Source organism: Streptomyces paradoxus, assembly GCF_014202475.1.
Lineage (GTDB): Bacteria > Actinomycetota > Actinomycetes > Streptomycetales > Streptomycetaceae > Streptomyces > Streptomyces paradoxus.
In genome coordinates, this window is record NZ_JACHGV010000003.1 from 459583 (window position 1) to 515998 (window position 56416).

Here is a 56416-nt window from a genome sequence, read left to right on the forward strand (position 1 = left end):
GTGGTAGCCGATGTCGTTCCAGCCGTTGCTCTTCACGTGGTAGAGGAACACGCCGCGCACGATCGACGCCGACTGGGAGCAGGTGTAGGCGTTGGTACCCGCCGTGTGGTGGACGAACATCGCCTTGGTGCCGCCGGTGAACGTGGGCGGGTCCTTCACCAGGGACTCGTCGGCGCCCCAGGCGGAGCGGGACGTCACGGCGGGACGCTCGGCGGCCAGCGGGCCGGCGGCCGGCCCGGCGACGTCCGGCGCGACGTCGTCCGGTTCGACGACCTCGGTGTGCACGGCGCCCGACCCGGCCTCGGGGTCGACCAGTTCGACACGCAGCCCCGCCGGCAGGCGGGCGCCCGAGACGCGCACCTGGAAGCCGTCCGAGGGCCCGGTCCACAGCGGCTGGGTGCCGCCCCGCACACCGGGCCGGTCGCGGTCGGGACCCGTCTCGGGCGCACGGACGTCGGTCTCCAGGAGGCGCCACGCGCTCCACGCGCCGCTCTCCCGGGAGCGGGTGCGCACGTGGGCGGTGCCCTCCAGGACCGCGTCCGGGTCGTCCCAGGTGATACCGATCAGGCTGAACGGCTCGACGGTGCGCGGGGCGAGGGACCGTTCGTGGGGGTCGCCGTCCGGCACCCGGACGGTGTGCACCCCGTCCGAGGAGGTGGCCCGGGCGGGCTGGGTCAGGCCGAGGGCGCCGAGGGCCAGGGCGGTGGCGACGGCGGTGCGCAGGAGGCGGGGTGTCATACGGCGCTCGCCTTTCGTGAGCGGTTGCATCGCGAGCAGAGCTCCCCGGTGCGTCACTCGGCCGAAACCTCCGCGGGGCCGGGCTCCCGAGGACGGCGGGCGGGGTTGACCCGAACGGTCGCCGACGCCCGCAGCCTGACGCGCTGTGACACTTCCGCGCGGACCGGCGCTGATGACCGTGGGAGGGCGCGCGCACTTGGCACGGACGAGGACGGTACTTGGGTCAGGGAACGGAACCCCGGCGCGGACAGGCGTACGACGGGGAACTCGGCGCGGCCGTTGCGCGGGCCCAGCAGGGTGACGAGGCGGCCTTCGCTGTCGCCTACCGGTTCGTGCAGCCCGGACTGCTCGGGTATCTGCGCGGCCTGGTCGGGGACGACGCGGAGGACGTGGCGTCCGACGCCTGGCTGGAGATAGCCCGGGACCTCGGGCGGTTCCGGGGCGACGGGGCCGGCTTCCGCGGCTGGACGGCGACCATCGCGCGGCACCGGGCGCTGGACCATCTGCGCCGGCAGCGGGTACGGCCCCGGTCGTCCGCACTGGAGCAGGACGTGCTGGAACTGCCCGGACCGCAGAGCACGCACGACCAGGCACTGGAGGCCCTTTCCACCGAGCACGCCCTGGAGCTGGTCCGGGGGCTGCCGCGCGACCAGGCCGAGGCGGTGCTGCTGCGGGTGGTGGTCGGCCTCGACGGGCCGGCCGCCGCACGGGTGCTGGGCAAGCGGCCGGGCGCGGTCCGCACGGCCGCCCACCGGGGCCTGAAACGCCTCGCCCGGCAGCTGGGCGCGGAGAGTGTGACGGATGACGGTCCCCGGACGCTGGGTGAGTCGACGTGAGCGGAACCGGAGATTTTGCGGACGGACCGGCCGGGTCGCGCGGCCCCGGCGCCCTGAACAGGGCGGACCGGCGGGACGTACTGGGGCCCGGCGGGCCGTACGGCACTACCGGAACATACGGATCGGTCGGAACGAGCAGGAACGGAAACGGACATGGGTGAACGGCAGAGCGACGGCGGGCTGCCCGGCCGTGGTTCCCGGCACGCCCTCCTCGACTCCGACGTGGAGGCGCTGATCGTCGCCTCCCTCATCCGGGAGGGCGTCGACGCGGGGGCCGAACAGCGGGCCGTGGCCGCCTTCCGGGCCGCCCGGGACGCCGGAGCCCTGCGGACGGGCACCCGCCGCCGGGACGACTGGCGTGCCCGGGAGCGGCGCTACCTGGGGCGCTCCCTGAGGACGACGCTCTCCGTGCTGCTCGCCAGCCTCACGCTGGGCGGTGTCGCCGTGGCGGCGATCGGCGTGGCCGGATCGCCCGACGAGGGCACGAAGGACGCCCCCGAGCGCTCGCCCGCCCCGAGCAGCGCCCCGCGCGACCCGGCGCAGAAGCCTCCCCGCGCAAGCCACGGCCCCGGTACCGGCGCCGGCTCCTCGCCGGCTCACCCGGACCGGCCGGACCCCGCCCAGGACACCGAGGCCCACTGCAACGCCTACGAGCGGGCCGGGGGACGCGGCAGGGCCCTGGAGGCGACGGCCTGGCAGCGGCTCGTGGCCGCCGCGGGGGGTGAGAGGAACGTCACTGCGTACTGCGCCGAGCGGCTGGAGGAGCCGAAGGCCGGGAGCGGCGGTTCCGGGAACGACGGCCCCGCCGACGGCGACGGTGCACCCGAAGCGAACGACGGCGCGGGCAACGCGCCGGGCAACGGCGCGGCCGACGGGCCGGACAACGGGGCGGGCAGGAGCGGGAGCGAGGGCAAGCGCTCGCAGTCCGACGGCCGGCCCAACGGCCGTCCCGAGTAAGGGATTCCACGAAGCGCCGACCGGCACCGCCGGGCGGGAGAGCGCGTCCGCCGGCACCTGCCTTGGCAACGGCCGAGGCCGCCACCCCCCACAGGAGAGGCCCCGGCCGTCGCGCGGCACGGGCCGCGCGGCGGCCCGTACTTCCTACAGCGCCCGGTGTGCGTTTTCTGTCACACCCCGCCGCGTCACGGCTTAGTTGCATCTCGGACGGACATGGACGGGGAGTGGTTTCAGGTCGTAACGTGCCATTCGCGCCAACGCGAAGGCGGTACGACCACCGCAACCACCTGCGGGCTTGTGACCGCAACCACCAATTGAGCAACCACGACGGCGAGAACCCGGTCCGCGAGAGCGGCGCCGGTAGAGGCGCAGAAGGGCGCGCGGTGCTGGGGGACGACGCGGAGCTGACCGCCGCGGTGCGCGCGGCACAGGACGGAGACGAGGACGCGTTCCGGACTGTGTACCGCACCGTTCACCCGCGGCTGCTCGGGTACGTACGCACGCTGGTCGGCGACCCCGACGCCGAGGACGTGACGTCCGAGGCGTGGCTCCAGATAGCCCGCGATCTGGAGCGGTTCACCGGCGACGCGGACCGGTTCCGCGGCTGGGCCGCCCGGATCGCCCGCAACCGAGCCCTGGACCACATACGCATGCGCGGGCGTCGGCCCGCGATCGGTGGTGACGAGACCGAGCTGACCGGCCGGGCCGCCGAGTCGGACACCGCCGGCGAGGCCATCGAGGCGCTCGCCACCGACGGCGCGTTCTCCCTGATCTCCCGGCTGCCTCAGGACCAGGCCGAGGCGGTCGTCCTGCGCGTGGTGGTGGGGCTGGACGCGAAGAGCGCCGCCGAGACGCTCGGCAAGCGCCCGGGCGCGGTCCGCACGGCGGCGCACCGGGGTCTGAAGCGGCTCGCCGAACTGCTCGGCGACGACCCGCAGGCCGATCCGGAATCGGCAGGGGTGCTCGACGCCCTGCCGCCCCAGCGAGAACCGCGCGGCGGTGCCGTGACGTCCGCAGCTGTGACGCGTAGCGTTGCGCGGACGCAGAAGGATGTGTGATGGCCGACGAGCAGTACAGGTGGCTGGACCGCGAAACGGCGGAGCGTTTGCTGAGCGGAGAGCCACCCGGAGCTGTCGACGGCGTCGGCCGTGAGCAGGCCGAACACCTCGCCAGGGCCCTCCGCGCACTGTCCGCCGAACCCCCGCTGACCAGCGATGAACTCCCCGGCGAGGCCGCCGCGGTGGCCGCTTTCCGCAAGGCCCGCGCCGAGCGCGCGGACGCGACCGCGGCCCGTGCGGCCACCGGCGGACAGGACGCGGCCGGGATCACCGAAGCAGGTCTGGTCCGTATCGGGACCCCCGGCGGCAGCGGCGGCGGGACCGCACGCCGGCCCCGCTGGGCCCGTCCTGCGCGCTTCGCCCTGGCCGCCGTGCTGGCCGTCGGCATGGCCGGCGGGGTCGCCCTCGCGGCCGGAACCGGAGCCCTGAGGGCACCGTTCGGCGACGAGCCGGACCCCGGCGCCTCCGTCTCGGCCACCGTCACGCACCCGGAACGCCCGCTGGTGTCGCCCTCGCCCAGCGACGCCGTACAGGGCGGCTCCACCCCCGACGACGCTCCGAGTGGCCCGCCGACGGGTGGGTCCGGTACCCGGGACCGGGACGAGCGGCGAGACGACGCGGCCCCGAAGCCGGACGGCCGTGAAGGCCGCCAGGGCGGCCACCGGGAGGAGATCACCTCCGCGTGCCGCGACCTCCGCGACGGCAGGCCGCTCGACCCCGACCGCAGGCGCGCCCTGCGGGACGCCGCGGACGGTCTGCGGGTGTGGAAGTACTGCAAGGGCGTCCTGTCCTCGGCCGCCCCCCGCTCGGAGGAGCACCGGCACGACGGCCGCGCCGACCAGGGCCGGCACCACGGCAAGGGCACGGATCGCGGCCGCGGCCAGGACCACAACCGGGACCACAACCGGGACCGGAAGCAGGACAAGGCCGAGGGGAAGAGCGACCGGAAGGCCGACCGGAAGGCCGATCAGGGCTCGGGGAAGAAGAACTGACGGAAGCGCCTCGCACCGCGGTGACCTGCGGTTTCGCGCTCCCTGAAAAAACTCCGGCCGAGGGTGTGACGTTTTCGGCCGCCAGGGCGCAGTAATGAGTGAGCCGACTGGTCATCGGCCGTCGCACAGAGCCGGGGTTCCCCCCGTACCTACGGCTCGTGCACCTGAGCGCGGGCGGGACACGTTCCCCCGGTCCCGCCCGCGCCCCAACTCCCTCTCCCCGCTGTCACCAGGACACGACGACCTTGTCGCCGTTGCGGACCTGCGCGTACAGCTCCGCGATCGCCGCCTCGTCCCGCACGTTGACGCAGCCGTGCGAGGCGCCCGCGTAGCCCCGGGCGGCGAAGTCCGCCGAGAAGTGCACGGCCTGGCCGCCGCTGAAGAACATCGCGTAGGGCATGGGCGAGTCGTACAGCGTCGAGACGTGGTCGCGGGACTTCCAGTAGACGGCGAAGACGCCCTCCCGGGTCGGTGTGTACTGCGAGCCGAAGCGGACCGCCATCGTCGACACGGTCCGCCCGTCGACCATCCAGCGCAGCGTCCTGCTGGTCTTGTCGATGCAGAGCACCCGGCCGGTCCGGCAGCGCGCGTCCGGCGGGTCGGCCCGCTGGCCGCCCATCAGATACAGGTCCCACCGGCCCGGCTCGCGCGTCATGCGCAGCAGCCGCCGCCAGGTGACGGCGTCGGTCTTCCCGGTGCGCGGCAGCCCGCGCTTGCCCTGGAAGCCGCTCACCGCCCGCTCCGTCGGCTCGTCGTACGTGCCCGTCGGCCCCTCGAACAGCCAGGCGACCTGCCGCAGCCGGGCCTGGAGCTCCCGCACGTCCCGGCCGGTGTCGCCGCGGGACCACAGCACGCGGGGCGGGGCGGCAGCGGTATGGGGCTTGTCGTCGCCCGAAGGCGGAGCCGGCTCCGGCCCGCCGTCGTCACCGGCGGGCGTGCGGCCCGGGGACGGGGTGCCGCTGGGCAGCTCGATGTGCACCGGCGATCGGCGTTTGCCCTGGCCGTCGGGGGTCTGCACCGTGCAGCCGGTCAGCGCGGCCAGCACGGCGAGTCCCGCTGCGAACGCTCTCCCCATGCCCGTACTACGCACACGGCCCCCCGCTCGTCTCACCGGTGTGCCCGGATGTCACCTGAGATGTTCCCCGGGCGTGACCCGCCGCGAACCAGGAGGCATGGTGGTGAGCGAGGTCACTGCTCGGGGTCACTGCTCAGCGGGAGGCAATCCACCATGGCGCGTGAGTCGGAGTCCGGACTGCCCATCGAGCCGGTCTACGGGCCGCGGGCCCTCGAGGGCTGGGATCCCGCGGAGAAGCTGGGGGAGCCGGGGGCGTACCCGTACACCCGCGGTGTGTACCCGTCGATGTACACGGGCCGTCCCTGGACGATGCGCCAGTACGCGGGTTTCGGCACGGCCGCGGAGTCCAACGCCCGTTACCGGCAACTGATCGCGCACGGGACGACGGGTCTGTCGGTCGCCTTCGACCTGCCCACCCAGATGGGCCACGACTCCGACGCCCCGATCGCGCACGGCGAGGTCGGCAAGGTGGGTGTGGCCATCGACTCGATCGAGGACATGCGGGTGCTGTTCGGCGGGATCCCGCTGGACCAGGTCTCGACGTCGATGACGATCAACGCCCCGGCGGCCCTGCTGCTGCTCCTGTACCAGCTGGTCGCGGAGGAGCAGGGCGTCGGCGCGGATCGGCTGACGGGCACGATCCAGAACGACGTGCTGAAGGAGTACATCGCCCGGGGCACCTACATCTTCCCTCCGAAGCCGTCGCTGCGGCTGATCGCGGACATCTTCCGGTACTGCCGGGCCGAGATCCCGAAGTGGAACACCATCTCGATCTCCGGCTACCACATGGCCGAGGCGGGGGCCTCGCCCGCGCAGGAGATCGCCTTCACCCTGGCCGACGGCGTCGAGTACGTGCGCACCGCCGTGGCCGCCGGCATGGACGTGGACGATTTCGCCCCGCGGCTGTCGTTCTTCTTCGTGGCACGGACCACGATCCTGGAGGAGGTCGCGAAGTTCCGTGCCGCGCGGCGGATCTGGGCGCGGGTGATGCGTGAGGAGTTCGGGGCGCGGGACCCGAAGTCGCTGATGCTGCGTTTCCACACGCAGACGGCCGGGGTGCAGCTGACGGCCCAGCAGCCCGAGGTGAACCTGGTCCGGGTCGCCGTGCAGGGCCTGGCCGCGGTGCTGGGCGGGACACAGTCGCTGCACACCAACTCCTTCGACGAGGCCATCGCCCTGCCCACCGACAAGTCGGCCCGCCTGGCCCTGCGCACCCAGCAGGTCCTCGCCCACGAAACCGACGTGACCGCGACCGTCGACCCCTTCGCCGGGTCCTACGTCATCGAGAAGATGACCGACGACCTCGAAGCCGCGGCCCTTGCGCTGATGGCCAGGGTCGAGGACCTCGGCGGCGCCGTCGACGCCATCGAGCACGGCTTCCAGAAGAACGAGATCGAACGCAACGCCTACCGCATCGCCCAGGAAACCGACTCCGGAGAACGGGTCGTCGTCGGCGTCAACCGCTTCCAGCTCGATGAGGAAGAGCCCTACGAGCCGCTGCGCGTCGACCCCGCCATCGAGGCCCGGCAGGCCGAACGCCTGGCCAGGCTGCGCGCGGAGCGCGACCAGCCGGCCGTGGACGCGGCCCTGGCGGCGCTGAAGAAGGCCGCCGAGGGCGACGACAACGTCCTCTACCCCATGAAGGAGGCCCTGCGGGCCCGCGCCACCGTCGGCGAGGTCTGCAACGCCCTGCGCGAGGTGTGGGGGGCCTACGTCCCGTCGGACGCCTTCTGACCGACAGTCGGGGCAGGGATGTCGGACCCGCGTGCGACACTCTTGCGCATGTTCGGCGTCATTGATCTGCCCACCTACCTGGCGGGCCTCGCCCTGATCGTCCTGCTGCCCGGTCCCAACTCGCTGTACGTGCTGTCCGTGGCCGCCCGCCGTGGCGTGCGTGCCGGGTACAGCGGCGCTGCCGGAGTCTGGTGCGGGGACACGGTGCTGATGACGCTGTCCGCGGCCGGGGTCGCCTCGCTGCTCCAGGCGAACGCCGTGTTGTTCGCCGTCGTCAAGTACGCGGGGGCCGGATATCTGACCTGGCTGGCCGTCGGCATGCTGCGGGCCGCGTGGGGCATGTGGCGGGAGCGCGGGGAGCGGACCGCCGGTGCCGAGGCGCCCGTGCCCGCCGGGGAGCGGCCCTTCCGCCGCGCCTTCGTCGTCAGCCTGTTCAATCCCAAGGCGATCCTCTTCTTCGTCGCCTTCTTCGTGCAGTTCGTGGATCTGGCCTACGCCTATCCCGCCCTGTCCTTCGTCGTCCTCGGCGTCCTCGCGCAGCTCGCCAGCGTGCTCTACCTCAGCGCGCTGATATTCGGCGGCACCAGGCTGGCCGCCGCCTTCCGCCGCCGCAGGCGCCTGTCGGCGGGGGCGACTTCGGCGGCGGGCGCGCTGTTCCTGGGGTTCGCGGTGAAGCTGTCGCTGGCGGGTCCGTAGGCCAAGCCCGGTCAGGCCCCGTCGCACCGGCCGAAGCGGGCCCGGGCCGCTTCGGGCCTCGTGGGTGAGGGACGACGAACGCGCCCGCCCGATGGCCGACTTCGTCCTGTCGGCCCCAGGCGGGCGCGCGTCAGGACCGTTTCGCGCGGGCCCGGCGCACGGCGCGGGTGATCACGGGCGGGAGCAGGTCCTTGGCGAGCCGGCGGGCCCGGGAGGGAGCGGGCCGGGCCGGGCGCGCCGCGGCCGACTCGGCGACCCGGGGAGCGGGGGCCGGCGCGGCCACGGGCTCCACGTAGTGCCGTGAGGGCGGGAAGGGCGGCGGCTTCATGCCCCGTGAGCGGGTCCGGATCAGCCGGTGCCCGGCCGCCTCCTGCACGCTCAGCCCGACGTCCGGGCGCTGCCGCAGCATCTCCAGCAGTTCCTCCTGGAGCGGCTCCGGATCGCCCCAGGTGGCGTACATCTTCTGCGTGCTGAGACAGATCGGGCGCAGACCGCGGTTGAGGACGGCCTCCCAGGCGGCGACCGAGACACCCGGGGTGTGCTCGGACCGGAAGTCGTCCAGGACCACCACACCCTCGGGCAGCAGGATGTCGTGGGCCGCGCCGATGTCGCCGTGCACGTGCTCGTACAGGTGCGAGGCGTCGATGTGGATGAAGCGGCAGGTGTCCGGGGCCACCTTCTCGTCCACCAGGGAGCTGGGGCCGGTGATCACCGTCGGCAGGGTGTCGTGGAAGGCGAGGTAGTTCCGCTCGAACGCCTGCTGGGTGAGCGAGGCGTACGACTGCGAGGACTCCGCCTTGTTGGCCTCGTCCGGGGCGTCGCCCTCGAACAGGTCGCAGACGGTGAACACTTCGCCGTCCTGGAGGTGATGTCCGAGGAGGATCGCGCTCTTGCCCATGTAGACGCCGAGTTCCAGCAGGTCGCCCTTTATGCCGGCCTTCTTCTGCTGGTCCAGGAACCAGGTGAACAGCATCTGGTCCAGCGGCGGGAACCAGCCCGGGACGTCGGCGAGTTCGCCGGGGTGCGTGTCGGTCGCTTGTGCTTGGGTCATGAGGCGAGCCTTCTCTTCGAGCATTGCCCCGATCGACGGCCGGTTGAACGTCCCGTGAACAGGGTCAGCGGGTCTTCGTCAGGGCCGCCCGCAGCCGGGGTGTCAGCGGCTTCTCCACATACTTGTGCAGCAACCACGCCAGCAGCAGCATTGACGCCACCGTCAGCGCGAAGGTCACCCCTGAGGGCAGTCCCAGGCCGCGGTGCAGGGCGTGGATCACGACCCAGCCGAGGTGCTCGTGGACCAGGTAGAAGGGGTACGTCAGCGCGCCCGCGACCGTCAGCCACCGCCAGTTCACGCGGCCCAGCAGGCCCAGCGCGATCGCGGCGACCGCCACGAAGCCGAACGTCACGACGGCGACGATCCCGAACGAGGAGCGGTAGGAGAAGGCCTCCGGGTCGGGCGCGTGCCACAGCCCCTGCACCGCGTAGTGCTGGCCGATCAGCCAGCTGACGGCGACGATGGCCCAGCCGTGGACGTCCCGCCGGTCGCGGTGCACGAGGTAGAGGCCGACACCGCCGATGAAGAAGGGCGCGTACTCGGGCATCAGGACGATGTCGAGCAGCGGCATGTTCGCGTTCTCGGCGATCACCGCCGCCAGCGTCCAGCCCGCGCAGAACATGATCACCCGGCGGCGGTTCGCTCCGGGCAGCACGACGCACAGGGCGAACAGGGCGTAGAAGCGGACCTCCGCCCACAGGGTCCAGCACACCCCGAGCACCCGGTCCACGCCCAGCGGCATCTGCAGCATGGTCAGGTTGACCAGGGCGTCGCTGGGCGAGACGGCCTGGTAGGCCACCACCGGCAGCGCGAACACCGCCGTGACGACGAGCACCGCCACCCAGTAGGCCGGCAGCAGCCGGGAGGCGCGGGAGGCGAAGAACGACTTCAGGGGACGGCCCCAGCCGCTCATGCAGATCACGAAGCCGCTGATCACGAAGAAGACCTGGACACCGAGGCAGCCGTAGGCGAAGAGCGAGTGCAGGGTGGGGAACTGGTCCCTGGGCGAGGTGCCCCAGGCCTGGGCGACCTCACCGCCGCGTCCGCCGTAGTGGTACAGCGCCACCATCAGGGCGGCCACCAGCCGCAGTCCGTCGAGGGCGCGCAGCCGGCCGCCGGAGTCCCTTCTGCGCCGTGGGACGGTCGTGGCGCCCGGCTGGTCGACCAGCACGGCGACACCGGGCTGGGGCTTGCGGGTGCTGACGACCGTCTCGGTCACGCTGGAAACCTCTGTGTGGCTCGTATGTCCTTTGCCTGAGCCGCCTGTGGGCGGGCGCCTGTCACCCTAGGACGAGAGTTGACGCAATTACGTTCGATGGCGACAGGCTTCGCCCGCCCGTCTCCATGGGTTCATCTGGATGTCGCCGGGGGCGGGCGGGACCGGCTTCAGCGGCGTACCGCCTTGCGCAGGGCCCGGGCCCGCCGGACCACCCGGCGTGCCGTGGAGTTGCGCGGCAGGAACGCCAGCCGCTGCGGGATGCCGCCGGGCAGTCCGAGCGCGGTGAGGCGGCGCTTCTTGAAGTAGCGCCGGGTGCGCGGCCCGAGGTGCCGGGCGAGGAACTGCTCGGCCTGCGGGCGCAGATCCGGGTAGATCTGCGGCTGCATCGTGAACCCGAGGGCCGTGACGAGGGCGGACAGCCGCTCGGCCGGCAGCAGGTCCCCGTCCGTGCCGCTCTCCAGGCCGGGCAGCAGCGCGTCCGCCAGGGTGGCCGGGACCCGGTTGCTGTTCTGGTACGGCGTCAGCCGCTCCAGCAGCAGCTCGGTCCCGATGCGCGCGGCCGGCAGGTCGTAGAACGCGGAGGCCGTGAACAGCGCGGTCGAGAAGCAGCCGACGACCAGCGCGGGCCGGGCCCGGTCGAACAGCACCTCGGCGAGCACGGGCGTGTCCAGGACCGTGAGGTCCACGCCGAGCTTCTCGGCCTCGGTCTCCAGGGCACGGCTGTAGCGGGCCGGTGCGGTCGGGTGGGGCTTGAAGACGACCGTGCGGTGGCCGCGGGCGACCGCGCCCCGCATCATCCGCACGTGCAGGTCCTCTTCCTCCTCGGGGGAGAGGATGTTCAGCGCGGACAGGTACTGGCCGAGCAGCAGCGCCGAGTCGCCGGGGACGTCCGGCAGCTCGGGCACCGTCTCGGTGACCTCGCCGAGCACCTTCAGGAACGCGGGCGTCGGCACCAGGTGCGCCGGCACGCCGAACTCCGTGAGCAGCACCGGCGTGAGCCCCGGCACCAGATCGAGGTGCAGCAGCCGCCGCACGCGGGTGCCGACCAGCGGGTCGAGCTTGTTGCGCGTGGGGCCGTAGCTCATCAGCCCGTCGGCGTAGACGTCGATGGGGGCGTCGGTGAACAGCTGGGCCACACTCAGGGCGGGCGCGACCTGGATCGACTCCAGCACCAGGCTCACCCGGTCGTCGCCGAGGCCCCACAACAGCCGCAGGTAGCGCTCGAACAGCGGGATGTCGTCGGCGCGTGGCGTCCAGGCCCCGGGGTGGAAGGGGCGGATGGCCTCGTTCCAGGACAGCACCTCGTCGAAGTGCTCGCGCAGCGGGGCGAATCCCGGCATCTCGTCGAGGGCCGGCGTGGTCTCCGGGGTCGTGGAGTTGTTGAACACCAGGAGCACCCGGCGGTCCGGCTCCTCGAACAGGCCGGAGTCGATCGCGGCGGCCAGGGTGGCGACGCCGTACAGCGTCGAGGCGCAGAAGATCTGAGTCGTCCCGGGCATCAGGCGGCCGCTCCCGTCGTGGTGACCCGGCGCCGCAGCCGCCGCAGCTTGGACGAGCGGTCCATGTCCATGGCCTCCAGTGCGTCACCGAGTGCGTCCTGCGGCATGCGCTTGATGGCCGCCGCGCTCATCGACCGCAGCTGCCTGGCCACGGCCGGTTCGAACCTGTCTTCGTTGGAGAGGTGGTGGGCGATGATCGCGCAGTAGGTCCGCACCGCCTTGGGCAGCAGCCGGCCGGCATCGCGGTCCGCGGCCGTCTCCTCGATCACCTGGTCGAAGGCGCGGATGAAGTCGAGCTGGCGGACGTCGCCGATCTGGGTCAGGGACGAGGCCACCCCGCGCCGGTAGAACACGCCCAGCAGGCTCACCACGGCGAACGACTCCGCCTCGCGGTGCAGCTTCCAGATCCACGGCCGGTCCTCGGCCGTGCGCAGCCCGTCGGTGAAGTGGAGCAGGCCCCTGTCGAGGAGGCGGCGGTGGTACGCGCCGGCCCACGCGTAGGCGTAGTCCACGGAGGTGGAGCGGTGGGCGGGGAGGATCGCGTCCCGGGGGCTGAACGTCTCCCAGCGCCTGCCGACCGGTACCCGGCTCACGGAGCGGGCCCGGGCGGTCGCCTGCACATGGTCGGTGCGGACGAAGTCGCAGCCCAACTCGTCCATCGCGGACACCAGTTCGGTGAGATAGCCGGGGGCCAGCCAGTCGTCGCCGTCCAGGAACGTCAGGTACTCGCCCTGCGCCGCGTCCAGGCCGGTGTTGCGGGCGGTGGCGAGCCCACCGTTTTGCTCGTGGCGGATGTACCGCACCTGGGCGACATCCGAAAGGTCCTCGGCCGCTCGTTCGAGAATGGCCGGAGTTTCGTCCCTCGAATGGTCGTCGACCAGGATGAACTCGAAATCGCGGTCGGCGTTCAACCGAAGGCTTCTGAGGGTGTCCGGGGCATATTGCTGCACGTTGTAGAACGGCACGATCACGGAAAGCTTAGGCACCCGCAAAACGTTAGGAGGCCGCCCGGCAGCGGAACTTTCCGATGAAGGTACACCGGGTGAACTCAATGTGTCAGAACGGTGCACCCCGTGTACTTCCCGCCTCCCAGCAGGCCAGTTCGGCTCTCGGTGGGCTGTTGTTAACTTTTCGTTGAGTCGCGGTTCCGCCATACCTCGGATTCGCTTCCTAGCGTCATCGACGTGCCAGTAAGTACACCGAAGCGCCCGCGAATCGCGGTCCTTGCGGACTCCGACACCCGATGGAAATGGGGTGCGCTGACCGCGGACCGCATCGCCCCGGGACCGTCCATGGAAACCGCACCGCGGGAGGGCGCGCAAGCCCGCCCCCTCCTCGACGGATTCCTGCTGCGCGGCCGGGCGACGCCCACTGCGCGCCAGCTGGAGGAGGTGGGCGTGCGCGCCGACTCGCTGCGGGAGGTCACCGCCGCCGAGTTCCTGCGTGCCATGGCCGAGGAGTCCTACGACCTTCTGGTCCTCTCCCTCGTGGGCGGCGGTGTGCAGGCGATGCTGCACGGCCTGAAGCACGTCTGGGGCAACCGCACCGAGCGGCCCGTCGTCGTCACCGGCTACGTCGGCGTCGTCTACGAGAAGCTCGCCGACGGCCTGCTGCTGCGGCACGGCGCGGACCTCGTCCTCGCCAATTCCCGCCAGGACGCGGACCGATTCCGGGCCGTGTACGAAGGGGTCGGCGCGGACGCCTCGGCGGTGACCGAGGTGGCGCTGCCCTTCCTCGGCGGCGCGCCCTACGAGGGGCAGCACGACCCCTGCACCGTGGTGTTCGCCGCCCAGCCCTCCGTCCCGGAGAGCCGCAAGGACCGCACGTACCTGCTGAACCGGCTGGTGCAGCACGCCCGCAGGCACCCCGAGCGCGAGGTGCTGCTGAAGCTGCGCTCCAAGCCGGGCGAACACACCACCCACATCGAGGAGCTGCCGTACCAGAAGCTGGTGCAGCGCCTCGATCCACCGGCCAACTTCCGCCTGGTGTACGGGAACATGGGCGAGGTCCTCGACCGGACCGACCTGCTGGTGACGGTCAGCTCCACGGCCGCCCTGGAGTCGCTGCACCGGCGGATCCCCACGGTGGTACTGACCGACCTCGGCATCCGCGAGTCGCTCGGCAACCACCACTTCGTGGGGTCCGGCTGCCTCGCCTCCTGGGACCAGCTCGACGCCGGGCACCGGCCCGTGCCCGACGAGGAGTGGGTGTCCCGCCAGGGCGTCGCGGCCGACGGCTCCTACGCCTCCGCCTTCGACGCGGCCCGCGAACGCATCGCCAAGCTGCTCGACCGGCCCGGCGGCCTGCCCCCGCTGGTCCCGTACTACACCCCCGTCACCGCGCCCGGCTATCTGCCCGGCATCCTCGCCCGCCACCACCTCGGCCCGGACGGCGCCCCGCTGCCCGGCGCGCCCGCCGCCGACAAGGACCCCGGACCGGTCCGGCAGATCGTGCGCCGGGCGGCGCGCGGCGCCTACCGGCACGGCGTGCAGCGCGTGGCGCCCGTCATCCGGCGGATGGGCGAGCTGTGAGCCGCCCCGAGACCCCTGCCCAAGGAGTAGACCCCATGTCCCATCCGCAAACGGGCCAAGGCGCCTCCGTGCGCCGCGTGCTCGCGGTGATCCCCGCACGCGGCGGCTCCAAGGGCGTGCCCGCGAAGAACCTCCTCCCCGTCGGCGGCGTCCCGCTGGTGGCGCGGACGGTGCGCGAGTGCCGCACGGCCCGGCTGGTGACCGACGTCGTGGTCTCCACCGACGACCAGGCCATCGCGGCCGCCGCCCGTGAGGCAGGCGCCGAGGTCGTGCTGCGGCCCGCCGCCATCGCCGGCGACACGGCCACCTCCGAGGCCGCCGTCCTGCACGCCATGGACGCCCACGAGGCCCTGCACGGGGCGCCGGTGGACGTGGTCCTGCTCGTGCAGTGCACCAGCCCGTTCATCGTCCGCGAGGACATCGACGGGGTGGCGGGCGCGATCACCGAGAACGGCGCCGACACCGCGGTGACCGTGGCGCCCTTCCACGGGTTCGTCTGGCGGGACGCCGACGACGAGGCAGCGGCCGGCTCCGTCGCGGAGGCCGACGCCGCGGTCGGCGGCGGCTACGGCGTCAACCACGACAAGTCCTTCCGGCCCCGCCGCCAGGACCGCCCCCAGGACCTGCTGGAGACCGGCGCCGCCTACGCCATGGAGGCGACCGGCTTCCGCAAGCACCAGCACCGCTTCTTCGGCCGCACCGAACTGGTCCGCACGGACCCCGCGCGCGTGCTGGAGATCGACGACCCGCACGACCTCGCCCGCGCCCGGGCCCTCGCCCCGCTCTTCGACGCGGACCGGCCCGGCGCCCTCCCGACCGCCGACGACATCGACGCGGTCGTCCTCGACTTCGACGGCACCCAGACCGACGACCGGGTGCTCGTCGACTCCGACGGACGGGAGTTCGTCTCCGTGCACCGCGGGGACGGACTCGGCATCGCGGCCCTGCGCAACAGCGGCCTGAAGATGCTGATCCTGTCCACGGAACAGAACCCTGTGGTCGCCGCCCGGGCCCGGAAGCTCAAGCTCCCGGTCCTGCACGGCATAGACCGCAAGGACCTCGCACTGAAGCAGTGGTGCGAGGAGCAGGGCATCGCGCCGGAGCGCGTGCTCTACGTCGGCAACGACGTCAATGACCTCCCGTGCTTCGCCCTCGTGGGCTGGCCCGTGGCGGTCGCGAGCGCCCACGACGTCGTGCGCGGCGCCGCACGCGCGGTCACCACCGTCCCCGGTGGCGACGGCGCGATCCGAGAGATCGCCAGCTGGATCCTCGGCCCCTCTCTCGATTCCCTCACCAAGTAAGGACATCTCTGCCATGAGCACCAACTCCCGTATCCGCCGGTTCGGTTCGCGCGAGGTCGGCCCGGGCCGCCCGGTCTACGTCTGCGGCGAGATCGGCATCAACCACAACGGCGAGCTGGAGAACGCCTTCAAGCTGATCGACGCCGCCGCCGAGGCCGGCTGCGACGCCGTCAAGTTCCAGAAGCGCACCCCGGAGATCTGCACCCCGCGCGACCAGTGGGACATCGAGCGCGACACGCCCTGGGGCCGGATGACCTACATCGACTACCGCCACCGCGTGGAGTTCGGCGAGGACGAGTACCGCGCCATCGACGACTACTGCAAGTCGAAGAACATCGACTGGTTCGCCTCCCCGTGGGACACCGAGGCCGTCGCCTTCCTGGAGAAGTTCGACGTCCCCGCCCACAAGGTCGCCTCCGCCTCCCTCACGGACGACGAACTGCTGCAGGCCCTGCGCTCCACCGGCCGCGCGGTGATCCTCTCCACCGGCATGTCGACGCCGAAGCAGATCCGCCACGCGGTCGAGGTCCTCGGCTCCGACAACATCCTGATGTGCCACGCCACGTCGACCTACCCGGCGAAGGCCGAAGAGCTCAACCTGCGGGTCATCAACACCCTCCAGCAGGAGTTCCCGAACGTCCCGATCGGCTACTCCGGCCACGAGACCGGCCTGCAGACCACCCTCGCCGCGGTCGCCCTGGGCGCCACCTTCGTCGAGCGCCACATCACCCTCGACCGCGCCATGTGGGGCTCGGACCAGGCCGCGTCCGTGGAGCCGCAGGGCCTGACCCGCCTCGTCCGCGACATCCGCACCATCGAGGCCTCCCTCGGCGACGGCGTCAAGAAGGTCTACGAGTCCGAGCTGGGCCCGATGAAGAAGCTGCGCCGCGTCACCGGCGTGGTCGCCGAGGCGGAGATCGCCACGGCCGCGGGCGAGCCGGTCGGCGTCTGAACGCACCACCCCCACAACCCCCCTTACGACGGGACGGTCGTACGTCGATGAGCCCCCGCGCCGGGAACGCCGGCCCCCACACCCTCGCCTTCGTCGAGAGTCCGGTACAGCTGCTGAACGTGCTGGAGTGGGCGCACGCGCACGCGCCCGGCGTGGGGCTCACCCTCGTGGTGCTGTCGCCCCTCGACCCGATGACGCGCGGCCAGCTGCGGCGGATGTCCGACCTGGCCCGCGACGAGGGGCACCAGGTCCGCTGGGAGGAAGCGCGCGGCGGACCCCTGGCGCCCTTCCAGACCATCGGCGGCCTGACCGGCCTGCTCCGCAGGGCGCACCGGGTCGTGCTGGGGGATCCCTTCTCCCGCTACGTCCAGCTGCTGCTGACGATCACCCACGCCCGTGACCTGGTCGTCGTCGACGACGGCACGGCGACCATGGAGTTCGTCGGGCAGCTGGCCCGGGGCGAGCGGCTGGTGCGCTGGCACCGCAAGGGCGGCCGCCCCGGACCCCGAGACGTCATCTTCGCGCCGGTGTCGGCCTCGGCCCGCCGCCGCCTGACCCCCTCCGGCAGCCGCCGCATCGAGATCTTCTCCTCCATGCCGATGGCGGACACACCGGCGGGCGTCACGGTCGGCGCCAACACCTTCGCCTGGACCCGGGCCCGCTTCGGCCCGCCCCGCATCACCAAGGGCGCCGACATGGTGGGCACGTCCCTGGTCGAGACCGGCGTGGTGGACGACGGCCGCTACCTGGAGGCCGTCCGCGTCCTGGCGAAGACCCACGGCGCCACGCGCTACTTCGCCCACCGCCGCGAGAGCACCGACAAGCTCCACCGCCTCGCGGTCGACACGGGCCTGGAGATCGTCCGGCCCGAGCTCCCCCTGGAACTGATCGCCCGCCGCGGCCCCATCGGCCGCATGATCCTCAGCTTCCCCTCCACGGTCGTCCACACCCTCCCCCTCGCCCTGTCCGGCACGGAGGTCCGCGTGGCGGTCTGCGACATCGACCCGGCCTGGCTGACCGAGAACGCCTCCCCACGAGCCCAGGGCTTCCTGTCCGGGGTCACGGGCACGGCCCGGGACGTGCACCGCCTGTCAGCGGTGCAGGCGGTCTGAGGTTCCGGGCGCCGGTCCGGGGCACCATGCCGTGGCTTGCTACCCTCTGACCTGGGAAGACGCCGGGGGAGAGGGCGGGCTGTGGCAGCGGCCGGACACGAGGAACACGACGCTCCGAGCCGAGCCGAGACCCTCCGCAGACAGGCCGAACGCGCCTTCCTCTCGGGCCGGGCCGACGAGGCACACCGGATCGCGGTCCGGGCGCTGGCCGAGGCCGGGCGCACGGCGGCCCACTCCGGTGCCCTCCTCCTGGAGCACCTCGGCCGCTATCTCGACGCCGGAAGCACCAGCTGGGAGCACGACTACTTCGAGCAGTCCCTCGCCGAGCTCACCCCCGACGCGCCGCCGCGGGACCGGATCCGTGTGCTGTGCTCCGGCGGCCTCGCCCGGCTGCGGCGCGGCCGGACCGAGGAGGGCGTACGGGCCCTGGCCGAAGCCGCCGAGCTGGCCCGCGCGACCGGTGACGGCGCACTGGAGACGTTCGTGAGCACGATCGTCGCGGAAGCCGCCCTCACCCTCGGCAACCTGGACGAGTCCCTGCGGCACACCCGGCGCGCCCGGCGCCTGGGCATCGAGTCCGGCCGCCACCACCTGGTCGTGCGCTCCTACTTCAACGAGGCCCGCGCCACCTACCTGCGCACCGGGAACGTCGCCGACGCCGCCCGCATCCGCGGCGCGGGCATGACCTACGCGGCCGACCACGGGGAGCTGACCACCGAGGAGGGCAACACCCTGCGGCTGGCGCTCATCGAGGACCTGATCGAGGCCGGACGCTGGACCGAGGCCGACGAACTGCTCGGCGCTCCCGCACCGGGCGAGCGGCACGGTTCCCTCAACGAGGTCGAGGAGACCCTCGTACGCTCCTGGCTGCTGACCTGGCGCGGCCGGGAACCGGACCCGGCCCCGCCGTTCGTCCGCCTGGTGGCGTCCAGCAGCCCCCTGCACGAGGCCTACCTGCTCAGCCTCGCCCTCGCCGCCGCCGCCCGGCTCGGTGACCACGCCGCCGTCGAGGAACTGACCGGCCGCGCGCTCGAACTGGCCCGCGGCCACCTGGCACCGCCCAGCAGCGGCCTGTACGTCGTCGACGCGCTCGCCTCCGCGATCCGGGTCCAGACGACCGGGGCCAAACCGCCCATGCTCCACCCCGAGTGCGCGCCGCACCGGCTGCTGGAGACCCTGGAGGCCGTCCTCGCCCGGGTGCGGCATCACGTCGCCGCCCCGTACGAGCTGACCGACGGAGTGGCGGCGGTGGCGAGGGCGGAGGTGGCCCGGGCGGCCGGCGGAACGGGATCGTCCGGGCCGGACACCGACGAGGCGGGGCACTGGGAGACCGCGATCTGGGTGTTCCGCCGTACCCACGCCCGTGCCCGGCTGGTCCACGCCCTGCTGGGCCGCGCGGCCTGCCACCGGCCGGGCGACGAGCACGCAGCCCTCCTGCTCGACGAGGCCGAGCGGATCGCCAGGCCGATGCGGGCGCGGCCCTGCCTGGACGAGATCGCGCGCCTGCGCGCGGCCCACAGCCCCGAGCGGCACCCGGAGGCGGAACCGCGCCCGTTACCGGCGCTCGCGCTGACCCCCCGGCAGCGCGAGGTGATCGCCCGTCTCGCCCAGGGCCGCACGGACCGGGAGATCGCCACGGAACTGCGCCTCAGCGTCCGCACGGTGAACGCCCACGTGGCCCAGCTGCTGACCCGCCTCAGCGTGCGCAACCGCGCGGAGGCCGTGGCCTGGTACGTCCGCTCCGCCCAGGAGGGCGGGGGAGGAGGCGGCCGGGGAACGGGCGACGGGTGACCGAGGGGGACGGCGGCCGGGCTTCCTCAGCGCTCCGGGCACGGGGGGAGCGGGGCGGCGGCGGGCTGATCCGCGGTCGGCAGCGGGGGTGCGTCGCGCGTACCGCTGCGGCAGGCGGCCGTTCCCGCCACACAGACCAGGGCCACGCCGGCCGCCTGCAGCGCGTCGGGCCTCTGGGACAGCACCACGAAACCGATGCCGGTCGCGACCGCGGGCTCCAGGCTCATCAGCGTGCCGAACGCCCCCGCCGTCAGCCGGCGCAGGGCGAACAGCTCCAGCAGGTGCGGGAGGATCGGCAGCAGCACGGCGGCCAGGGCCGTGACCGCCAGTACGCCCGGATCGAACCAGTCCGCCTGCGCCCCGCCGGCTGCCACCACGCCGGTGCACAGGGCCGCGGCGGCGGTGGCCAGCGCGACCCCCTGCTGCCCCGGCAGCCGGTCGCCGACGCGCTGGGTCAGGAGGATGTAGCCCGCCAGCCCCACCGCGGCACCGAGCGCGAACCCGATCCCCGGCCAGTCCGCGGACGCCTCCCAGGGCCGGGTGAGCAGCAGCACCCCCGCCAGCGCGAGCAGCGGCCAGCACAGGTCGGCGCGCCGCCGTGAACCCGCTACCGCGACGAGCAGCGGTCCCGCGAACTCCACCGCGCTGACCGTCCCCAGCGGCAGCCGGTCGATCGCCTGGAACGAGCACAGGGTCATCACCGCGCTCGCCCCGCCCAGCGCCGCCGCCGCACCGAGGTCCCTGCGCGGCAGACGCCTGATCCGCGGCCGGGTCCACAAGAGCAGCAGCACGGCCGCGCAGCTCAGCCGCAGCCAGGCGGTCCCGGCGGGCGACACCCGGTCGAAGAGCAGCACGGCGAGGGAGGCCCCGGTCTGCACGCTGACCATGGCGCAGACGGTGGCCGCCAGCGCGGGTGCGGCGGCGCGGGCCGCGGGCACGTGCGGCGATGCGGGCGCTACGGCGGTCATGCCCCGACGGCTCCGGCACTCGTCACGGCGGGGGCGGGAGCGGGGTCGTGCTCGAGGGTCGCCCGGACGAGGAAGGCCGTCTCCGCGTAGAAGAACTCCCCGTCCCGGGCGGCCCGTTCCACGGCACCCGTCCACGCGTCGATCTCGGCGGCCGGCAGCGGGCCCGTCCCGCGCAGCGCGCGCTCCCGCAGGGCCGCGGCGATCTGGTCGACGCGGTGCCGGGCGAACCCGGCCAGTTCGGTGCACACCGTCACGTGCGTGTCGACCCGTTCCAGCCGCAGCAGACTCTTGCGCACCAGTGATGCGGCCTTGCGTCCCATCCAGGCGTCGCTGAACCGCATCCACTCCTCCGGGAACTCCGCCCACCCGTGGCAGACGGCCCGGGTCAGCTCCGGGTCGCCGGCGCGTATCACCAGCGCGTCGTAGTCGGTGTGCGAGATCACCGCCGTCCCACCCGGCCGCAGCAGCCGGGCCACCTCGTCGATCAGCGCCCCCGGGTCGCGCAGGAACTCCAGGACGTCGTGGCAGACCACCGCGTCCATGCTCCCGGCCGGGTACCGGGTGGGCTTGTCCAGGTCGTGCACCTCGATCTCGGCGGCCTGCCCCAGCAGGGCCCGCGCGGCCGCCACCGCACCGGGGTCGACGTCACAGCCGTACAGCACCGCACCGGGGGCTCTCGACGCCACCGCCTGGAGTGTCCCGCCGGTCCCGCACCCGAGGTCGAGCACCCGCTGTCCGGGGACCGCGTCCAGGCTGGTGGCCAGCGCACTGTGAACCGAATGACCAGGCAGGGGCATGCGAACGTCCTTCCACCACTCCGCGACCGACGAGGCTCGTTTCTACCGGCGCGCCGGGCGTGGGGGCTTCGGTAGTTCTACCTAGCCGCGACCGCTTGGCCGAAAAACGCCTGACGGCGCGGGCGCCGGTCTGCGGGCCAGGAGGAAGGCGCGCGGCATCTTCTCCTCGCCCTGGGGCGCGCGCAGCACCCGGGCGTACATCTCCAGGCCCGCCTCTTCGAGGTGCCCGGCGACCGTCTCCGGAGTGCGCCAGTGGTAGTCGAGCGAGATCTCCTTCCCGTAGCGCTCTCTCAGGCGCTGATGCCCGTCCTCGTCCCCGGACTGGAAACCGAGCAGCACCGGCGCCCCCGGCAGCAGGACGCGGCGGAACCCGGCGAAGACGGACGGCAGGTGATCGTCCGGCACATGGATGATCGAGTAGAGCGCGACGATGCCGCCCAGCGTCTCCTCGGGCAGGTCCAGCGCCGTCATCGAACCGACGTGGAAGCGCAGCTCCGGGTGCGCCCGGCGGGCCAGGGCCACCATGCGGGGCGACGCGTCGATCCCGAACACCGGCAGCCCGGCCTCGTGCAGCCGCGCCGTGACGTACCCCGGACCGCTGCCGATGTCCGCGACCGGCGGCCGCCCGGCCGTCCCGGCCGCCCGGGCCAGCTCCACGAAGGCCGTCAGCAGGGCCAGCTCCAGCGGTCTCCCGGCCAGACTGTCGGGGTGCTCGGCGGCATAGGCCTCGGCGATCGCGTCGTACGAGGCCTGCGTGGACTGTAAGAAATCGGGGGCGCGCACGGGGCGCAGATTAGCGGGGCGCTCGTCCGGCAGATGAACAAGCCCGTGTTCGCCGCGCAGAGCGTGGTATCCGTGGAGAGGATGGATGGATACCGGAGTCGTGACGCTGGTGTGGTCGAAGTCACACTCCGGGAGATGGATGGCCCGTCCCGTCCCAAAAGGCAGGCGAGCATACCCATCTCACTTGATAGCTATGCGTCCGGCGGTCATATTTTCTTCCCCTTTCGGGTTGAAGTTTTGTTGATCCAGGGTCGGTCGACCGCCTCGGCGCCCTACCCTTCAAAGGGTGAAGCCACTGATGTCACTGGAGTCCGAGGTCGATCTTCCCGGCGGAGCCGTACTTCCCGGTGCACTGCCCGACGCTCTGCGGGCCGAGCTCATCGCGTTCCGACGCGACATGCACATGCACCCGGAGCTCGGCAACCAGGAGTTCCGCACGACCGCCGCGATCAAGGAGCGGCTCGAGCGGGCCGGCCTCAAGCCGCGCGTCCTCGCCGTGGGGACCGGACTCGTCTGTGACATCGGCGTGGAGGGCGACCAGTGGGACGGAGGCCCCAGCATGCTCGCCCTGCGGGCCGACATCGACGGCCTGCCCATCCCGGACACCAAGACGGAGTGCCCGTACCGCTCGACCGTGCCCGACCGCGCGCACGCCTGCGGCCACGACGTGCACACCACCGTCGTCCTGGGCGCAGGCCTGGTCCTCGCCGCATTGCACCGGCAGGGCGCGCTGCCCCGCCCCGTCCGGCTGATCTTCCAGCCGGCCGAGGAGGTGCTGCCCGGCGGCGCGGCCGACGCCATCAAGAGCGGGGCGCTGGAAGGGGTCGGCGCGATCATCGCCGTGCACTGCGACCCTCGTGTGGACGCCGGAAGGATCGGGCTCCGCGAGGGCCCCATCACCTCCGCCTGCGACCGGCTGGAGATCGGCCTCGACGGCCCGGGCGGCCACACCGCCCGCCCCCACCTCACGACCGACCTGGTCACCGCCGCGGCCCGCGTCGTCACGGACGTGCCCGCGCTGGTCGGCCGCCGCTTCGACAGCCGCAGCGGGCTCGCCATCACCTGGGGCCGCGTCGAGTCGGGCCACGCGCCCAACGTGATCCCGCAGCACGCTGAGCTCTCCGGCACGGTGCGCTGCCTCGACCTCGAGGCGTGGCGGCAGGCCCCCGACGTCGTGGTCGCGGCCATCGACGAGGTCGCCAACCTCCACCGCGCCAAGTCGGAGATCAACTACGTGCGCGGCGTCCCGCCGGTCGTCAACGAGCCCGGCGTCACCGAGCTGCTGCGCGACGCCATGATCGCCCGGCGCGGCGTCGAGTCCGTCGAGGGCACCGAGCAGAGCCTCGGCGGCGAGGACTTCTCCTGGTACCTGGAGCACGTCCCCGGCGCCATGGCCCGCCTGGGCGTCCGCACCCCCGGCGAACGCCACGTACGCGACCTCCATCAGGGCGACTTCGACGTCGACGAGTCCGCCATCACGGTGGGAGTGGAACTCTTCACAGCCGCAGCCCTGGTCAACGGCCTCCGCTAGGCCCCTTCTCGGGGCACGGAAACCCGACCTTCTTGGGGGCGGGTGGAAACCTCGCCTTCTCGAAGGGCGGGGGCGGGCCCGCCCTTCCTGGGGGCGCGGGGAACTGCGCGACCAGCCACCACGCCGCCGCAGCCGACCGGCGACCTCACACGGCCCGGCCCAACCCGACGGGCCCCGGTTGCGAGCGGCGCAGCCTCACGGCAGCCTGGTGCGCGTGGCGAGGTAGACACGCGCCGTGTCGCCGAGTACACCTTTCGACCCCGTTCGATCCCGTGGTTCACAAGGGCGTAACCGGCCATCGGCACGAATGGATAACGGCCCCGCGGCGAACCGTTCCCAGGAGTGTCTACGCGCGTTAATGTGCGCCGAACCGAGCACCCACTGCGGGGCTTTGGAGAATGGGGAACTTCAGATGCGTCGGATTTCCAAACTGACCCGCGTCGCGGTGGGGGTCGCGTCGCTCGGGCTCGTCGCCACGGCCTGCGGCGGCACCAGCAGCGACAGCGGTGACAGCGACAGCAGCGAGCGCGGCGTCGCGATCGCGTACGACGTCGGCGGCAAGGGCGACCAGTCCTTCAACGACGCCGCCTACGCCGGCCTGACGAAGGCCAAGGACGAGTTCGGCTACAAGACGGCCGACATCGAGCCCACCGAGGGCGAGACGGACGCCGACAAGGAGCAGCGCCTGGCGTCGCTCGCCAAGCAGGGCTACAACCCGGTCATCGGCGTCGGGTTCGCCTACGCCCCGGCGATGAAGGCCGTGGCCTCCAAGTACCCGGACACCACCTTCGGCATCGTGGACTCCGTGGTCGAGGGCAAGAACGTCGCCTCCCTCGTCTTCGCCGAGGAGCAGGCCTCGTACCTCGCCGGTGTCGCCGCCGCCAAGGCCACGAAGAGCGACGTCGTCGGCTTCGTGGGCGGCGTGGACATCCCGCTGATCCACAAGTTCGAGGCCGGCTACACGCAGGGTGTCAAGGACACCAAGCCCGGGGTGGAGGTCCTGTCGCAGTACCTCACCCAGACGGCCGAAGAGGGCGGATTCGCCAGCCCGGACAAGGGCAAGGCCGCCGCCGAGGGCCAGATCGAGAAGAAGGCCGATGTGCTCTACGCGGCCGCCGGCCTGTCCGGACAGGGCGTGATCGAGGCCGCCGCCAAGGCGAAGGTCTGGGCGATCGGCGTCGACTCCGACCAGTACAAGCAGGCCGCTCTGGCCCCGTACAAGAACTACATCCTCACGTCCGCGCTCAAGGACATCGGCGGAGCGGTCTACGACCTGTCCAAGTCGGTCCAGGACGGCAAGCCGCTGACCGGCACGAAGACCTTCGACCTGAAGGTCGACGGCGTGGGCCTGTCCGAGTCGAACCCCGAGTTCGCGAAGGTCGCGGGCCTCAAGGAGGCCGTGGACAAGGCGAAGCAGGGCATCGTCGACGGCTCCATCAAGGTGAAGACCGAGTAGCAGCCGAGCAGTACCGCAGCAGAGCGGGCGGACACCCCAGGGTGTCCGCCCGCTCCGTGCTTCCCGGCCCGGGCGCCCCGGTTGCCGGAAGTTGCCGGACGAACGCGCCCGGGCCACCCCGGAGTCGCCGACGGTCCGCGGGGCGGCCGCGGCCGCCGACGCGCCGGGCGGACGCAGCGCGCGTGCCCGCGCCGACCCGGGCGGTCCGGCGCAGACCGGCCCGCGCAACCGTGTGGTCCGGCGGGGACCGGCCCGCGCAGCCCGGGCCGCTTCCGGGTCGCCGACGCCGCGCTGGGCGGCGGTGGCAGACGACGCCGACGCGTCGGGCGGACGCGGGCGCGCGGTGCCGGGCGCCGACCCGGACGGACCGGCCCGCGCAGACCTCCCGGTTAAGCCGCCCAACCCGCCGATCGAGGCCCCGCGGAAGCAGCCGCCGCAGCGGATCACCCAGCGCCACCCCCCGTTTGCGGTCGGCAACGCCCCGGCCAAGGACCGGTGATGGCTTGGCCACGGGCGCATAACAAGGTGGACAGAAGGGGTTTTCAGGCAGGTCTACGCGCGTTAATCTGCGGCGAAGCCAGCGCTGAAGCTGAACCGTCCCGGCGCTGTGCGACCTCGTTGTACGACAGGAGCACCCACACATGCGCCGGATTTCCCGGATCACGGTCGCAGGCGCAGCGACCGCCTCCCTGGCCCTCGCGCTCTCCGCCTGCGGCGGCACCTCGACCTCCGCCGGGTCGTCGGACTCGAAGGGCGACAAGGGTCTCGCCATCGCCTACGACGTCGGCGGCAAGGGCGACCAGTCCTTCAACGACGCCGCGTACGCGGGCCTGGAGCAGGCGAAGAAGGAGTTCGGGTACCAGACGGCCGACGTGGAGCCCACCGAGGGCGAGACGGACGCCGACAAGGAGCAGCGCCTGGCGTCCCTCGCCAAGCAGGGCTACAACCCGGTCATCGGCGTCGGCTACGCGTACGCCTCGGCCGTGAAGGGTGCCGCCGCGAAGTTCCCGGACACCACCTTCGGCATCGTCGACGACTCCACGATCAACACCAAGAACGTGGCCGACCTGGTCTTCAACGAGGAGCAGGCCTCCTACCTGGCCGGCGTCGCCGCCGCCAAGACCAGCAAGACGAAGGTCGTCGGCTTCGTCGGCGGTGTGGACATCCCGCTGATCCACAAGTTCCAGGCGGGCTTCGCGCAGGGCGTGAAGGACACCGACCCGAAGGTCAAGGTGCTCTCCCAGTACCTCACCCAGACGGCCGAGGAGGGCGGTTTCGCCAGCCCCGACAAGGGCAAGACGGCCGCCGAGGGCCAGATCGAGAAGAAGGCCGACGTCGTCTACGCGGCCGCCGGCCTGTCCGGCCAGGGTGTCATCGAGGCCGCCGCCGCCAACAAGGTGTGGGCCATCGGTGTCGACTCCGACCAGTACCAGCAGGAAGCCCTCGCCAAGTACAAGGACTCCATCCTGACCTCGGCGATGAAGGATGTCGCCAAGGCGGTGTACAACCTGGCGAAGTCGGTCGAGGACGGTAAGCCCGAGACCGGTATCGTTCGTGGCGATCTGAAGACCGGCGAAGTGAGCCTGTCGAACTCCAACCCGAAGTTCGCGGACGACGCCGAGCTCCAGGCAGCCATCAAGACGGCCAAGGAGAAGATCATCAGCGGCGAGATCAAGGTCAAGAGCAGCTGACGAGCGACTGCCTCGAAGCAGGCGGTAACCCCCGGGGTTACGTCCGCCCGACGGGGTACGGGGAGCTGCTCCTCGTGCCCCGTTGTCGCGGGGCGTCGGCCCCTTTGTATGCCGTAGGGGCGCTACGCGCGTAGACGGCCCCCGTCCCCAGGAGAGTGCGCCATCAACGCGTCCAGCAGCCCTCCGGCCGGAGCGGCGGTCAACGAATCGGTGACCGCCGTCGAACTCGCCGGGATCACCAAGCGTTTCCCCGGTGTCGTGGCCAACCACGACATCCACCTCACCGTCCGCAAGGGCACCGTGCACGCCCTCGTCGGCGAGAACGGCGCCGGCAAGTCGACGCTGATGAAGATCCTCTACGGCATGCAGAAGCCGGACGAGGGCACCATCGCCGTGAGCGGCGAGCAGGTCAGCTTCGCGTCGCCGGCCGACGCCATCGTCCGCGGCATCGGCATGGTCCACCAGCACTTCATGCTCGCCGACAACCTCACGGTCCTCGAGAACGTGGTCCTCGGCAGCGAGAACCTCTACGGCATCGGCGCCAAGGCCCGCCGCAAGATCAGGGAGCTTTCCGAGCGCTACGGCCTCGGCGTGGAACCCGACCTCCTCGTCGAGGAGCTCGGCGTCGCCGCCCGCCAGCGCGTGGAGATCCTCAAGGTCCTCTACCGCGGCGCCACCACCCTCATCCTCGACGAGCCGACCGCCGTGCTCGTGCCGCAGGAGGTCGACGCCCTCTTCGCCAACCTGCGCGAACTGCGCTCCGAGGGCTTGTCGGTCATCTTCATCTCGCACAAGCTCGGCGAGGTGCTCTCCGTCGCCGACGAGATCACCGTCATCCGCCGCGGCACCACCGTCGGCACGGCCGTCCCCGCCGAGACGACGCCCCGTCAGCTCGCCGAGATGATGGTCGGCAGCGAGCTGCCCACGCCCGAGACGGCCGAGTCCACGGTCACCGACCGCCCGGTCATCAGCGTCGACAAGCTGCGCCTGGCGGCCCCGGGCGGCAAGGCCCTCCTGGACGACATCAGCTTCACCATCCACGCGGGCGAGGTCCTCGGCATCGCCGGCGTCGAGGGCAACGGCCAGACCGAGCTCGTCGACGCCCTCATCGGCCTCCGCTCCGCCGACACCGGCACCATCCGGCTCGCCGACGAGGAGATCACCGCCTGGCCCACCCGCCGCCGCCGCGAGCAGGGCATCGGCTACATCCCCGAGGACCGGCACCGCCACGGCCTCCTCCTGGAGGCTCCCCTCTGGGAGAACCGCATCCTCGGCCACGTCACCGAGAAGCCCCTCGCCAAGGGCGTCTGGCTGGACCCGAAGGCGGCCCAGGAGGACACCCGGCGGATCGTCACGGAGTACGACGTCCGCACCCCCGGCATCGACGTCACCGCCGCCTCCCTGTCCGGCGGCAACCAGCAGAAGCTGATCGTCGGCCGCGAGATGAGCCACAAGCCGCGCTTCCTCATCGCCGCACACCCCACCCGGGGCGTGGACGTCGGTGCCCAGGCCGCCATCTGGGACCACATCCGCGAGGCGCGCCGCGAGGGCCTGGCCGTGCTGCTGATCTCCGCCGACCTCGACGAGCTGATCGGCCTGTCCGACACGCTGCGCGTGATCTACAACGGCAAGCTGGTCGCGGACGCCGACCCGGCCACCATCACCCCCGAGGAGCTCGGCTCGGCCATGACCGGTGCCGCCACCGGGCACCTGGAGCACGACGACACCCCCGAGATCTCGAAGGCCGACGCCCCCGAGTCTCCGGAAGACGAGGCCCGCTGATGAAGAAGTTCGACAAGGAGCGCGTGCTCCTCGCGGTGGCCGGACCGGTCATCGCGCTGGCCGTGGCCTTCGTCCTGAGCGCGATCGTGCTGCTCGCGTCGGGCAAGAGCCCCTTCGAGCCGTTCGCCCTGATGTTCGAGCAGCTGAGCTTCTCCGACATCCAGGTCCTGATCATCAACCAGGCCTCGATGTACTACATCGCGGCCCTCGCGGTGGCCATCGGCTTCCGGATGAACCTGTTCAACATCGGCGTCGACGGCCAGTACCAGCTCGGCGCCATGATGGCCGCCATCGTCGGCGCCCATGTGAACACGCCCGCCGCGATCCAGGTGCCGCTGCTGCTCCTGACGGCCGTCCTCACCGGCGCCTTCTGGTCCGGCATCGCCGGTGTCCTCAAGGTCACCCGCGGCGTCAGCGAGGTCGTCGCCACGATCATGCTCAACGCGATCGCCACCTCCGTGATCGCCTACCTGTGGCTGCCGGACGTCTTCGGCGTGAAGGTCGGCAACAACAACACCACCGGCGAGATGTACGAGTCCGGCTGGATCCCCGGCATCCCGATGGGCGCGGCCGGCGAGATCTACGGCCTGGTGCTCCTCGCCGTGCTGCTCGGCATCGGCTACTGGGTCGTCCTCAACCGCACCCGCTTCGGCTTCGACCTGCGCGCCTCCGGCGCCTCGCAGACCGCCGCCGCGGCCAGCGGCGTCGACCCCAAGCGCATGGTGCTCAGCGCCATGCTGATCTCCGGCGGCATCGCGGGCCTCGCCGGCCTGCCGATCCTGCTCGGCGACACCCACACCTACAGCCTGAACTTCCCCACCGGCATCGGCTTCCTCGGCATCGGCATCGCCCTGCTGGGCCGCAACAGCCCCGTCGGCATCGCCTTCGCCGCCCTGCTGTGGGCCTGGCTCGACAAGGCCTCGCCCGAGCTCGACTTCCACGGCTACGACAAGGAGATCGCGGTCATCATGCAGGGCCTGATCGTGCTCTCGGTCGTCGTCTCCTACGAGGCCGTCCGCGAATGGGGCCTGCGCCGCCAGCAGCGCCGCGTAGGTGCCGAACTCGCCGCCGGTCACGTCCTCGGCGCCCAGAACACGAAGGAGGTGGCTGGCCGATGACCACCGCGACCGACGTCAACCAGCCCTCGCTGCAGCCCACGGCGCCGACCGGCCGACGCCTGTCGTGGCCCGTCCTGCTGCTCATCATCGCCGGAGGCCTGGCGCTCACCTCGATCGTCCGCATCATCACGGGCGCCGACGGCATCACCAACGTCAGCCAGATGTCCACCGCGCTCCAGCTCGCCGTGCCGATCGGCCTCGCCGGTCTCGGCGGTCTGTGGGCCGAGCGCGCGGGCGTGGTCAACATCGGCCTCGAAGGCATGATGATCCTCGGCACCTGGTTCGGCGCCTGGGCCGGCTTCCAGTGGGGCCCGTGGACCGGTGTCCTGGTGGGCATCGCCGGCGGCGCGATCGGCGGTCTGCTGCACGCCTTCGTGACCGTCACCTTCAACGTCAACCACATCGTCTCCGGTGTGGCCATCAACATCCTCGCCCTCGGCGCCACCCGCTACCTCGCGCCCCTCGCCTTCGAAGGCCACACCGGCGGCTCCGCCAAGCAGTCCCCGGCGGTGGAATCCCTCGGGAACTTCACGGTGCCGGGACTGTCCGACGCGCTGCGCGACCTGAACAACCAGGGCTGGTTCTTCGTCTCCGACATCGCGGGCCTGCTCGGCGGCCTGGTCACCAACGTGTCCTGGCTGACCCTGATCGCCATCGCGCTGATCCCCGCCACCTGGTGGATCCTGTGGCGCACGGCCTTCGGCCTGCGGCTGCGCTCCTGCGGCGAGAACCCGGTCGCCGCCGAGTCCCTCGGCGTCAACGTCTACAAGTACAAGTACATCGCTGTCGTCGTCTCCGGCGGTCTGGCCGGCCTCGGCGGTGTGTTCCTGTCCATCGTGGCCAACCCCTTCTACCTGGAGGGCCAGGTCAGCGGACGCGGCTTCATCGGCCTCGCGGCGATGATCTTCGGCAACTGGATGCCGGGCGGCCTCGCCCTCGGCGCGGGCCTGTTCGGCTACACCGACAGCCTCAACCTGCGCGGCGGCTCCGCCAACGTGCACGCCCTGCTGCTGCTCGGCGCCCTGCTGCTGATCATCGGTGCGATCTTCCTGGTGGTCCGCAAGAAGTACGCCCCGTCGATGATCACCGCGGTCGTCGCCGCCCTGGTGTTCGCCTGGTACGCGACCACCGACGAGGTCCCGAACCAGGTCGTCTCCGCCACGCCGTACGTCATCACCCTGGTGGTCCTCGCCCTGTCCGCGCAGCGGCTGCGGATGCCGAGGGCGAACGGCATGCCGTACCGGAAGGGGCAGGGCAAGTGACCGACGCCGGCCCGGCCGTCGACTGGGAGAAGCTGCGCGCGGTGGCCCGGGACGCCATGTCCCGGGCGTACGCCCCCTACTCCGGCTACCCGGTCGGTGCGGCGGCCCTGGTCGACGACGGGCGGATCATCTCCGGCTGCAACGTCGAGAACGCCTCGTACGGGCTCGGCCTGTGCGCCGAGTGCGGTCTGGTGTCGGAGCTGCACAACACCGGCGGTGGCCGTCTGACGCACTTCACCTGCGTCGACCGCAACGGCGACACGCTCGTCCCGTGCGGGCGCTGCCGCCAGCTGCTCCACGAGTTCGGCGGCCCGGACCTCCTGCTGGAGACCCCCGCGGGGATCCTGCCGCTCTCCCGGATGCTGCCCCAGGCCTTCGGCCCGGAACACCTCAGCAAGTAACTCCCGTGCGGCCCCTCTGAGTTGCTCACGCGACCGGCTCAGAGGGGCCGTGCGGCTTCTGGAACCCTCGGAAGGAAGCCAAGCCATGGCCATGGACGTCATCTCCGTCATCCGCACCAAGCGGGACCGCGGTGAACTCAGCGACGCGCAGATCGACTGGGTCATCGACGCGTACACCCGCGGGGAGGTCGCCGACGAGCAGATGTCCGCCCTCGCCATGGCGATCCTGCTGAACGGCATGAACCGCCGCGAGATCGCCCGCTGGACGGCCGCGATGATCGCCTCCGGCGAGCGCATGGACTTCTCGTCCCTGTCCCGCCCCACCGCCGACAAGCACTCCACGGGCGGCGTCGGCGACAAGATCACCCTGCCGCTGGCCCCCCTGGTCGCCGCCTGCGGCGCGGCCGTGCCGCAGCTGTCCGGCCGCGGCCTCGGCCACACCGGCGGCACGCTCGACAAGCTCGAAGCGATCCCCGGCTGGCGTGCGCTGCTCTCCAACGAGGAGATGCTGAACGTCCTCGACACCACCGGCGCGGTGATCTGCGCCGCGGGCGACGGCCTGGCCCCAGCCGACAAGAAGCTCTACGCCCTCCGGGACGTCACCGGCACGGTCGAGGCCATCCCGCTCATCGCCTCCTCGATCATGTCCAAGAAGATCGCCGAGGGCACGGGCTCGCTGGTCCTCGACGTGAAGGTCGGCACCGGCGCCTTCATGAAGACCATCGAGGACGCCCGCGAACTGGCCTCCACGATGGTCGGCCTGGGCACCGACCACGGCGTGAAGACGGTCGCGCTCCTCACGGACATGGCCACGCCCCTCGGCCTCACCGCCGGCAACGCCCTGGAGGTCCGCGAGTCGGTGGAGGTCCTGGCGGGCGGCGGCCCCGCGGACGTGGTCGAGCTGACGATCGCCCTGGCCCGCGAGATGCTGGACGCGGCCGGAGTGAAGGACGCCGACCCGGCGAAGGCCCTGGCCGACGGCTCCGCGATGGACGTCTGGCGCCGGATGATCGCGGCCCAGGGCGGCGACCCGGACGCGGCGCTCCCGGTGGCCCGCGAACAGCATGTGATCAAGGCCCCTGCCTCGGGCGTGCTGACCCGCCTCGACGCCTACGGCATCGGCGTCGCCGCCTGGCGCCTCGGCGCGGGCCGTGCCCGCAAGGAGGACCCGGTGCAGGCGGGCGCCGGCGTCGAGATGCACGCCAAGCCGGGCGACACGGTGACCGAGGGCCAGCCCCTGCTGACCCTCCACACCGACACCCCGGAGCGCTTCGAGTACGCCCTCCAGGCGGTCGAGGGCTCCTACGACGTGGCGGCCCCGGGAACGGCCTTCACGGCGTCGCCGGTGGTGCTGGAGCGCATCGCCTGACCTGGGGTTTTCTCGTTCGGGTGAACGGGACTGGTGGACCCGCACCAGTCCCGTTCGGCATGCTGGGATCGGTGACGCACTGATTGGAGTACCGCCATGAGCGCACTCACCGTCGACCACTCGCCGACCAACGGGCACGAGTGGGACGACCTCGTCCGGATCTGGCAGGAGACGGACGCGCCAGAGGGCTGCAAGGTGGAGATCATCGAGGGGATCGTCACCGTGGCGCCACCGCCGTCCAACGCCCACAACGACATCGCTGACTTGGTTCAGCGAGCTCTGTACGAGGTCATCCCCAGGCACTGGGGCATCTACCAGACTCTGGGGACGGCGGTCCCGTCCCGTGACGGGCTCTACATTCCTGATCTCGCAGTAGCCCCCAGGCAGGTACTGCGTGACGAGGGTGGCAACTTCATCCCAGCGGCTGCCGCCGAACTCATCGTCGAGATCACGTCCAAGTCGAACGCGGCGCACGACCGGATCAAGAAGGCCGCAGGCTACGCCCAGGCGGGTGTGCCGTTGTACTTGCTCATCGACGGCTGGGCCCCCGGCGGTCCCACCATCACCCTCTACGGCGAACCGCAACGGGATGTCTACCGGGTTCTCGACGCCGGCAAGTTCGGAGAACATATCGCGCTGCCCGAGCCCTTCGGCCTCGAACTCGACACCGGCGAGTTCGCCGAGAACTGAGTCACCCCAGCACCGCCGCCACCACCACCAGCACCGGCACCGCCAGCACCGTCGACAGCAGGATCGACTCCCTCGCCAGCACCTCGCCCACGCGGTAGCTGCTCGCGTAGGTGAACAGGTTCTGGGCGGCCGGTAGCGCCGACGTCACCACCACGTCGAGCAGGGACGCCCCGTGGAGGCCGAAGACGCCCGCTGCGAGGGCCCAGGCGGCCAGGGGCTGGATGATCGTTGGGGCATACAGCCAACCCTCCGGGGAAGGCACCGCCCAGGTCAATGTGATCCTTACGGCGCCGGCAGGACGGACAGCCGCGATGAGTTACCGCCGCCCGCCCGGTCTACCGATCGTGGACGCCATGACACCGCCCGTGCTCGTACTGCCCGGCCCCGTCACCCGGGACGAGGTGAGAGGGCTCAGCGACGATGTCCGGGCACTGCTGCACGGCAGCGGTGCCCGGGTCGTGGTGTGCGATGTCGCGGGCCTGGGGCCGCCCGGGCTCGCCGCCGTCGACCTGCTGGCGAGGCTCCAGCTGGCCGCCCGCCGGGCCGGGGGACGGATCCGGCTGCGCGACCCCGACCCGGCCCTACGCGCCCTGCTCGACCTGGTCGGTCTCCGCTTCGAGGTGGAGGGGGAGGTCGAAGAGCGGGAACCAGCGCTGGGTGTCGAGGAAGCAGTGGAACCCGGTGATGCGGCCGTCTGAGATCTCCAGCACCTGGACCGCCCACGGCGTGAAGCCGCCCTTGTCCGGGTCCGGCTTGTACTGGGCGAACCCCGGCAGGCCGTTGACCTGGACGGGCACCAGCCGGGAGCCCGCGCAGGGCGCGCCGAGGGTGGTCATGAAGCCGGTGATGTCGCGCGCGCCGGTCAGCCACAGGTCGAACGGCGGCATCGTCATGACCGCGTCCTCGTGCAGCAGCGCCGTCAGCGCCGTCATGTCGTAGCCCTCGAAGGCCGCCACGTAGCGGTCCAGCAGCTTCTGCTGGTCCTCGTCCAGCGGGTCGGAGACGGCTGCCTCGGCGCCCGGCTCCTGCCGCTCGGCCAGGGTGGCGCGGGCCCGCTGGAGGGCGCTGTTCACCGACGCCACCGAGGTGTCCAGCAGCTCGGCGACCTCACTGGCCTTCCAGGCCAGGACCTCGCGCAGGATCAGCACGGCCCGCTGCTTGGCCGGGAGCTGCTGCAGGGCGGCCATGAACGCGAGCCGCACGGACTCCTTGGCGATCGCCGCCTCCGCCGGGTCACCGGTGGTGGGCAGCACACGGGCGTCCGGCATGGGCTCCAGCCAGGTGTTGTCCGGTCGGGGGGAGAGGGCGGCCTGGGCGAGCGGGGTGGACTCGGTCAGGTCCATGGGACGGGCGCGCTTGTTGCCCGCGGTCAGCATGTCCAGGCACACGTTGGTCGCGATGCGGTAGAGCCAGGAGCGCAGGCTGGAGCGGCCCTCGAACTTGTCGTAGCTGCGCCAGGCGCGGACCATCGTGTCCTGCACCGCGTCCTCCGCCTCGAAGGAGGAGCCGAGCATCCGGTAGCAGTACCCCGTCAGCTCGGTCCGGTGTGCCTCCAGCCTGGTGTCCAGATCCGTCGGTGCCGCCGTGCCGTTCGCCATCTCCACCCACCCCTGTGGACGTTCTGTTCACGCGCCTTTGCGCTCCAGCACTTCGGAAGCTACCGCAGCCCACTGACAACGGCCCCCCGAGCGCACGAAGGCGCAGGTGGAGGCCGGTGATCCAGACCTGCCACGGCAGGCGTGCGGGCCTTCACATCAGCTCCTTGACCGACATGAGCAGATGCCGGTGCTCCCTGGCCGCCGCGGCAGAATCCGCCTCCCCGTCGCCCGGCACGGCGTGCAGCAGCGCCCGCTGCCCCGCCCCGAGCAGTTCCAGCCGCACCCGCCGGCTCTCGAAGGACGTCAGGGCGTCCAGCAGGTAGGCCGGGTTGAACGCCACCGGCATCTCGTCGGCGCCGCTCAGCGAGGCGGGCAGCCGCTGGGCCGCCACGTCGTCGCCGTAGCCGGCACGCAGCCGTACGGATCCGCCGGCCGAGAAGTCCAGCCGCACCGGGCTGTTCGCCTCCGCCACCACCGCGACCCGCCGCACCGCCTGAGCGAGGTCCTCGCGCTCCACCTCGGCGACCGCGGCCCCCGCCATGTCGAACAGCGACGTGTACGCCGGCAGCCGCCCGTCCAGCAGCCGCAGCGCGGTCCGCGTCCGCCCGCCCTCGAAGCCGACCAGCCCGCCGCCCCCGCCCGGCTCCCACCCGATCCGCACGTCCCCGGCCCGCCCCAGCGACCGCGCCACGTCCAGCAGCCGCCGCGCGGGCAGCAGCGTCTCCACGGCCCCGTCATCGGAGGCGGCCTCCGGCTTCCACTCCAGCCGCCGCACCGCGTACCGGTAGCGGTCCGAGGCCGACAAGGTCATCTCCCCGCCGTCCAGGCGCAGTTGTATGCCCGTCAGCAGGGGCAGCGTGTCGTCGCGTCCGGCGGCGACCGCGACCTGGGCGACGGCGGTCGCGAAGGCGGCGGCGCCGACGGTGCCGTAGGGCGCGGGCGGCCCGGGCGGGGACGGGTACTCCGCGAGCGGCAGCGTCGACAGGCCGAAGCGCGTGCCGTCCGCCTCCACCGTGAACCGCGAGCCCTCCAGCACACAGCCCACCGGCCCGTCCGGCAGCACCCGGCAGACGTCCAGCAGCCGCCGCCCCGGGACCAGCACCCGCCCGGGCGCCGCGACCTCCGCGTCGGCCTCCACCCGGACCGCGGCCTCGAAGTCGAACCCCGTCACGGCCAGCCGCCCCGCGTCCGCCTCCAGCAGCAGCCCGCCCAGCACCGGCACAGGTGTCCGCCCGGGCAGTGCGCGTGCCGCCCGGCCCACGGCGTCGGCGAACTCCGTGCGGTCGACCCGCAACTCCATGTGAAATCCCCCCTGCTCGAAACCGGTGATCAGTCGGCGCGGACGTTATCCGCACGCACTGACAACCGGCCCCGACCAGAGGGGACGCCGCCGGGACTCAGGCGGCCGTGGTCAGTTCCCGGCGCTGCAGCCGGGCCGCACGGGTGCCGAAGACCGTGATCGTCACGACGCCCAGGACCGCCAGGAGGCCGACACCGACCGTCCCGGCCCAGCCGCCCGCGTGGAAGGCGATCGCGCCGACCGTGCTGCCCGCGCTGGAGCCGATGTAGTACGCGGACTGGTACAGCGCCGAGGCCTGGGCGCGGCCGTGCGCGGCCGTCTTGCTGACCGTGGAGGAGGCGACCGCGTGGCCCGCGAAGAAGCCCGCCGTGATGAGGACCAGGCCCGCCAGGACCAGCGGGAGCGAGCCCGCCAGGGACAGCAGCAGACCCGCCGTCGTCGTACCGCCCGCCGCGTACAGCGCGCCCCGGCGGCCGAGCCGCCCGACCAGCCGGCCCGCCGTCGACGCCGACACCGTGCCGACCAGGTACACCAGGAAGATCGAGCCGATGATGCCCTGCGGCAGCGAGAACGGGGCCTCGGTCAGCCGGTAGCCGATGACCGTGTACACGCCGCCGAACACCGTCATGAACAGCGCGCCGATCGCGTACAGCCGGCACAGCAGCGGGTTGGACAGGTGGTCGCGGACGGTCCGGGCCAGGACGCGCGGCCGCAGCGAACCGGCCCTGAAGTGCTTCGGGGCGGGGAGCAGCAGCCGGAAGGCCACCGCACACGCCACCGCGATCACACCGATGACACCGACGGCGATCCGCCAGCCCCATTCCTGTGCGACCCAGCCGGTGATGACCCGGCCGCTCATCCCGCCGACGCTGTTGCCGGCGACGAACAGTCCGATTGCGGTGATCAGCGCCTTCGGGCTGACCTCCTCCGCCAGATACGCGGTCGCCGACGCCGGCAGCCCGGCCAGGGCGGCGCCCTGCAGCGCCCGCAGCGCGATCAGCACCCCGAGGGAGGGGGCGAACGGCACCAGCAGCCCGAGCGTGACGGCCACGGCCAGCGACACGGTCATGACCGCCCGGCGTCCGAAGCGCTCCGACAGGGCGCTCATCGGCAGCACGAACAGCGCCAGCCCGCCCGTCGCGGCGGCCACCGTCCAGCTCGCGTCGCTCGCCGCCACCCCGAACTCGCCGGAGATCAGCGGGAGCAGCGCCTGGGTGGAGTACAGCAGCGCGAAGGTCGCGACACCCGCGAGGAAGAGGGCGAAGCTCATCCGGCGGTAGCCGGGGCCGCCCGGGGAGACACGTGAATCGGAGGTGGGAACAGAGGCATCGGCGCCCACGATCGTGGACGCCCCGGTACTGGCGGGAGACATGCCTCGAACCTACGGACGCCGCACTCATCCGTCCAATGCATGGAACGGTCATAATCGTTCCCATGGTGCATCAACCGAGCTCACAGGCCCGCCTGTCACCAAGCAGTGACACAGAAGACATGGCGGAGATGTCGAAGGTGCTGGCGCCGCGCCTCGCCTACTTCGCGGGCGTCGCCCGCACCGAGCACGTCACCCGCGCCGCCCAGGAGATGAACGTCCCCCAGTCGACCCTGTCCCGGTCCATGGCCCGCCTGGAGCGGGACCTGGGCGTCGACCTGTTCGCCCGGCGCGGCCGCACGGTCTCCCTCACCCCGGCCGGCCGCACCTTCCTCACCTCCGTCGAACGCGCCCTGGCCGAGGTGGAACGTGCCGCCGAGGAGGTGCGCGCCGACGCCGACCCGACCACCGGAAAGGTCGCCTTCGGCTTCCTGCACACCATGGGCGCCGAGACCGTCCCGGGCCTCCTGCACGCCTTCCGCGCCGATCACCCGCGCGTCCGCTTCAGCCTCGTCCAGAACTACGGCGAGGCCATGCTGGAACGCCTGCGCGCCGGCGAGCTCGACCTGTGCCTGACGTCCCCGGTGCCGGACGCCCCCGACCTGGTGGCCCGCCGCCTGGACGAGCAGAAGCTGCGCCTGGTCGTCCCCGCCGACCACGCCCTCGCCGGCCGCCGCCGCATCCGCCTCGCCGAGGCGTCCGACGAAATGTTCGTCACCCTGGAACCCGGCTACGGCCTGCGCCGCATCACCGACGACCTCTGCAAGGAGGCCGGCTTCAAGCCCCGCATCGCCTTCGAGGGAGAGGAGGCGGAAACCCTGAGGGGCCTGGTGGCGGCCGGTCTCGGAGTCGCCCTCCTGCCCCCACCGGCCGTCCCCCGCCCAGGAGTGGTGGAACTGACGGTCACGGCCCCGAGGGCCGCCCGCGAAATCGGGGTCGCCTGGCTGGCAGGCCACCCGGACACACCCCCGGTAGCGGCCTTCAAAAGGTTCCTGCTCTCAAGAAGAGGCGGCTTGTTGCCCACCTGAGGGGCGCGGGGCTGTATCGATCTGCGGCTCCGCCGCGTGGGCGCGACAAGCCACGTGCGACCCGCACAGGCCGGTGAACAGGCACCCCAGCGGCGCTACCGCCTCGAAGGGCTGAAACCCGCTGCCAACGGCATCCGCAACCCCAACGGCGGCGGCGCGGCGAACGCGTCCCGCACGGGCCGCGACACCACCCGCCCGAACAACGCCCCCATCACGAAGTCCTCGGCCAGCGCCAGGACTTCGTCCCGGTACTGACGCAACCCGTGCCCGTCCGCGTGCACTTCGAACCGGCACACGTCCCGGTTCGCCTTCTTCGCCCGCGCCGCCAGCCGGAACGACAGCTCGGGATCCGTCCGCCCGTCGTTCGTGCCGTGCACGATCAGCACCTGGCGTCCGACCAACTGCTTCACCGGTTCGGGTGGCGCCGCGACGTCCTCCTCCGGCAGCCAGGGGGCGAGCGCCAGCACGGAGTTGACGGCCTCGTGGCCACCCGCCCGCAGCCCGGCCCGGCCGCCCATCCCGAGACCGACGAGGCAGACCGGGACGTCCCCGTAGCGCCGTACGACCTCGTCGGCCGCCCAGGTGGCGTCCTGCGCGAGATGGGCCTCGCCGCCGTTCCATCCGCGGTAGCGGTAGTGCACCACGTGCGCGGCGAGACCTTCGTCCCGGCCCGCGCGGGCCAGTCGGCGCCCGACGGCGCGCATGGAGGCGGTCGCCAGCATGGGCGACGGCCTGCGGTCGGAGATCTCGTCACCGCCGGGGAGCAGCAGCACCGCCCCGCTCACCGCCGTCGGCTGCGGACCGAGTGCCCTGCCCAGCCGGGCCCTGCGAACCGGCGTCGCTTGGTGTGCCATGACAGAACAGTGTCAGAAGCGCGGGTGTACTCGACCCGTCCTCGGGGTCACCGTTACGTATCGACGAAAACGTAAAGCATCCGGGACCGCGCCCTCTACGCGCGTAGGAGTTAGAGTGCGGAAATGACGAGCCAGACCACCGCGAACACCCCGACACCGGACCAGATCCGCCGGGCGCCCAAGGTTCTGCTGCACGACCACCTCGACGGCGGTCTGCGCCCCGGCACGATCGTCGAACTCGCCCGCGAGAACGGCTACTCCCAGCTCCCCGACACCGACCCCGAGAAACTCGGCGTGTGGTTCCGCGAGGCCGCCGACTCCGGCTCCCTGGAGCGGTACCTGGAGACCTTCTCCCACACCGTCGGCGTCATGCAGACCCGCGACGCACTGGTCCGGGTCGCCGCCGAGTGCGCCGAGGACCTGGCCGCCGACGGCGTCGTCTACGCCGAGGTGCGCTACGCCCCCGAGCAGCACCTGGAGGGCGGCCTCGGCCTCGAAGAGGTCGTCGAGGCCGTCAACGAGGGCTTCCGGGAAGGGGAACGGCGCGCCCGGGAGAACGGATCGCGCATCCGCGTGGGCGCGCTGCTCACCGCCATGCGGCACGCCGCCCGTGCCCTGGAGATCGCCGAACTCGCCAACCGCTACCGCGACATGGGGGTCGTCGGCTTCGACATCGCCGGTGCCGAGGCCGGCTACCCGCCCACCCGGCACCTCGACGCCTTCGAGTACCTGAAGCGCGAGAACAACCACTTCACCATCCACGCCGGGGAGGCCTTCGGGCTGCCCTCCATCTGGCAGGCCCTGCAGTGGTGCGGCGCCGACCGGCTCGGGCACGGCGTGCGGATCATCGACGACATCCAGGTCCACGAGGACGGCCGGGTCGAACTCGGGCGGCTCGCCTCCTACGTCCGCGACAAGCGCATCCCGCTGGAGCTGTGCCCGAGCTCCAACCTCCAGACCGGGGCGGCCGCCTCGTACGCCGAGCACCCCATCGGGCTGCTGCGCCGGCTGCACTTCCGCGCCACGGTCAACACGGACAACCGCCTGATGTCCCACACCAGCATGAGCCGGGAATTCGAGCACCTCGTCGAGGCATTCGGATACACGCTCGACGACATGCAGTGGTTCTCCGTCAATGCGATGAAATCATCGTTCATTCCTTTCGATGAACGGCTGGCCATGATCAATGACGTCATCAAGCCCGGATATGCCGAGCTGAAATCCGAATGGCTGTTCCGTCAGACGGCTTCCACCAGCGGTTCTGCCGATCCGGAAGGCTGACCCTGGGATATTCGGCGCACCACGGATGCGGACGGCGTCCACGATCCGTCCGCATTTCGATGTTTGCGGCGGGTGGCGCCGGGTGTTTACGGTCGCTGGACCGCTCACCCACCCCGTCATCCCGTTACGAGGACGCATTTCATGAAGCAGTCTGCTGCCAAGTCCCTCGGTGTCGCCGCTCTCGGTGCCGCCTTCGCCGCCGCCGGTGCGGGCGCCGCCAACGCCGCCCCGGCCCTCCCGGACACCGCCCAGACGCTGGAGACCGTCACCGCGGCGCTCCCGGCGGAGCAGCTCTCCCAGACGCTGCCGGGCTCGGGTGAGGCGCTGGGCCAGGGGCAGACGGCGGCCGGTGCCGGAACCGCCGCCGCGCAGCCGGTCGCCGAGCAGGTCCTCGCCAAGGGCCCGACGGGCCCGGCCGCCGACCTGCTGGGCGGACTCCCGGTGCAGGGCCTGCCCACGCACGGCCTGCCGGTGAACGGCGTGCCGGTCGTCTGACCCACCGCCGAGGCGGACACACGCCGATGGGGCGCACCTGCACGGGGTGCGCCCCATCGGCGTTCTCGCGACGGGCGGTTACCAGGCCGTCTGGGTCTTGCCGTGCACCTTGTCCTCGGACGGCAGCACGATCCACAGCGCGATGTACAGCAGGAACTGCGGGCCGGGCAGCAGGCAGGAGACGAGAAAGATCACGCGCATGGTCGTCGCGGAGGTGCCGAAGCGCCGTGCCAGCGCGGCGCACACTCCGCCGATCATGCGGCCATGGGTGGGGCGGGCGAGGCGGGACATGTGCGACTCCTTCGTGAGGGTGTGTGAGGCCTCTCGTCCGAGTACCCCATCTGCACTCCACGCTACGGAGACGAAGGGGGCAAAGCGTCGCTCCACGGGGCGATCCCGACCCTGGGAATCGTCGGGGTCCGACCCTGAGCCGGCTCCTCCGGGGGGAGGGGCGCACGGAGCACGCGGGCGGCGGTACGGCGGCGCAGCCAGGAGCGCCCCGCCGGGACCAGCGCGAGATGCGCGAGGGCCACGCCCGCGGTGTTCAGGAACAGCGAGTCGACGTCGACGACCTGACCGGGCACGCCGGTCTGCAGCAGTTCGATGCCCCACGACAGCAGGGCGCCGGCCGCGACGGTGCGCAGCAGGGACGCCAGCGGCGAGACGACCAGCCTGCCGCTCACCAACGGCAGCAGCACACCCAGCGGGGCGAGCAGGGCCAGCCCCTCCCCGATCCGGCGGGCCGCCGCCGGCCAGCCCAGGGCGAGATCGGCCCGGATACCGGCGAACGGCCGCAGATTGGCGGGCATCACCCAGGGCACGTCCAGCGGCCGCAGCGTGAACCAGGCGACGAACGCGAGGTGGGCGACGAGGAGGACACCTCCTGTCACACGGATGCGGAACGCGGCGCTGCCGCCGATGGAGCCTTGACGCTGCACGCCCCCCAAGACGCGGCGTCCGGCAGGATCGGTTCCGGGATGGGCCCGGACAGGCCTGTGAGGCATGCGCCACAACCCGGCCGGGTCACTCCCCGGCCACGTCCTTCGACGGCGGTTCCGTACTGCCCGGCCGGGCCCGCACCTCGTCGGTGCACTCGTAGCGGCGCGGCGGCTCGGCGCCGGGCCCGGCCAGGACCACCGAGCCGTCCCCCTCGGCCGCCGCCGAATCGGAGAAGGTGCAGACGATCTGGGCCAGCGCGTACGAGGTCAGTCCGGCCGGTGCCGTACTCAGCCGCAGCGTGTCCTCCGGGTCGCCGGGGCGCGGACCGCCGACGGTGATGCCGTCGCGGACGTCCGTGCTGTAGCCGGCTTCCTTCTCGGCGGCCGACGGCGGTGTGGCGAGCTGGTCCAGCAGGCCCTGCGCGACGAGCATGCGCCGCTCGGAGTCGGCCGCGCCGTCCGGGACCCGCACCGTCCGGTCGACGGTCACCAGCGCGGACCCGCACAGCAGGAACACCTGCACCGGCAGCCCCCGGGCCGCCTGCGTCGAGACGTCCGGCTCGGACAGCGAGCACTGCACCCGCGAGGGCGCCGGCCCGAAGTTCGTCGGCACCTCCGTGGCCCGGATCCCGCAGCCGGCCAGCAGCACGGCGAGCGCCGGAACGGCCAGCAGACGGGGCACGGCCGCGAGACGTGCGGTCATCATGCGTCCCCCTTCACGTCGCCCTGGGGCCGGTCGGTGTCGCCGCCGGGCTTCAGCTCGTCCTCGGCGGGCTGCTCCTCCGCGGGGGACGTGCCGCGCGGGAGCCGCAGGGTGAACACCGCGCCCGAGTCGGGCGAGTTGGCCGCGGTGATCTCGCCGCCGTGGATGTGGGCGTTCTCCAGCGCGATGGACAGACCCAGGCCGCTGCCCTCGGAACGCGGCCGGGAGGCGCTGGCCTTGTAGAAGCGGTCGAAGACGTGCGGCAGGACGTCCTCCGGGATGCCGGGCCCGTGGTCCTGCACCTCGATGACGATCGAGTCGTCCGCCTCCCGCACCGACACCCGCACCGGGGAGCCGCCGTGCTTGAGTGCGTTGCCGATCAGGTTGGCCAGGATGACGTCCAGGCGGCGCGGATCCAGGCGGGCGTGCAGGCCGCGCTCGGCGTCCAGTTCGACCGCGTCCAGCCAGGCACGGGCGTCGATGCAGGCGGTGATCTGGTCGGCGAGGTCGACGTCGTCCAGGACGAGCCGTGCGGTGCCCGCGTCGAAGCGGGTGACCTCCATCAGGTTCTCGACCAGGTCGTTCAGCCGCCGCGTCTCGCTCACCACCAGCCGGACGGCGGGCTCGATCATCGGGTCCATGCTCCCGGTCTCCGCCTCCAGCTCCTCCTCCAGCACCTCCGTGACGGCGGTGATGGCGGTGAGCGGCGTGCGCAGCTCGTGGCTCATGTCCGCCACGAACCGCCGGGACGCCTCGTCCCGGGCGGCCATGTCGGCGACCCGCTTCTCCAGCGCCTCGGCCGCGTTGTTGAACGTCCGGGACAGATCGGCGAGTTCATCGGTCCCCGACACCCGCAGCCGGGTGTCCAGCTTGCCCTCGCCGAGCCGCCGCGCGGCCGCCCCGAGCCGCTGCACCGGCTTCAGCACCGTCGTAGCGGCGGCCTGCGCGAGCAGCGCCGAGCCGATCAGCGCGAGGCCCGTGGCGATGCCCAGCGACCAGGCCAGCGAGTTGAGGTCCTTCGCCTCCGGCTCCAGCGACTTGAGCATGTAACCGGTCGGACCGCCGCCGATCACGCGCGTGCCGGCCACCAGGTACGGCGTGTCATGATCGACTATTCGCTGCCAGTACAGGTGGTACGGCTGCTTGTTGCTCCCGTCGACCTTCTGCGCCTTGTTCACCGCCGTGCGCAGCGAGACCGGCACGTCGCGCAGCGAGAAGCCGCTCAGCCCGCCGGAGCTGCCGTAGACGGTCCGGCCCGCGGGGTCGCGGCCGACGAGCAGCACACTGAAGCGCTGGTCGCTGCCCGCCATCTGGCCCGCGGTGTGCTGCAGCTCGTCCTGTGTGGGGCGCTCGGGCAGCGCGGCCGCGCGGTTCTGCATCTCCTGCTCGAAGTCGCGCAGCACGGCGTCCTGGGTGCGGGTGAGCACGGCCTCGCGGTTGAGCCAGTACGCGATCGCGGACGCGGACACGGCGGCCGTCAGGGCCACCAGGCCGAAGACGACGACCAGTCGCAGCCGCAGGCTGGTGAAGCGCAGCCGCGACGAAACTCCCTTGCGCGCCCCGGTCCAGCCGCGGGCCCCCCCTTGGTGCGCCTGGGTCACTGAGGCGCGTCCAGCCGGTAGCCGACACCCCGCACGGTACGGATCAGCGTCGGGGACGACGGCACGTCCTCGACCTTGGCGCGCAGCCGCTGGACACACGCGTCCACGAGCCGCGAGTCGCCCAGGTAGTCGTGCTCCCACACCAGCCGCAGCAGCTGCTGCCGGGACAGCGCCTGGCCCGGCCGCCGGCTCAGCTCCAGCAGCAGCCGCAGCTCGGTCGGCGTGAGCTGGAGGTCCTCGCCGTTCTTCGTCACGGTCATCGCCGAGCGGTCGATGACGAGGCTGCCGAAGCTCGCCGCGTCGTTCGACTCCCGCTCGCCGCGCCGCAGCACGGCCCGGATCCGGGCGTCCAGCACCCGGCCCTGCACCGGCTTGACGACATAGTCGTCGGCGCCGGACTCCAGCCCGACCACCACGTCGATGTCGTCGCTGCGCGCGGTCAGCAGGATGATCGGCAACTGGTCCGTGCGCCGGATGCGCCGGCACACCTCGAACCCGTCGATGCCGGGCAGCATCACGTCCAGCACGATCAGATCCGGCCGCTGCTCACGGAGCAGCTTCAGACCGTCCTCACCGCTGGCAGCGGTCGCCACGCGGTGACCCTGGCGCGTCAGTGAGAGCTCCAGGGCCGTCCGGATGGCGTCGTCGTCCTCGATCAGCAACAGGGAAGGCACGCGCTCATTCTGGCCCATGGAGGGGTCGGGGTTCGACCGGTGGGGCCCACTCGGTGCGGCCGGTACCGCCGACGCGTGTGTACGGCCTGTCGCCGGCCTGTGGCCGACCCCTGTGACAGGTCTGTGACAGTCGGCGGACACGGCCATGAAAGTGCCGCGGCAAGCTTTTCGGCACAGGCAAGGAAGCCCGCCCCAACCGGCGGGCCGCACAACGGAAGTCCACGACGGGGGGCGCGAGATGAACACGCTGCACGGCATCAGCACCAGCGCAGTTGTCACGCGTCTGCACGACGTGCACAGGGTTTCCGAGAAGTCCGGTGCCGTGAGCGGGCGGGGGTGCGCTCGCGGCACCGGGCGTCAGCACACCGCGTTCATGACGGTGGTTGACGCACCCACGGGGGAGAGCAAGGGGACGGGGGCGGCTCACGGGGGAGCCGCGTACGGGGAGGGCTCGGGGGAGCGCCGTTCGCTGACGGAGGCGGAGTTCACCGCCTACGTCCAGGAGCGCCGTGCCTCCCTGTACGCAACCGCCTACCACCTCACCGGTGACCGTTTCGAGGCCGAGGACCTGCTGCAGAGCGCACTGTTCTCGACCTACCGGGCGTGGGAGCGGATCAGCGACAAGGCGGCGGTGGGCGGATACCTGCGCCGCACCATGACGAACCTGCACATCAGCGCCTGGCGGCGCCGCAAGCTCAACGAGTACCCGACCGAGGAACTGCCGGAGACGCCCGGCGACACGGACGCGATGCGCGGCACCGAGCTGCGCGCCGTTCTGTGGCAGGCGCTGGCCCGGCTGCCCGAACTCCAGCGCACCATGCTGGTCCTGCGCTACTACGAGGGCCGCACGGACCCGGAGATCGCGGAGATCCTCGACATCAGTGTCGGCACGGTGAAGTCCAGCATCTGGCGGTCGCTCCGCCGGCTGCGCGAGGACGAGGTCCTCAGCTTCGGCCGTGACGAGGAGGACGCCTTCGGCGAGCTCGTCGCCTGAAGGTCGGGGGGGGAGCACCACAAGGGGGGCCCACGGGGGAACCGTACGGACGCTGGGGGGCGTCCTCGCGGGAGAGTGGGGACTCGGGGGAGGACAACGGGGGAGCACAGGAGCGGGACTGGAGGGCCGGGGGGTCCGTTCAGTCCCGCTTTCCTTTGTGCTCCGGCTCCCCGGACCCGGGCCGCCGGGCTAGGCCGCTGTACGCAGGCCCGCGCACCGGCCGGCCGCCGCTGCGGCCAGCCGGCCCATCGCCTCGTCGCGGTCGCAGGCGTACGCGCCCAGTGCCGTCTGGCGGGCGACGATCGTGCGCTCCTCCCGCATCAGGCGCCAGCCGCGGCGCAGCAGGAACGGCACCGACTTGCGGCCCTCCTTCAGATCCCGCAGGAAGCGGCGGCGGAAGGTCCTCACGGGGCCGCGGCTCAGGCACAGCGCGTCGGCGAGGACGCCGAGTTCACGGCAGCGCGTGACGATCTCCGCGGCGAAGATGCCCTCCGCGATGAACAGCGGGGTCCGGCCGATGTCGACCGTCTCGTCGCCGGTGCGGGCACTGAGGGAGATGTCGTAGACGGGAACCTCCGTACGGCCCGTGCGGCACAGCCGGGTGATCGCGGCGACGGCCGTGTCCGCGTCCCACGAGTCCGGATGGTCCCAGTCGATGTCGGAGCTCTCGGCCACCAGGGGCAGGGTCGGGTCGTCGCCCTCCTTGTAGAAGTCGTCGAGCCGCAGCACCGGGAGGCCGGAGCGGGCCGCGAGGAGGGACTTGCCGGAGCCGGAAGGGCCGCAGAGCAGCACGACTCGCGTCGATATGGGCGATGGAGAACTCACGGGACACCAGTGTGAGGCATCAACAGGGGGCCGTACGACCCTGCGGGTCGGCTTTGATGCGCGCGTCACACCTTGACTACCCTCCGTGCCTATCCGATCACCCAGTGCAGCACGACTCTCCTGAGAAGGTCCCAGGCGCTGACCGGGCCGGTGGCGGGGCTGCTGTCGCAGCAGTAGGTGCGCACGCGGAGAAGCCCCGGCCCTCCTGGACGGAGGAGGGCCGGGGCTTCGGCTGTGCGGGGCGGCTAGTACGAGGAACCCGACGCGCCCAGTGAACCCGTGGGGTGCCAGACCGTCTTGGTCTCCAAGAACGCCGTCATGCGGTCGATGCCGGGGGTCTCCGTGTAATCCACAGGCTGTGGACGGAGGACGCGCTTGAGGTTGTCGGCCGCGGCGATCTCCAGTTCCTTCGCCAGGGCCTCGTCGGCGCCCGCGAGGTCGATCGCGTTGACGTCCTGGTGCGCGGCGAGCGGGGTGGCGATCTCCGCCGTGCGGCCCGACAGGACGTTGACCACGCCGCCGGGGACGTCCGAGGTGGCCAGGACCTCGGCGAGGGAGAGGGCGGGGAGCGGGGACTTCTCGCTCGCCACCACGACCGCCGTGTTGCCCGTCGCGATCACCGGGGCGAGCACCGACACCAGGCCCAGGAAGGACGACTCCTGGGGGGCCAGGACGGCGACCACGCCCGTCGGCTCGGGGGAGGACAGGTTGAAGAACGGGCCCGCGACCGGGTTGCCGCCGCCGACCACCTGGGCGATCTTGTCGGTCCAGCCCGCGTACCAGACCCAGCGGTCGATCGTCGCGTCCACGACCGCGGCGGACTTGGACTTCGACAGCCCTTCCGCCTCGGCCACCTCGCGCACGAACTGGTCGCGGCGGCCCTCCAGCATCTCGGCCACGCGGTAGAGCACCTGACCGCGGTTGTACGCCGTCGCCCCGGACCAGGCGCCGAACGCCTTGCGGGCGGCGACCACCGCGTCCCGGGCGTCCTTGCGGGAGGACAGGGGCGCGTTGGCCAGCCACTTGCCCTTGGAGTCGCTCACCTCGTACACCCGGCCGCTCTCGGAACGCGGGAACTTCCCGCCCACGTACAGCTTGTAGGTCTTCAGGACGTTGAGCCGATCAGACATCGAGGTACGCCTCCAGGCCGTGGCGACCGCCCTCGCGGCCGAAGCCCGACTCCTTGTAGCCGCCGAACGGCGACGTCGGGTCGAACTTGTTGAACGTGTTGGACCAGACGACACCCGCGCGGAGCTTGTTCGCGACCGCCAGGATGCGCGAGCCCTTCTCCGTCCAGATGCCGGCGGACAGGCCGTACGGCGTGTTGTTGGCCTTGGCGACCGCCTCGTCCGGGGTGCGGAACGTCAGCACCGACAGCACCGGGCCGAAGATCTCGTCCCGGGCCACGGTGTGCGCCTGGGTGACGTTCGTGAACAGCGTCGGGGCGAACCAGTAGCCGCTCTCCGGCAGTTCGCACGCCGGGGACCAGCGCTCGGCGCCCTCCGCCTCACCCTGCTCGACGAGCGAGGTGATGCGCGTGAGCTGCTCCTCGGAGTTGATCGCGCCGATGTCCGTGTTCTTGTCCAGCGGGTCGCCGAGGCGGAGCGTCGACAGACGGCGCTTGAGGGAGTCGAGCAGCTCCTCCTGGATGGACTCCTGCACCAGCAGACGGCTGCCCGCGCAGCAGACCTGGCCCTGGTTGAAGAAGATGCCGTTGACGATGCCCTCGACGGCCTGGTCGATGGGGGCGTCGTCGAAGACGATGTTGGCGCCCTTGCCGCCCAGCTCCAGCGTGACCTTCTTGCGCGTCCCGGCGACCGTGCGGGCGATCTCCTTGCCGACGGCCGTGGAGCCGGTGAAGGCGACCTTGTTCACGTCCGGGTGGGACACCAGCGCCGCGCCGGCGTCGCCGTAGCCCGGGAGGATGTTGACGACGCCCTTGGGCAGGCCCGCCTGGCGGCAGATGTCCGCGAAGAACAGCGCCGAGAGGGGGGTGGTCTCGGCCGGCTTCAGGACGACCGTGTTGCCCGTCGCGAGCGCCGGGGCGATCTTCCACGCCAGCATCAGGAGCGGGAAGTTCCAGGGGATGACCTGGCCCGCCACGCCCAGCGGCCTCGGGTTCGCGCCGTAGCCGGCGTGGTCGAGCTTGTCGGCCCAGCCCGCGTAGTAGAAGAAGTGCGCGGCGACCAGCGGCAGGTCGGCGTCGCGCGTCTCCTTGATCGGCTTGCCGTTGTCGAGGGTTTCGAGGACGGCGAGCTCGCGGGAGCGCTCCTGGATGATGCGGGCGATCCGGAAGAGGTACTTGGCGCGCTCCGAGCCCGGGAGCGCCGACCACTTCTCGAACGCCCTGCGCGCGGCCTTCACCGCACGGTCGACGTCCTCGGAACCGGCCCGCGCGATCTCGGAGAGAACCTCCTCGGTGGACGGGGAGACGGTCTTGAAGACCTTGCCGTCCGCCGCTTCGACGAACTCGCCGTCGATGTACAGGCCGTACGAGGGCGCGATGTCGGCGATCGCGCGCGACTCGGGGGCCGGGGCGTATTCGAATACCGATGCCATGGTGATCAGTCCACCGTCACGTAGTCGGGACCGGAGTAGCGGCCGGTGGCCAGCTTCTGGCGCTGCATCAGCAGGTCGTTCAGCAGCGAGGACGCGCCGAAGCGGAACCAGTGGCTGTCCAGCCAGTCCTCGCCCGCCGTCTCGTTGACCAGCACCAGGAACTTGATGGCGTCCTTGGAGGTGCGGATGCCGCCGGCCGGCTTCACGCCGATCTGGATGCCGGTCTGCGCCTTGAAGTCACGCACCGCCTCCAGCATCAGCAGCGTGTTCGCCGGGGTCGCGTTGACGGCGACCTTTCCGGTGGAGGTCTTGATGAAGTCCGCGCCCGCCAGCATCCCGAGCCAGCTCGCGCGGCGGATGTTGTCGTACGTCGAGAGCTCGCCCGTCTCGAAGATGACCTTCAGACGCGCGGAGGTCCCGCAGGCCTCCTTCACGGCGGTGATCTCGTCGTACACCTTCAAGTATCGGCCCGAGAGGAACGCCCCGCGGTCGATGACCATGTCGATCTCGTCGGCGCCCGCGGCCACGGCGTCGCGCACGTCGGCCAGCTTGACCTCCAGCGCGGCGCGGCCGGCCGGGAACGCCGTGGCGACCGAGGCGACCTTCACGCCGGAGCCGGCGACGGCCTCCTTGGCCACGGCCACCATGTCGGGGTAGACGCAGACCGCGGCCGTGGACGGCGTCGTACGGTCCGTCGGGTCGGGCCTGACCGCCTTCGCGCCGAGCGCCCGGACCTTGCCCGGGGTGTCCGCGCCTTCCAGCGTCGTCAGGTCGACCATCGAGATGGCGAGGTCGATGGCGTACGCCTTGGCGGTCGTCTTGATCGAACGGGTGCCGAGCGAGGCCGCACGGCCTTCGAGCCCGACCGCGTCGACGCCGGGGAGCCCGTGGAGGAAGCGGCGCAGCGCGCTGTCGGACGAGGCGACGTCCTTGAGGGGGTGAGCTGCGGTGAGTGCAGAACTGGGCATGGTCACCAGACGAGCATATCTACGCGCGTAGCGGCTGTACAGCCCCCCGTTTTCTCCCGGGGCGGATCCGGTCGTTCTTCGGCGTGGAGGCCGTGGGGGACGTGGATGAGGGACGTGGATGAGGGGCGCCTGGTCGGGTCCGGCAGAATCGAGACATGACGAGCCCCGAATCCCAGTCGCCGACGCCGCAGCCCGCGGAGCCCGAGTCCAAGGACCGGGTGTACCGGTCGGCCCCGGCCATCGCCGGTGGCGTGATGCTGCTCGGCATCGCCGGATGGCTCGGCGTCGACGCGGTGATCTCCGGGGAGGGACGCACGCCGTGGCTCGCGCTCGCCCTGCTGCTCCTCGTCGTGCCGCTGGTGGTCGCCTTCACCCTGCGCCCGGCCGTGTACGCCGGCGACGACCGGCTGCGGATCCGCAATCCCTTCCGCATCGTCGTCGTGCCCTGGGGGCAGGTCGCCTCGCTGCGCTCCGCCTACTCGAACGAGGTCCTCACCGAATCCGGTGCGAAGTACCAGCTGTGGGCCGTGCCGGTCTCGCTGCGCGCGCGCAAGAAGGCCGCGCGGCGCGAGATGCGGGCGACGGCGCAGGCGCGGCGGCAGATGGGGCGGGACGAGGGCCGCGGCAGCGCGCTCGGCACGACGGAGGGGCTGCGGCAGGGCTTCAGCCGGGAGCCGCTGTCGGACGGGCCCGTGCGGGCGGAGACCGACCGGATCATGGACGACCTGCGCGCGCTGCACGAGGCGCGGCGCGAGGCGGAGTCGGCGCGGGGCGAGGTGACCGTGCGGTGGGCCTACGAGGTGCTGGCGCCGGCGGTCGCGGGGGCCGTGCTGGTGCTGGTTCTGGTGGCGATGGGCTGACCGCCTGACTGGTCCTGGTGGGGTGACCGCCCGACGGGGGGCGATGGTCCGGGCGTCCTGGTGGTGCTCGGGTGACGGCCCTGGTGGTTCTGGTGGTGCTGGTCTGGTCGCCCGACTGGCTGATGTGGGCTGGGGCCGGGCTGGGCGGATGGGCCGAGTGGTTCTGGTGGCGATGGGCTGACCGCTCGACTGGTTGCTGTGGGCCGGGCGACCGCCCGATCGGTTGTGGTGGGCTGGGCCGGCCGCCCGGGCTGTTCTGCCGGCGTTGGGGCGGCCAGGGTTCCGGCTGCACGTCCCGGGGCGGAAAAGTGGTGGAGCCGCTGCGCTCCTCGGGCCTAGGTTCCGGGCATGAGCACCCGTACCTTCCGTGTCACCGTCCGAGGCGTCTTCGACGGGCTGAGTGCCGACCAGCGGGCCGGGCTCCTGGAGCGGGCCGCGGAGCACGACGTGCTGCGCGCGGCCTTCACGCCCGAGGGGAGCCTCACGTACGACGTGGCCGTGCGGCCCGCCTTCACCTTCCGCTTCCTCGACTCCGGGGAGGCCGAGGAGGACATCCTGGAGGCGACCGAGCGGGCCGAGGAGTCGGCGCGGGCCTGGCTGGAGCAGCGCGGGTACGGCTACAAGAACCTGAGGTCCAGCGCCGAGGACCTCTCCCGGGCGCCTCTCGGCAAGCGGCAGCGGCGGGAGGCAGCCCGGAAGAGTTCCTGAGTCATCGGCCCGGGGCGGTGGCGCCGGGCACCGGCCTCAGATGCCCGCCGCCGTCGACAGGTCGCGCTTGATCGACTCCAGCACGTCCGTCGCCCTCGCGCGGGCCGCCCGGAGGTCCTGGTGGGACCCGACCGGGATCACGACCTCCAGGTAGCACTTCAGCTTGGGCTCCGTGCCGCTCGGGCGGACGATCACCCGGGCGCCGTCGAGGGTGTAGCGCAGCCCGTCCGTGGGCGGGAGTTCGGCCGTGCCCTTGGTGAGGTCGTCCGTGCGGGTGATCGGCAGGCCGGCCAGCTCCGTCGGGGGCTGCTCGCGCAGGCGGCGCATCGCGGCCGCGATGAGGGAGAGGTCCTCGACGCGGACCGAGAGCTGGTCCGTCGCGTGCAGGCCGTGCTCCACCGCCAGGTCGTCCAGCAGGTCCAGGAGCGTACGCCCCTCCTCCTTGAGCTGTGAGGCCAGTTCCGTGATCAGCAGCGCGGCCGTGATGCCGTCCTTGTCGCGTACGCCGTCCGGGTCCACGCAGTAGCCGAGGGCCTCCTCGTAGCCGTAGCGCAGGCCCTCGGCGCGGGCGATCCACTTGAAGCCGGTGAGGGTCTCGACGTGGGTGAGGCCCGCCTTCTCGGCGATGCGGCCGAGGAGGGACGACGAGACGATCGACTCCGCGAAGGTGCCGGTCGCCCCGCGGCGGACCAGGTGGGCGGCGAGCAGGGCGCCGACCTCGTCACCGCGGAGCATGCGCCAGTCGGTGCCGTCCTGGACGGCGACGGCACAGCGGTCCGCGTCGGGGTCGTTGGCGAGGATCAGGTCCGGGGCGGTCGCGCAGGCGCGCGCCGTCGCGAAGGCCAGGTCCATCGCGCCGGGTTCCTCCGGGTTGGGGAACGCGACGGTCGGGAACTCCGGATCGGGTTCGGCCTGCTCCGCGACGAGGACCGGCTCTGGGAAGCCGGCGCGGGCGAACGCGGCCAGGAGGACGTCCTTTCCGACGCCGTGCATAGCCGTGTACACCGTGCGGGCGGTGCGGGGGGAGCCCTCGGACAGGACGGCGTCCGTGCGGGCGAGGTAGGCGTCGAGGACGCTGTCGTCGAGGGTGTCCCAGCCTTCGGTGGGGCGCCGGACGGTGGTGAGGGACGGGACGGCGGCGATCTCGGCCGCGATGTCGATGTCCGCCGGGGGGACGATCTGGGAGCCGTCGCCGAGGTAGACCTTGTAGCCGTTGTCGCGGGGCGGGTTGTGGCTGGCGGTGACCTCCACGCCCGCGACCGCGCCGAGGTGCCTTATCGCGAAGGCGAGTACGGGGGTCGGCAGAGGGCGGGGGAGGACGGCCGCGCGCAGGCCGGCGCCGATCATGACGGCGGCGGTGTCCTGGGCGAAGTCGTGGGACTTGTGGCGGGCGTCGTAGCCGATGACGACGAGGCCGGCCTCCCCTTCCCTCTCGGGGGGACCCTGCTTCTTGAGGTACGCGGCGAGGCCGGCGGCGGCGCGGATGACGACCGAGCGGTTCATGCGCATGGGACCGGCGCCGAGTTCGCCGCGGAGGCCGGCGGTGCCGAACTGGAGAGTGCCGCTGAATCGGGCGGCGAGTTCGGCGTGGTCCTCGGCGTCGATGAGGCGGGCGAGCTCGGTGCGGGTGTCCGGGTCGGGGTCCTCGGTGAGCCACGCCTGGGCCTGTGCGATGAGTTCTTCGTGCACGGTGTGGTGTCAGCCTCTCCGGTGTGGTGGCGTGCGGTGCGGTGTGGTCTGCCTGCGGCGTGGTGGGGGTGCGCGTCTTCGCCTGCCGCCGGGGGTGGGTCGGGCCGCGTCGGGGGGTGTCCGTCCTCGGAACGGCGCGATGGGGTCGCGTACCGACTGACCGTTCGCTGACGCGCCAACCGCTGCGGGCGCCCCCGACACGTCCCCTTCTCGCCGTCCGCGGGTGCGGAAGCGCACCACGGCGGCTGCTTTCCCGCGCAGGCGCCCGCAACCCCCTAGGGGCGCGGGGAACCGCGCGACCAGCCACTACGGGCCCGCAGCCGCCGGACGACCTGCCGAAGCGTCCCTCAGAGGCGGTCCAGGACCTGCGCGAGCAGGGAGCCCATGCGGGTGGCGCTGTCGCGGCCCGCCTGGAGGACCTCCTCGTGGTTCAGGGGCTCGCCCGTCATGCCCGCGGCGAGGTTGGTGACGAGGGAGATACCCAGGACCTCCGCGCCGGCCTCGCGGGCGGCGATCGCCTCCAGGACCGTCGACATGCCCACCAGGTCCGCACCGATGACCCGGGCCATGCGGATCTCGGCCGGCGTCTCGTAGTGCGGGCCGGGGAACTGGGCGTAGACGCCCTCCTCCAGCGTGGCGTCGACCTCCTTGCACAGGGCCCGCAGACGCGGGGAGTACAGGTCGGTGAGGTCGACGAAGTTCGCGCCGATGATGGGGGAGGTGGCGGTGAGGTTGATGTGGTCACTGATGAGGACCGGCTGGCCGGGGCGCATGCCCTCGCGCAGGCCGCCGCAGCCGTTGGTGAGGACGACCGTCTTGCAGCCGGCCGACACCGCGGTGCGGACACCGTGGGCGACCGCGGCCACCCCGCGGCCCTCGTAATAGTGCGTACGGCCCAGGAAGACCAGGGCGCGCTTGTTGCCGATCCGGTACGAGCGGATCTTGCCTCCGTGGCCCTCCACCGCCGGCGGCGGGAAACCGGGGAGCTCGGTGACCTGGAACTCGGCCTCGGGGGCGCCCAGGGCGTCCACGGCCGGGGCCCAGCCGGAGCCCATCACGAGGGCGACGTCGTGGGTCTCGGCACCGGTGAGTTCGCGCAGGCGGGCCGCGGCGGCGTCGGCGGCCGCGTGGGGGTCGCCCTGGATGTCGTCCGGAAGAAGAGATGCGTTCACGCCGACGAGGGTAGCCGGTGAATGCCTACGCGCGTAGATGGCAGAGCCAACGGGGTGGCGATCGTTGTCTTGTCGTTTCCGACGAGGACGGCCGCCGGCCGTCAGCAGGGACGCTTGCGGAGCTCCATCACGTAGTCGTGGGGAGCGCCGGCCGACTCGGCCGCGTCGGCGATCTCGCCCAGGTAGCGGGCGGAGGGCAGGCCGCCCTCGTACGCGTTCAGGGCGAAGGCCCAGGCGGATTCCTCACCGTCCAGGGTGTGGACCCGGACGCGCGTACGACGGTAGATCTCCAGGCCCACGCCCTCCCAGCGGTCGAGCGACTCCTCGTCCATCGGGGCGATGTCGTACAGGGACACGAAGACCTGGGAGAGCGGGTCCTCCACGATCGTCGGCAGTGCGCCCTCCCAGCCCATGTGCTCGCCGCCGAAGGTCAGTCGCCATCCGTTCAGCCAGCCGGTGGCGCGCAGCGGCGAGTGCGGGGCGCGGCGGGACATCAGCCGCGCGTCGAGGTTGCCGGCGTACGCGGCGTAGAGCGACATGGGGAGAGGGTACGGCAGGCCGCCCGGCGTCACTGTCGTAACAACAGGCGCATCGGCGGGGCCCCGGGGCGGTGGCATGTTGAGCGGTGCGGGACAATGGAGTACGTGACTCGGATCGTGATCATCGGTGGCGGACCCGGCGGATATGAAGCGGCGCTGGTGGCCGCCCAACTCGGCGCGGAGGTGACCGTCGTCGACTGCGACGGTCTGGGCGGGGCGTCGGTGCTCACCGACTGCGTGCCGTCGAAGACCCTGATCGCCACGGCCGAGGTGATGACCACCTTCGACTCCTCGTACGAGGAGCTGGGGATCATCGTCGCCGACGACACCCCGCACATCGAGCAGGCCGCCCGGGTGGTGGGCGTCGACCTGGGCAAGGTCAACCGGCGTGTGAAGCGGCTCGCGCTCGCCCAGTCGCACGACATCACCGCCTCCGTGACGCGCGCCGGGGCGCGTGTCATGCGCGGGCGCGGGCGGCTGGAGGGCATGCAGGCGCTCGACGGGTCGCGCAAGGTCGTGGTGCGCACCGCCGACGGCAGCGAGGAGACGCTCACGGCTGACGCCGTCCTCATCGCGACCGGCGGGCACCCCCGTGAGCTGCCCGACGCCCAGCCCGACGGTGAGCGGATCCTGAACTGGACCCAGGTGTACGACCTCGACGAACTCCCCGAGGAGCTCATCGTGGTCGGGTCCGGTGTGACCGGTGCCGAGTTCGCCGGTGCCTACCAGGCGCTGGGTTCGAGGGTGACGCTCGTGTCGTCGCGGGACCGCGTGCTGCCGGGTGAGGACCCGGACGCGGCCGCCGTGCTGGAGGACGTCTTCCGGCGGCGCGGCATGAACGTCATGGGGCGTTCCCGGGCGCAGTCCGCCA

The 56416-nt window shown here is 72.1% G+C and carries 54 protein-coding genes and 1 pseudogene (2 of these 55 running past the window's edge); 29 read left to right on the forward strand and 26 right to left on the reverse strand.

The window, feature by feature from the left end:
* Positions 1-738: the 5' portion of a peptidoglycan recognition protein family protein gene (locus tag HNR57_RS11820; protein ID WP_184559574.1), read on the reverse strand. The gene continues 450 nt to the left of window position 1, outside the view; the window shows 738 of its 1188 coding nt (coding positions 1-738); its start codon is at positions 736-738; its stop codon lies beyond the left edge, outside the window.
* Between the two features lie 218 nt (positions 739-956).
* Between HNR57_RS11820 and HNR57_RS11825 the strand changes: the two genes are divergently transcribed.
* The 4 genes from HNR57_RS11825 (at position 957) to HNR57_RS11840 (ending at position 4581) form a co-directional block, all read left to right on the forward strand.
* On the forward strand, positions 957-1574 hold the full coding sequence (locus HNR57_RS11825) for an RNA polymerase sigma factor (RefSeq protein WP_184559576.1): 618 nt from the start codon (positions 957-959) through the stop codon (positions 1572-1574).
* A 153-nt stretch (positions 1575-1727) separates the two neighbouring features.
* Positions 1728-2531, forward strand: coding sequence for a hypothetical protein (locus HNR57_RS11830; protein ID WP_184559577.1), 804 nt, complete (start codon positions 1728-1730; stop codon positions 2529-2531).
* A 383-nt stretch (positions 2532-2914) separates the two neighbouring features.
* Positions 2915-3589 carry an RNA polymerase sigma factor gene (locus HNR57_RS11835; protein ID WP_184560375.1) on the forward strand — a complete coding sequence of 225 codons (675 nt, stop codon included), beginning with the start codon at positions 2915-2917 and terminating at the stop codon, positions 3587-3589.
* A complete protein-coding gene (locus HNR57_RS11840) occupies positions 3589-4581 on the forward strand; it encodes a hypothetical protein (RefSeq protein WP_184559579.1) in 993 nt (330 codons plus the stop codon). The genes HNR57_RS11835 and HNR57_RS11840 overlap by 1 nt, the downstream gene beginning before the upstream one ends.
* 226 nt (positions 4582-4807) lie before the next feature.
* Here HNR57_RS11840 and HNR57_RS11845 read toward each other — a convergent pair whose 3' ends face one another.
* Positions 4808-5656, reverse strand: coding sequence for a L,D-transpeptidase family protein (locus tag HNR57_RS11845; RefSeq protein WP_184559580.1), 849 nt, complete (start codon positions 5654-5656; stop codon positions 4808-4810).
* A gap of 153 nt (positions 5657-5809) precedes the next feature.
* Between HNR57_RS11845 and HNR57_RS11850 the strand changes: the two genes are divergently transcribed.
* Together HNR57_RS11850 and leuE are read left to right on the forward strand one after the other, a co-directional pair.
* Complete coding sequence (locus tag HNR57_RS11850) at positions 5810-7390, forward strand: acyl-CoA mutase large subunit family protein (protein ID WP_184559582.1); 1581 nt, start codon at positions 5810-5812, stop codon at positions 7388-7390.
* 48 nt (positions 7391-7438) lie between these two features.
* A complete protein-coding gene (leuE, locus tag HNR57_RS11855) occupies positions 7439-8086 on the forward strand; it encodes a leucine efflux protein LeuE (RefSeq protein WP_184559584.1) in 648 nt (215 codons plus the stop codon).
* Positions 8087-8216: 130 nt separating this feature from the next.
* Here the strand turns inward: leuE and HNR57_RS11860 are convergent, their stop codons facing one another.
* The 4 genes from HNR57_RS11860 to HNR57_RS11875 form a co-directional block, all read right to left on the reverse strand.
* The gene (locus tag HNR57_RS11860; protein WP_184559586.1) at positions 8217-9137 is read right to left on the reverse strand and encodes a class I SAM-dependent methyltransferase; all 921 of its coding nucleotides are present in this window, start codon (positions 9135-9137) and stop codon (positions 8217-8219) included.
* Positions 9138-9201: 64 nt separating this feature from the next.
* Entirely contained in the window at positions 9202-10356 is a 1155-nt protein-coding gene (locus tag HNR57_RS11865) for an acyltransferase family protein (protein ID WP_184559588.1), read from the reverse strand.
* Between the two features lie 167 nt (positions 10357-10523).
* Positions 10524-11855 (reverse strand): alpha-2,8-polysialyltransferase family protein, encoded by a 1332-nt coding sequence (locus tag HNR57_RS11870; protein WP_184559590.1) that lies wholly within the window; start codon positions 11853-11855, stop codon positions 10524-10526.
* Positions 11855-12841, reverse strand: a complete 987-nt coding sequence (locus tag HNR57_RS11875; protein ID WP_184559592.1) for a glycosyltransferase family 2 protein — start codon at positions 12839-12841, stop codon at positions 11855-11857. Before HNR57_RS11875 ends, HNR57_RS11870 begins: the two co-directional genes overlap by 1 nt.
* Before the next feature lie 198 nt (positions 12842-13039).
* Between HNR57_RS11875 and HNR57_RS11880 the strand changes: the two genes are divergently transcribed.
* The 5 genes from HNR57_RS11880 (at position 13040) to HNR57_RS40570 (ending at position 19542) form a co-directional block, all read left to right on the forward strand.
* Entirely contained in the window at positions 13040-14386 is a 1347-nt protein-coding gene (locus HNR57_RS11880; protein WP_184559594.1) for a DUF6716 putative glycosyltransferase, read from the forward strand.
* A gap of 35 nt (positions 14387-14421) precedes the next feature.
* The gene (locus HNR57_RS11885; RefSeq protein ID WP_184559596.1) at positions 14422-15687 is read left to right on the forward strand and encodes an N-acylneuraminate cytidylyltransferase; all 1266 of its coding nucleotides are present in this window, start codon (positions 14422-14424) and stop codon (positions 15685-15687) included.
* Between the two features lie 13 nt (positions 15688-15700).
* The gene (locus HNR57_RS11890) at positions 15701-16639 is read left to right on the forward strand and encodes an N-acetylneuraminate synthase family protein (protein WP_107455781.1); all 939 of its coding nucleotides are present in this window, start codon (positions 15701-15703) and stop codon (positions 16637-16639) included.
* 47 nt (positions 16640-16686) lie between these two features.
* Entirely contained in the window at positions 16687-17751 is a 1065-nt protein-coding gene (locus HNR57_RS11895; RefSeq protein WP_184559598.1) for a hypothetical protein, read from the forward strand.
* A gap of 81 nt (positions 17752-17832) precedes the next feature.
* On the forward strand, positions 17833-19542 hold the full coding sequence (locus tag HNR57_RS40570) for a LuxR C-terminal-related transcriptional regulator (RefSeq protein ID WP_313673438.1): 1710 nt from the start codon (positions 17833-17835) through the stop codon (positions 19540-19542).
* Between the two features lie 26 nt (positions 19543-19568).
* Here HNR57_RS40570 and HNR57_RS11905 read toward each other — a convergent pair whose 3' ends face one another.
* From HNR57_RS11905 to HNR57_RS11915, 3 genes are all read right to left on the reverse strand, one after another.
* Positions 19569-20510 carry an EamA family transporter gene (locus HNR57_RS11905; protein ID WP_221342365.1) on the reverse strand — a complete coding sequence of 314 codons (942 nt, stop codon included), beginning with the start codon at positions 20508-20510 and terminating at the stop codon, positions 19569-19571.
* Positions 20507-21307, reverse strand: a complete 801-nt coding sequence (locus HNR57_RS11910; RefSeq protein WP_184559600.1) for a methyltransferase domain-containing protein — start codon at positions 21305-21307, stop codon at positions 20507-20509. Before HNR57_RS11910 ends, HNR57_RS11905 begins: the two co-directional genes overlap by 4 nt.
* 81 nt (positions 21308-21388) lie before the next feature.
* Positions 21389-22099: a class I SAM-dependent DNA methyltransferase gene (locus HNR57_RS11915; RefSeq protein ID WP_221342470.1), complete on the reverse strand. Its 711-nt coding sequence runs from the start codon at positions 22097-22099 to the stop codon at positions 21389-21391.
* Between the two features lie 289 nt (positions 22100-22388).
* Between HNR57_RS11915 and HNR57_RS11920 the strand changes: the two genes are divergently transcribed.
* The 10 genes from HNR57_RS11920 to HNR57_RS11965 all read left to right on the forward strand — a co-directional run bounded on the left by HNR57_RS11920 (position 22389) and on the right by HNR57_RS11965 (position 33390).
* Positions 22389-23621: a M20 family metallopeptidase gene (locus HNR57_RS11920; protein ID WP_184560378.1), complete on the forward strand. Its 1233-nt coding sequence runs from the start codon at positions 22389-22391 to the stop codon at positions 23619-23621.
* Positions 23622-24033: 412 nt separating this feature from the next.
* Entirely contained in the window at positions 24034-25077 is a 1044-nt protein-coding gene (locus tag HNR57_RS11925) for a BMP family lipoprotein (RefSeq protein ID WP_184559604.1), read from the forward strand.
* Between the two features lie 91 nt (positions 25078-25168).
* A complete protein-coding gene (locus tag HNR57_RS11930; RefSeq protein ID WP_184559606.1) occupies positions 25169-25576 on the forward strand; it encodes a hypothetical protein in 408 nt (135 codons plus the stop codon).
* 142 nt (positions 25577-25718) lie between these two features.
* Positions 25719-26768, forward strand: a complete 1050-nt coding sequence (locus HNR57_RS11935) for a BMP family lipoprotein (protein ID WP_184559608.1) — start codon at positions 25719-25721, stop codon at positions 26766-26768.
* Positions 26769-26978: 210 nt separating this feature from the next.
* Positions 26979-28550 (forward strand): ABC transporter ATP-binding protein, encoded by a 1572-nt coding sequence (locus HNR57_RS11940; RefSeq protein WP_184559610.1) that lies wholly within the window; start codon positions 26979-26981, stop codon positions 28548-28550.
* Positions 28550-29668, forward strand: coding sequence for an ABC transporter permease (locus tag HNR57_RS11945; RefSeq protein WP_184559611.1), 1119 nt, complete (start codon positions 28550-28552; stop codon positions 29666-29668). Before HNR57_RS11940 ends, HNR57_RS11945 begins: the two co-directional genes overlap by 1 nt.
* Positions 29665-30930 (forward strand): ABC transporter permease, encoded by a 1266-nt coding sequence (locus HNR57_RS11950; protein ID WP_184559613.1) that lies wholly within the window; start codon positions 29665-29667, stop codon positions 30928-30930. The genes HNR57_RS11945 and HNR57_RS11950 overlap by 4 nt, the downstream gene beginning before the upstream one ends.
* Complete coding sequence (locus tag HNR57_RS11955; RefSeq protein ID WP_184559614.1) at positions 30927-31331, forward strand: cytidine deaminase; 405 nt, start codon at positions 30927-30929, stop codon at positions 31329-31331. Before HNR57_RS11950 ends, HNR57_RS11955 begins: the two co-directional genes overlap by 4 nt.
* A 91-nt stretch (positions 31332-31422) precedes the next feature.
* Positions 31423-32700, forward strand: coding sequence for a thymidine phosphorylase (locus HNR57_RS11960; protein WP_184560380.1), 1278 nt, complete (start codon positions 31423-31425; stop codon positions 32698-32700).
* Between the two features lie 96 nt (positions 32701-32796).
* Positions 32797-33390: a Uma2 family endonuclease gene (locus HNR57_RS11965; RefSeq protein ID WP_184559616.1), complete on the forward strand. Its 594-nt coding sequence runs from the start codon at positions 32797-32799 to the stop codon at positions 33388-33390.
* 1 nt (position 33391) lies between these two features.
* Here HNR57_RS11965 and HNR57_RS11970 read toward each other — a convergent pair.
* Positions 33392-33610: pseudogene (locus HNR57_RS11970) on the reverse strand (AEC family transporter); the annotation flags it as partial.
* A 91-nt stretch (positions 33611-33701) separates the two neighbouring features.
* On the opposite strand from HNR57_RS11970, the gene HNR57_RS11975 reads away from it, so the two are divergent.
* Complete coding sequence (locus HNR57_RS11975; RefSeq protein ID WP_184559618.1) at positions 33702-34088, forward strand: STAS domain-containing protein; 387 nt, start codon at positions 33702-33704, stop codon at positions 34086-34088.
* Here the strand turns inward: HNR57_RS11975 and HNR57_RS11980 are convergent.
* The 3 genes from HNR57_RS11980 to HNR57_RS11990 form a co-directional block, all read right to left on the reverse strand.
* Positions 33972-34988 carry a sigma-70 family RNA polymerase sigma factor gene (locus tag HNR57_RS11980; RefSeq protein WP_184559620.1) on the reverse strand — a complete coding sequence of 339 codons (1017 nt, stop codon included), beginning with the start codon at positions 34986-34988 and terminating at the stop codon, positions 33972-33974. The genes HNR57_RS11975 and HNR57_RS11980 overlap by 117 nt on opposite strands.
* Before the next feature lie 151 nt (positions 34989-35139).
* Positions 35140-36288 (reverse strand): DNA polymerase III subunit beta, encoded by a 1149-nt coding sequence (dnaN, locus tag HNR57_RS11985; RefSeq protein WP_184559621.1) that lies wholly within the window; start codon positions 36286-36288, stop codon positions 35140-35142.
* Positions 36289-36385: 97 nt separating this feature from the next.
* Positions 36386-37660 carry an MFS transporter gene (locus HNR57_RS11990; protein ID WP_184559623.1) on the reverse strand — a complete coding sequence of 425 codons (1275 nt, stop codon included), beginning with the start codon at positions 37658-37660 and terminating at the stop codon, positions 36386-36388.
* A gap of 62 nt (positions 37661-37722) precedes the next feature.
* On the opposite strand from HNR57_RS11990, the gene HNR57_RS11995 reads away from it, so the two are divergent.
* Entirely contained in the window at positions 37723-38685 is a 963-nt protein-coding gene (locus tag HNR57_RS11995) for a LysR family transcriptional regulator (protein ID WP_184559624.1), read from the forward strand.
* Positions 38686-38780: 95 nt separating this feature from the next.
* Here HNR57_RS11995 and HNR57_RS12000 read toward each other — a convergent pair whose 3' ends face one another.
* Complete coding sequence (locus tag HNR57_RS12000; protein ID WP_184559626.1) at positions 38781-39539, reverse strand: alpha/beta hydrolase; 759 nt, start codon at positions 39537-39539, stop codon at positions 38781-38783.
* Positions 39540-39662: 123 nt separating this feature from the next.
* On the opposite strand from HNR57_RS12000, the gene HNR57_RS12005 reads away from it, so the two are divergent.
* On the forward strand, positions 39663-40820 hold the full coding sequence (locus HNR57_RS12005) for an adenosine deaminase (protein WP_184559627.1): 1158 nt from the start codon (positions 39663-39665) through the stop codon (positions 40818-40820).
* Positions 40821-40961: 141 nt separating this feature from the next.
* Entirely contained in the window at positions 40962-41315 is a 354-nt protein-coding gene (locus HNR57_RS12010) for an ATP-binding protein (protein WP_184559629.1), read from the forward strand.
* A 78-nt stretch (positions 41316-41393) separates the two neighbouring features.
* Here the strand turns inward: HNR57_RS12010 and HNR57_RS12015 are convergent, their stop codons facing one another.
* The 5 genes from HNR57_RS12015 to afsQ1 all read right to left on the reverse strand — a co-directional run bounded on the left by HNR57_RS12015 (position 41394) and on the right by afsQ1 (position 45231).
* Positions 41394-41606 carry a PspC domain-containing protein gene (locus HNR57_RS12015; RefSeq protein WP_107455762.1) on the reverse strand — a complete coding sequence of 71 codons (213 nt, stop codon included), beginning with the start codon at positions 41604-41606 and terminating at the stop codon, positions 41394-41396.
* A gap of 62 nt (positions 41607-41668) precedes the next feature.
* Positions 41669-42253, reverse strand: coding sequence for a VanZ family protein (locus tag HNR57_RS12020; RefSeq protein ID WP_184559630.1), 585 nt, complete (start codon positions 42251-42253; stop codon positions 41669-41671).
* Positions 42254-42338: 85 nt separating this feature from the next.
* The gene (locus HNR57_RS12025) at positions 42339-42959 is read right to left on the reverse strand and encodes a hypothetical protein (protein WP_184559632.1); all 621 of its coding nucleotides are present in this window, start codon (positions 42957-42959) and stop codon (positions 42339-42341) included.
* Positions 42956-44557, reverse strand: a complete 1602-nt coding sequence (locus HNR57_RS12030; protein WP_184559634.1) for an ATP-binding protein — start codon at positions 44555-44557, stop codon at positions 42956-42958. The genes HNR57_RS12025 and HNR57_RS12030 overlap by 4 nt, the downstream gene beginning before the upstream one ends.
* Complete coding sequence (gene afsQ1, locus HNR57_RS12035; protein ID WP_053675520.1) at positions 44554-45231, reverse strand: two-component system response regulator AfsQ1; 678 nt, start codon at positions 45229-45231, stop codon at positions 44554-44556. Before afsQ1 ends, HNR57_RS12030 begins: the two co-directional genes overlap by 4 nt.
* Positions 45232-45469: 238 nt before the next feature.
* Here afsQ1 and HNR57_RS12040 point away from each other — a divergent pair, with 238 nt between their 5' ends.
* Entirely contained in the window at positions 45470-46225 is a 756-nt protein-coding gene (locus tag HNR57_RS12040; protein WP_184559636.1) for a SigE family RNA polymerase sigma factor, read from the forward strand.
* 189 nt (positions 46226-46414) lie between these two features.
* Here the strand turns inward: HNR57_RS12040 and HNR57_RS12045 are convergent, their stop codons facing one another.
* The 4 genes from HNR57_RS12045 to deoC form a co-directional block, all read right to left on the reverse strand.
* Positions 46415-47119, reverse strand: a complete 705-nt coding sequence (locus HNR57_RS12045) for a uridine kinase family protein (RefSeq protein WP_184559637.1) — start codon at positions 47117-47119, stop codon at positions 46415-46417.
* A gap of 176 nt (positions 47120-47295) precedes the next feature.
* The gene (locus tag HNR57_RS12050; protein ID WP_184559639.1) at positions 47296-48180 is read right to left on the reverse strand and encodes an aldehyde dehydrogenase family protein; all 885 of its coding nucleotides are present in this window, start codon (positions 48178-48180) and stop codon (positions 47296-47298) included.
* Complete coding sequence (locus HNR57_RS12055) at positions 48173-49609, reverse strand: aldehyde dehydrogenase family protein (protein WP_184559641.1); 1437 nt, start codon at positions 49607-49609, stop codon at positions 48173-48175. The genes HNR57_RS12050 and HNR57_RS12055 overlap by 8 nt, the downstream gene beginning before the upstream one ends.
* Before the next feature lie 5 nt (positions 49610-49614).
* Positions 49615-50577 (reverse strand): deoxyribose-phosphate aldolase, encoded by a 963-nt coding sequence (deoC, locus tag HNR57_RS12060; RefSeq protein ID WP_184560382.1) that lies wholly within the window; start codon positions 50575-50577, stop codon positions 49615-49617.
* A gap of 155 nt (positions 50578-50732) precedes the next feature.
* Here deoC and HNR57_RS12065 point away from each other — a divergent pair, with 155 nt between their 5' ends.
* Together HNR57_RS12065 and HNR57_RS12070 are read left to right on the forward strand one after the other, a co-directional pair.
* The gene (locus HNR57_RS12065) at positions 50733-51437 is read left to right on the forward strand and encodes a PH domain-containing protein (RefSeq protein ID WP_184559643.1); all 705 of its coding nucleotides are present in this window, start codon (positions 50733-50735) and stop codon (positions 51435-51437) included.
* Between the two features lie 348 nt (positions 51438-51785).
* Positions 51786-52145, forward strand: coding sequence for a DUF6204 family protein (locus HNR57_RS12070; RefSeq protein ID WP_184559644.1), 360 nt, complete (start codon positions 51786-51788; stop codon positions 52143-52145).
* Between the two features lie 36 nt (positions 52146-52181).
* Here HNR57_RS12070 and HNR57_RS12075 read toward each other — a convergent pair whose 3' ends face one another.
* The 3 genes from HNR57_RS12075 to HNR57_RS12085 form a co-directional block, all read right to left on the reverse strand.
* Positions 52182-53834 carry a phospho-sugar mutase gene (locus HNR57_RS12075; protein WP_184559645.1) on the reverse strand — a complete coding sequence of 551 codons (1653 nt, stop codon included), beginning with the start codon at positions 53832-53834 and terminating at the stop codon, positions 52182-52184.
* 347 nt (positions 53835-54181) lie between these two features.
* Positions 54182-55006 carry a purine-nucleoside phosphorylase gene (locus HNR57_RS12080; RefSeq protein ID WP_184559646.1) on the reverse strand — a complete coding sequence of 275 codons (825 nt, stop codon included), beginning with the start codon at positions 55004-55006 and terminating at the stop codon, positions 54182-54184.
* A 101-nt stretch (positions 55007-55107) separates the two neighbouring features.
* Positions 55108-55545 (reverse strand): gamma-glutamylcyclotransferase family protein, encoded by a 438-nt coding sequence (locus tag HNR57_RS12085; RefSeq protein ID WP_184559647.1) that lies wholly within the window; start codon positions 55543-55545, stop codon positions 55108-55110.
* A gap of 96 nt (positions 55546-55641) precedes the next feature.
* Between HNR57_RS12085 and HNR57_RS12090 the strand changes: the two genes are divergently transcribed.
* Positions 55642-56416: the 5' portion of an NAD(P)H-quinone dehydrogenase gene (locus tag HNR57_RS12090; RefSeq protein WP_184559648.1), read on the forward strand. It continues 674 nt past the right edge of the window; only the first 775 of its 1449 coding nucleotides appear in the window; its start codon is at positions 55642-55644; its stop codon lies beyond the right edge, outside the window.

What these genes read in the sequence shown, in the direction of transcription:
- HNR57_RS12025 (WP_184559632.1), bottom strand. Translation starts at nt 42,959, where the DNA reads ATGATGACCGCACGTCTCGCGGCCGTGCCCCGTCTGCTGGCCGTTCCG.
- HNR57_RS11920 (WP_184560378.1), top strand. Translation starts at nt 22,389, where the DNA reads ATGTCACTGGAGTCCGAGGTCGATCTTCCCGGCGGAGCCGTACTTCCC.
- HNR57_RS11860 (WP_184559586.1), bottom strand. Translation starts at nt 9,137, where the DNA reads ATGACCCAAGCACAAGCGACCGACACGCACCCCGGCGAACTCGCCGAC.
- HNR57_RS11840 (WP_184559579.1), top strand. Translation starts at nt 3,589, where the DNA reads ATGGCCGACGAGCAGTACAGGTGGCTGGACCGCGAAACGGCGGAGCGT.
- HNR57_RS11830 (WP_184559577.1), top strand. Translation starts at nt 1,728, where the DNA reads ATGGGTGAACGGCAGAGCGACGGCGGGCTGCCCGGCCGTGGTTCCCGG.
- HNR57_RS12065 (WP_184559643.1), top strand. Translation starts at nt 50,733, where the DNA reads ATGACGAGCCCCGAATCCCAGTCGCCGACGCCGCAGCCCGCGGAGCCC.
- dnaN (WP_184559621.1), bottom strand. Translation starts at nt 36,288, where the DNA reads ATGGAGTTGCGGGTCGACCGCACGGAGTTCGCCGACGCCGTGGGCCGG.
- HNR57_RS11945 (WP_184559611.1), top strand. Translation starts at nt 28,550, where the DNA reads ATGAAGAAGTTCGACAAGGAGCGCGTGCTCCTCGCGGTGGCCGGACCG.
- deoC (WP_184560382.1), bottom strand. Translation starts at nt 50,577, where the DNA reads ATGCCCAGTTCTGCACTCACCGCAGCTCACCCCCTCAAGGACGTCGCC.
- leuE (WP_184559584.1), top strand. Translation starts at nt 7,439, where the DNA reads ATGTTCGGCGTCATTGATCTGCCCACCTACCTGGCGGGCCTCGCCCTG.
- HNR57_RS12005 (WP_184559627.1), top strand. Translation starts at nt 39,663, where the DNA reads ATGACGAGCCAGACCACCGCGAACACCCCGACACCGGACCAGATCCGC.
- HNR57_RS12040 (WP_184559636.1), top strand. Translation starts at nt 45,470, where the DNA reads ATGAACACGCTGCACGGCATCAGCACCAGCGCAGTTGTCACGCGTCTG.
- HNR57_RS11870 (WP_184559590.1), bottom strand. Translation starts at nt 11,855, where the DNA reads ATGCCCGGGACGACTCAGATCTTCTGCGCCTCGACGCTGTACGGCGTC.
- HNR57_RS11925 (WP_184559604.1), top strand. Translation starts at nt 24,034, where the DNA reads ATGCGTCGGATTTCCAAACTGACCCGCGTCGCGGTGGGGGTCGCGTCG.
- HNR57_RS11850 (WP_184559582.1), top strand. Translation starts at nt 5,810, where the DNA reads ATGGCGCGTGAGTCGGAGTCCGGACTGCCCATCGAGCCGGTCTACGGG.
- HNR57_RS11975 (WP_184559618.1), top strand. Translation starts at nt 33,702, where the DNA reads ATGAGTTACCGCCGCCCGCCCGGTCTACCGATCGTGGACGCCATGACA.
- HNR57_RS11995 (WP_184559624.1), top strand. Translation starts at nt 37,723, where the DNA reads ATGGTGCATCAACCGAGCTCACAGGCCCGCCTGTCACCAAGCAGTGAC.
- HNR57_RS11910 (WP_184559600.1), bottom strand. Translation starts at nt 21,307, where the DNA reads ATGCCCCTGCCTGGTCATTCGGTTCACAGTGCGCTGGCCACCAGCCTG.
- HNR57_RS12015 (WP_107455762.1), bottom strand. Translation starts at nt 41,606, where the DNA reads ATGTCCCGCCTCGCCCGCCCCACCCATGGCCGCATGATCGGCGGAGTG.
- HNR57_RS11990 (WP_184559623.1), bottom strand. Translation starts at nt 37,660, where the DNA reads ATGTCTCCCGCCAGTACCGGGGCGTCCACGATCGTGGGCGCCGATGCC.
- HNR57_RS12000 (WP_184559626.1), bottom strand. Translation starts at nt 39,539, where the DNA reads ATGGCACACCAAGCGACGCCGGTTCGCAGGGCCCGGCTGGGCAGGGCA.
- HNR57_RS12050 (WP_184559639.1), bottom strand. Translation starts at nt 48,180, where the DNA reads ATGTCTGATCGGCTCAACGTCCTGAAGACCTACAAGCTGTACGTGGGC.
- HNR57_RS11890 (WP_107455781.1), top strand. Translation starts at nt 15,701, where the DNA reads ATGAGCACCAACTCCCGTATCCGCCGGTTCGGTTCGCGCGAGGTCGGC.
- HNR57_RS11895 (WP_184559598.1), top strand. Translation starts at nt 16,687, where the DNA reads ATGAGCCCCCGCGCCGGGAACGCCGGCCCCCACACCCTCGCCTTCGTC.
- HNR57_RS11905 (WP_221342365.1), bottom strand. Translation starts at nt 20,510, where the DNA reads ATGACCGCCGTAGCGCCCGCATCGCCGCACGTGCCCGCGGCCCGCGCC.
- HNR57_RS11845 (WP_184559580.1), bottom strand. Translation starts at nt 5,656, where the DNA reads ATGGGGAGAGCGTTCGCAGCGGGACTCGCCGTGCTGGCCGCGCTGACC.
- HNR57_RS11950 (WP_184559613.1), top strand. Translation starts at nt 29,665, where the DNA reads ATGACCACCGCGACCGACGTCAACCAGCCCTCGCTGCAGCCCACGGCG.
- HNR57_RS12070 (WP_184559644.1), top strand. Translation starts at nt 51,786, where the DNA reads ATGAGCACCCGTACCTTCCGTGTCACCGTCCGAGGCGTCTTCGACGGG.
- HNR57_RS12055 (WP_184559641.1), bottom strand. Translation starts at nt 49,609, where the DNA reads ATGGCATCGGTATTCGAATACGCCCCGGCCCCCGAGTCGCGCGCGATC.
- HNR57_RS11980 (WP_184559620.1), bottom strand. Translation starts at nt 34,988, where the DNA reads ATGGCGAACGGCACGGCGGCACCGACGGATCTGGACACCAGGCTGGAG.
- HNR57_RS11935 (WP_184559608.1), top strand. Translation starts at nt 25,719, where the DNA reads ATGCGCCGGATTTCCCGGATCACGGTCGCAGGCGCAGCGACCGCCTCC.
- HNR57_RS11960 (WP_184560380.1), top strand. Translation starts at nt 31,423, where the DNA reads ATGGACGTCATCTCCGTCATCCGCACCAAGCGGGACCGCGGTGAACTC.
- HNR57_RS12085 (WP_184559647.1), bottom strand. Translation starts at nt 55,545, where the DNA reads ATGTCGCTCTACGCCGCGTACGCCGGCAACCTCGACGCGCGGCTGATG.
- HNR57_RS11885 (WP_184559596.1), top strand. Translation starts at nt 14,422, where the DNA reads ATGTCCCATCCGCAAACGGGCCAAGGCGCCTCCGTGCGCCGCGTGCTC.
- HNR57_RS12010 (WP_184559629.1), top strand. Translation starts at nt 40,962, where the DNA reads ATGAAGCAGTCTGCTGCCAAGTCCCTCGGTGTCGCCGCTCTCGGTGCC.
- HNR57_RS11965 (WP_184559616.1), top strand. Translation starts at nt 32,797, where the DNA reads ATGAGCGCACTCACCGTCGACCACTCGCCGACCAACGGGCACGAGTGG.